Source organism: Polaromonas sp. JS666, from assembly GCF_900103405.1.
In the GTDB taxonomy this organism is placed as follows: Bacteria; Pseudomonadota; Gammaproteobacteria; order Burkholderiales; family Burkholderiaceae_C; genus Polaromonas.
This window is the reverse complement of sequence record NZ_FNHX01000009.1, coordinates 110190-156058: the sequence shown is the minus strand read 5'-3', so window position 1 is coordinate 156058 and position 45869 is coordinate 110190. Positions and strand designations below refer to the sequence as shown.

45 protein-coding genes (1 of these 45 only partly in view) are annotated in these 45869 nt (G+C 65.3%); 23 read left to right on the top strand and 22 right to left on the bottom strand.

The window, feature by feature from the left end; translation table 11 throughout:
- Positions 1-963, bottom strand: a 963-nt coding sequence (locus BLQ85_RS19560; RefSeq protein WP_074579454.1) for a porin, incomplete at its 3' end; no start/stop codon positions are given.
- Positions 964-1429: 466 nt separating this feature from the next.
- Between BLQ85_RS19560 and BLQ85_RS19555 the strand changes: the two genes are divergently transcribed.
- The 4 genes from BLQ85_RS19555 to BLQ85_RS19540 are packed head-to-tail and all read left to right on the top strand — an operon-like array spanning position 1430 to position 5354.
- Positions 1430-2401, top strand: a complete 972-nt coding sequence (locus tag BLQ85_RS19555) for an ABC transporter permease (RefSeq protein WP_074579452.1) — start codon at positions 1430-1432, stop codon at positions 2399-2401.
- 36 nt (positions 2402-2437) lie between these two features.
- On the top strand, positions 2438-3376 hold the full coding sequence (locus BLQ85_RS19550; protein WP_074579450.1) for an ABC transporter permease: 939 nt from the start codon (positions 2438-2440) through the stop codon (positions 3374-3376).
- Positions 3373-4350 (top strand): ABC transporter ATP-binding protein, encoded by a 978-nt coding sequence (locus BLQ85_RS19545; RefSeq protein WP_074579448.1) that lies wholly within the window; start codon positions 3373-3375, stop codon positions 4348-4350. Before BLQ85_RS19550 ends, BLQ85_RS19545 begins: the two co-directional genes overlap by 4 nt.
- Entirely contained in the window at positions 4347-5354 is a 1008-nt protein-coding gene (locus BLQ85_RS19540) for an ABC transporter ATP-binding protein (protein WP_074579446.1), read from the top strand. The genes BLQ85_RS19545 and BLQ85_RS19540 overlap by 4 nt, the downstream gene beginning before the upstream one ends.
- Before the next feature lie 62 nt (positions 5355-5416).
- Here BLQ85_RS19540 and BLQ85_RS19535 read toward each other — a convergent pair whose 3' ends face one another.
- Both BLQ85_RS19535 and BLQ85_RS19530 read right to left on the bottom strand, forming a co-directional pair.
- A complete protein-coding gene (locus BLQ85_RS19535) occupies positions 5417-6202 on the bottom strand; it encodes a crotonase/enoyl-CoA hydratase family protein (protein WP_074579444.1) in 786 nt (261 codons plus the stop codon).
- Positions 6196-6468, bottom strand: coding sequence for a DUF2917 domain-containing protein (locus BLQ85_RS19530; RefSeq protein ID WP_074579442.1), 273 nt, complete (start codon positions 6466-6468; stop codon positions 6196-6198). Before BLQ85_RS19530 ends, BLQ85_RS19535 begins: the two co-directional genes overlap by 7 nt.
- Before the next feature lie 104 nt (positions 6469-6572).
- Between BLQ85_RS19530 and BLQ85_RS19525 the strand changes: the two genes are divergently transcribed.
- Positions 6573-7493: a LysR substrate-binding domain-containing protein gene (locus BLQ85_RS19525; protein ID WP_074579440.1), complete on the top strand. Its 921-nt coding sequence runs from the start codon at positions 6573-6575 to the stop codon at positions 7491-7493.
- A 6-nt stretch (positions 7494-7499) separates the two neighbouring features.
- Here BLQ85_RS19525 and BLQ85_RS19520 read toward each other — a convergent pair whose 3' ends face one another.
- A complete protein-coding gene (locus BLQ85_RS19520; RefSeq protein ID WP_074579438.1) occupies positions 7500-8468 on the bottom strand; it encodes a pyridoxamine 5'-phosphate oxidase family protein in 969 nt (322 codons plus the stop codon).
- Complete coding sequence (locus BLQ85_RS19515) at positions 8465-9118, bottom strand: glutathione S-transferase family protein (protein WP_074579437.1); 654 nt, start codon at positions 9116-9118, stop codon at positions 8465-8467. Before BLQ85_RS19515 ends, BLQ85_RS19520 begins: the two co-directional genes overlap by 4 nt.
- A gap of 137 nt (positions 9119-9255) precedes the next feature.
- On the opposite strand from BLQ85_RS19515, the gene BLQ85_RS19510 reads away from it, so the two are divergent.
- Together BLQ85_RS19510 and gorA are read left to right on the top strand one after the other, a co-directional pair.
- On the top strand, positions 9256-10146 hold the full coding sequence (locus tag BLQ85_RS19510; protein WP_074579434.1) for a LysR family transcriptional regulator: 891 nt from the start codon (positions 9256-9258) through the stop codon (positions 10144-10146).
- 48 nt (positions 10147-10194) lie between these two features.
- Complete coding sequence (gorA, locus tag BLQ85_RS19505; RefSeq protein WP_074579432.1) at positions 10195-11565, top strand: glutathione-disulfide reductase; 1371 nt, start codon at positions 10195-10197, stop codon at positions 11563-11565.
- Positions 11566-11588: 23 nt separating this feature from the next.
- On the opposite strand, the gene BLQ85_RS19500 is transcribed toward gorA, so the two are convergent.
- Genes BLQ85_RS19500 through BLQ85_RS19490 form a run of 3 tightly spaced genes read right to left on the bottom strand, consistent with a single transcriptional unit; the run spans position 11589 to position 15618 of the window.
- Positions 11589-13211 (bottom strand): alpha/beta hydrolase family protein, encoded by a 1623-nt coding sequence (locus BLQ85_RS19500; RefSeq protein ID WP_175456156.1) that lies wholly within the window; start codon positions 13209-13211, stop codon positions 11589-11591.
- Between the two features lie 41 nt (positions 13212-13252).
- Entirely contained in the window at positions 13253-14254 is a 1002-nt protein-coding gene (locus tag BLQ85_RS19495) for an FHA domain-containing protein (protein WP_074579427.1), read from the bottom strand.
- Entirely contained in the window at positions 14251-15618 is a 1368-nt protein-coding gene (locus tag BLQ85_RS19490; RefSeq protein ID WP_074579425.1) for a S1 family peptidase, read from the bottom strand. The genes BLQ85_RS19495 and BLQ85_RS19490 overlap by 4 nt, the downstream gene beginning before the upstream one ends.
- A gap of 89 nt (positions 15619-15707) precedes the next feature.
- Between BLQ85_RS19490 and BLQ85_RS19485 the strand changes: the two genes are divergently transcribed.
- Both BLQ85_RS19485 and ddpX read left to right on the top strand, forming a co-directional pair.
- Complete coding sequence (locus BLQ85_RS19485; RefSeq protein ID WP_074579424.1) at positions 15708-17207, top strand: AMP nucleosidase; 1500 nt, start codon at positions 15708-15710, stop codon at positions 17205-17207.
- Positions 17208-17215: 8 nt separating this feature from the next.
- Positions 17216-17785 (top strand): D-alanyl-D-alanine dipeptidase, encoded by a 570-nt coding sequence (ddpX, locus tag BLQ85_RS19480; RefSeq protein WP_074579422.1) that lies wholly within the window; start codon positions 17216-17218, stop codon positions 17783-17785.
- On the opposite strand, the gene BLQ85_RS19475 is transcribed toward ddpX, so the two are convergent.
- Positions 17782-18858 carry a mechanosensitive ion channel family protein gene (locus BLQ85_RS19475; protein WP_074579419.1) on the bottom strand — a complete coding sequence of 359 codons (1077 nt, stop codon included), beginning with the start codon at positions 18856-18858 and terminating at the stop codon, positions 17782-17784. The two genes, ddpX and BLQ85_RS19475, sit on opposite strands and share 4 nt — an antisense overlap.
- A gap of 13 nt (positions 18859-18871) precedes the next feature.
- Positions 18872-20077, bottom strand: a complete 1206-nt coding sequence (purT, locus tag BLQ85_RS19470) for a formate-dependent phosphoribosylglycinamide formyltransferase (RefSeq protein WP_074579417.1) — start codon at positions 20075-20077, stop codon at positions 18872-18874.
- A gap of 226 nt (positions 20078-20303) precedes the next feature.
- Here purT and BLQ85_RS19465 point away from each other — a divergent pair, with 226 nt between their 5' ends.
- Positions 20304-21113, top strand: coding sequence for a siderophore-interacting protein (locus tag BLQ85_RS19465; RefSeq protein ID WP_083336927.1), 810 nt, complete (start codon positions 20304-20306; stop codon positions 21111-21113).
- 6 nt (positions 21114-21119) lie between these two features.
- Here BLQ85_RS19465 and BLQ85_RS19460 read toward each other — a convergent pair whose 3' ends face one another.
- The 4 genes from BLQ85_RS19460 to pcaH all read right to left on the bottom strand — a co-directional run bounded on the left by BLQ85_RS19460 (position 21120) and on the right by pcaH (position 23360).
- Positions 21120-21503, bottom strand: coding sequence for a VOC family protein (locus BLQ85_RS19460; RefSeq protein ID WP_074579413.1), 384 nt, complete (start codon positions 21501-21503; stop codon positions 21120-21122).
- Between the two features lie 98 nt (positions 21504-21601).
- The gene (locus BLQ85_RS19455; protein ID WP_074579411.1) at positions 21602-21934 is read right to left on the bottom strand and encodes a hypothetical protein; all 333 of its coding nucleotides are present in this window, start codon (positions 21932-21934) and stop codon (positions 21602-21604) included.
- Between the two features lie 90 nt (positions 21935-22024).
- Entirely contained in the window at positions 22025-22624 is a 600-nt protein-coding gene (gene pcaG / locus BLQ85_RS19450) for a protocatechuate 3,4-dioxygenase subunit alpha (protein ID WP_074579409.1), read from the bottom strand.
- A gap of 19 nt (positions 22625-22643) precedes the next feature.
- Positions 22644-23360: a protocatechuate 3,4-dioxygenase subunit beta gene (gene pcaH, locus BLQ85_RS19445; RefSeq protein WP_371327319.1), complete on the bottom strand. Its 717-nt coding sequence runs from the start codon at positions 23358-23360 to the stop codon at positions 22644-22646.
- Positions 23361-23512: 152 nt separating this feature from the next.
- Here pcaH and pcaQ point away from each other — a divergent pair, with 152 nt between their 5' ends.
- The gene (gene pcaQ / locus BLQ85_RS19440) at positions 23513-24469 is read left to right on the top strand and encodes a pca operon transcription factor PcaQ (protein ID WP_074579407.1); all 957 of its coding nucleotides are present in this window, start codon (positions 23513-23515) and stop codon (positions 24467-24469) included.
- Here the strand turns inward: pcaQ and BLQ85_RS19435 are convergent.
- Positions 24466-25404: a class I SAM-dependent methyltransferase gene (locus tag BLQ85_RS19435; protein ID WP_074579405.1), complete on the bottom strand. Its 939-nt coding sequence runs from the start codon at positions 25402-25404 to the stop codon at positions 24466-24468. The two genes, pcaQ and BLQ85_RS19435, sit on opposite strands and share 4 nt — an antisense overlap.
- Positions 25405-25681: 277 nt before the next feature.
- Here BLQ85_RS19435 and BLQ85_RS19430 point away from each other — a divergent pair, with 277 nt between their 5' ends.
- The 5 genes from BLQ85_RS19430 (at position 25682) to BLQ85_RS19410 (ending at position 29504) form a co-directional block, all read left to right on the top strand.
- The gene (locus BLQ85_RS19430; protein ID WP_074579402.1) at positions 25682-26086 is read left to right on the top strand and encodes an RNA recognition motif domain-containing protein; all 405 of its coding nucleotides are present in this window, start codon (positions 25682-25684) and stop codon (positions 26084-26086) included.
- Between the two features lie 172 nt (positions 26087-26258).
- The gene (locus BLQ85_RS19425) at positions 26259-26708 is read left to right on the top strand and encodes a MarR family winged helix-turn-helix transcriptional regulator (RefSeq protein ID WP_074579400.1); all 450 of its coding nucleotides are present in this window, start codon (positions 26259-26261) and stop codon (positions 26706-26708) included.
- 66 nt (positions 26709-26774) lie between these two features.
- Positions 26775-27191, top strand: a complete 417-nt coding sequence (locus BLQ85_RS19420; RefSeq protein ID WP_074579398.1) for an organic hydroperoxide resistance protein — start codon at positions 26775-26777, stop codon at positions 27189-27191.
- A gap of 71 nt (positions 27192-27262) precedes the next feature.
- Entirely contained in the window at positions 27263-28369 is a 1107-nt protein-coding gene (locus BLQ85_RS19415; protein ID WP_074579397.1) for a DUF2855 family protein, read from the top strand.
- A 73-nt stretch (positions 28370-28442) separates the two neighbouring features.
- Positions 28443-29504 (top strand): serine/threonine protein kinase, encoded by a 1062-nt coding sequence (locus tag BLQ85_RS19410; protein WP_074579395.1) that lies wholly within the window; start codon positions 28443-28445, stop codon positions 29502-29504.
- Between the two features lie 22 nt (positions 29505-29526).
- Here BLQ85_RS19410 and htpG read toward each other — a convergent pair whose 3' ends face one another.
- A complete protein-coding gene (gene htpG, locus BLQ85_RS19405) occupies positions 29527-31407 on the bottom strand; it encodes a molecular chaperone HtpG (RefSeq protein ID WP_074579494.1) in 1881 nt (626 codons plus the stop codon).
- A 274-nt stretch (positions 31408-31681) separates the two neighbouring features.
- Here htpG and BLQ85_RS19400 point away from each other — a divergent pair, with 274 nt between their 5' ends.
- The 7 genes from BLQ85_RS19400 to BLQ85_RS19370 all read left to right on the top strand — a co-directional run bounded on the left by BLQ85_RS19400 (position 31682) and on the right by BLQ85_RS19370 (position 38493).
- On the top strand, positions 31682-32155 hold the full coding sequence (locus BLQ85_RS19400) for a Csu type fimbrial protein (protein WP_074579392.1): 474 nt from the start codon (positions 31682-31684) through the stop codon (positions 32153-32155).
- Positions 32156-32190: 35 nt separating this feature from the next.
- On the top strand, positions 32191-32751 hold the full coding sequence (locus BLQ85_RS19395) for a hypothetical protein (protein WP_139201060.1): 561 nt from the start codon (positions 32191-32193) through the stop codon (positions 32749-32751).
- A 2-nt stretch (positions 32752-32753) separates the two neighbouring features.
- Complete coding sequence (locus BLQ85_RS19390; RefSeq protein WP_074579390.1) at positions 32754-33485, top strand: fimbrial biogenesis chaperone; 732 nt, start codon at positions 32754-32756, stop codon at positions 33483-33485.
- 40 nt (positions 33486-33525) lie between these two features.
- Positions 33526-35901, top strand: coding sequence for a fimbria/pilus outer membrane usher protein (locus BLQ85_RS19385; protein WP_254806487.1), 2376 nt, complete (start codon positions 33526-33528; stop codon positions 35899-35901).
- A 5-nt stretch (positions 35902-35906) separates the two neighbouring features.
- On the top strand, positions 35907-36770 hold the full coding sequence (locus tag BLQ85_RS19380; RefSeq protein ID WP_074579386.1) for a spore coat protein U domain-containing protein: 864 nt from the start codon (positions 35907-35909) through the stop codon (positions 36768-36770).
- Positions 36771-36974: 204 nt separating this feature from the next.
- A complete protein-coding gene (locus tag BLQ85_RS19375) occupies positions 36975-37853 on the top strand; it encodes a spore coat protein U domain-containing protein (RefSeq protein WP_139201059.1) in 879 nt (292 codons plus the stop codon).
- 295 nt (positions 37854-38148) lie between these two features.
- Positions 38149-38493, top strand: coding sequence for a hypothetical protein (locus BLQ85_RS19370; RefSeq protein WP_074579382.1), 345 nt, complete (start codon positions 38149-38151; stop codon positions 38491-38493).
- A gap of 33 nt (positions 38494-38526) precedes the next feature.
- Here the strand turns inward: BLQ85_RS19370 and BLQ85_RS19365 are convergent, their stop codons facing one another.
- From BLQ85_RS19365 to BLQ85_RS19340, 6 genes are all read right to left on the bottom strand, one after another.
- The gene (locus BLQ85_RS19365) at positions 38527-39825 is read right to left on the bottom strand and encodes an esterase/lipase family protein (protein WP_371327318.1); all 1299 of its coding nucleotides are present in this window, start codon (positions 39823-39825) and stop codon (positions 38527-38529) included.
- 88 nt (positions 39826-39913) lie between these two features.
- Positions 39914-41152 carry a serine hydrolase domain-containing protein gene (locus BLQ85_RS19360; RefSeq protein WP_175456154.1) on the bottom strand — a complete coding sequence of 413 codons (1239 nt, stop codon included), beginning with the start codon at positions 41150-41152 and terminating at the stop codon, positions 39914-39916.
- Positions 41153-41247: 95 nt separating this feature from the next.
- Complete coding sequence (locus BLQ85_RS19355) at positions 41248-41721, bottom strand: response regulator (protein ID WP_074579378.1); 474 nt, start codon at positions 41719-41721, stop codon at positions 41248-41250.
- 198 nt (positions 41722-41919) lie between these two features.
- Positions 41920-42765 carry a pseudouridine synthase gene (locus tag BLQ85_RS19350; RefSeq protein WP_074579376.1) on the bottom strand — a complete coding sequence of 282 codons (846 nt, stop codon included), beginning with the start codon at positions 42763-42765 and terminating at the stop codon, positions 41920-41922.
- Positions 42766-42822: 57 nt separating this feature from the next.
- Positions 42823-43527 (bottom strand): two-component system response regulator KdpE, encoded by a 705-nt coding sequence (kdpE, locus tag BLQ85_RS19345; RefSeq protein ID WP_074579488.1) that lies wholly within the window; start codon positions 43525-43527, stop codon positions 42823-42825.
- Between the two features lie 7 nt (positions 43528-43534).
- On the bottom strand, positions 43535-45869 hold the 3' portion of the coding sequence (locus tag BLQ85_RS19340) for a DUF4118 domain-containing protein (RefSeq protein ID WP_074579374.1). Its footprint extends 374 nt past the window's final position; 2335 of the gene's 2709 nt are visible here — the last part of the coding sequence; its start codon lies beyond the right edge, outside the window — the gene reads right to left on this strand; it ends in the stop codon at positions 43535-43537.

Genomic DNA, 45869 nt, shown 5'->3' with positions numbered 1-45869 from the left:
GCGGTCATAAAAGGCGTAGAGCGACGTGCGATTGCTCATCTTGTAGGAGTAGCCTGCCTGGAAGCGCTTGAGCTTGCCTGCCGGATCGCTCTGCACATCCTTGCGGATGTAGTTGCCCATGATCTTGCTGGTAGGCGTCAGGTCCCAGGAGGCGCCGATCATCTGCGCATCGACCTTGCTGCGTGACAGCGGTCCGCCCGCGAAGTTGTCGCGGTTGTAAACCGCCCAGGCGCGGACTTCGCCGAAGTCGTAGGAGCCGACCAGCATCCACTTGCTCTTGAAGTCATTGAGCAGTGCGCCGCCGCGCTTGCTGTCGCTGCCGTAGCCAAAGCCCAGTCCCAGGGGCCCGCCGCCTTCGCCGTAGCTGATCGACACATCGGTCTGCTTGTAGTCACTTTCAAAGCGTATCGGGCCGGCCGGGTTTTCCGCCAGGCCTTCGCCATTGAGGTAGTGGCCGGCGCGGAAGACAAAATTGCCGATGACCGGGCTGGCATAGCCGATGGCGTTCGACACGCGTGTGCGTGCATTGAAGATGGAGGTGCCTATGGCGGTGGCGCCCGCATCGTGGATCACGTACTCCACATTCCGGCCCAGGATGGCATAAATCGGCGTGCGGCTAGGCGCGGCCGAATCAATGCGGCCGATGTTGACGACACCAAAATCGCCGCTGATCCCGACATAAGAGTTGCGGTACATCGGCGTGCTGGATGCGCCCGTGTCGGACGAAACTCCCATCTCGAGCCCAAACAGGACCTTGAGTCCGCCGCCCAGGTCCTCCGTTCCCTTGAAGCCGAGCCGGGACGCATTGCCTGTGATCAAGGTCTGGGAAATGGAGCCGGTCTTCGAGTTCTCGAAGCTGGTGTCCATCCTGCCGTAGATCGTCACCGTGCTTTGCGCCAGCGCGGCCACGGGTGTTATTGCGCCGGCGGCTACCGCGGCCAGGCAGATCATCTTCAATTTCATTTCTCACTCCTAAAAAGTTTGGTGGATGGCGAGGCAACAAGCTCCCGCCGCATGGTTGTTTTGTGGGCGACGTTCGCCCTGGTCTGTCCAATTTCCCTCCTCGCCGACCGTCGAATTACTGAAAAAGTTGCTTGTTTTTTGTATTGACTAGCGATACACTGTATCAAACAGCGTTACAACTAGATCATGAAGCGGTGATGACTGTCAAGAAATTTCGCGGCGGCGTTGCTGTGAATGCACGAAGATCAAGTTCGCAAAGCCAGGGTTGGCCCCTAAATTGCGAGCGGTCGTGCGAACGTGGGTAAGCGCGGGAGAACTCCCGCTGACTGGAGCTTTTGATGGAAGTGACGTGCAATAGAGGGCCTGCGGCGATCTGCCCGGCCGGGGGTCGCAGGCTCAGGCGAATCGGCGCGCGATGCGCGGGCCGCGCGGCCCAGCTCACGGCAAAAGACAAGGATGCAATCTGATGTTTGGACCCTTACTCCAGCGGATGCGAGACAGCCTGATCGTGGTGATGCTCATGTCCGCCATCGCATTCACGGGCATCCACCTCATCGGCGATCCCATCCACCTTCTTGTGAGCCCGAACGCATCCACAGAAGAAGTGGATGCCGCGGCGCGAAGCCTGGGCCTTGACCGTCCGGTCTATGAGCAATACGCGCTGTTCGTGAAACATGCCGCCGAAGGGGACCTGGGCCGATCCTTTGTCTTCAACCGGCCGGCCCTGGCCATTGTTCTGGAGCGCATGCCGGCGACCCTTGAGATGGCATTTGTCGCGCTGGTACTGGCGCTGGCCATCGGCATTCCCCTGGGGCTGGTCGCGGGCTTGATGCCGCACTCCTGGGCCCACAAACTCATTGCCGGATTCTCCGTCGCGGGGGTCACCATTCCCACGTTCTGGAAGGGGCTCATCCTCATCCTCATTTTTTCCGTGAACCTCGGATGGCTGCCTTCAGGTGGGAGAGGCGATACGGAGCAGCTGTTCGGCATTGCCTTTAGTTTTATGACGTGGGACGGCCTCAAGCACATGATCCTGCCAGCCATGACGCTTGCGATATTCCAGATTTCCATGGTGATCCGACTGACTGAAACCGGAACAAGAGATGTGGTGCAGCAGGAGTACGTTCGCTTTGCGCGCGCCAAAGGCGTCTCCGGATTAAGGTTGCTGGCAAGGCACATCGCCCCGAACGTGATGATCCCCGTGGTCACTGCGGTCGGGCTTGAGTTCGGCCATCTCATTGCTTTTTCCGTGGTGACCGAATCGGTATTCGCATGGCCCGGTATGGGAAAACTCATCATTGATTCGATTCTTCATCTCGACCGGCCGGTGGTGGTGGCCTACCTGATGGTCACCGTCCTGCTGGTGGTGTCGATCAACCTTGTCGTCGATCTGCTGTATGTGATTCTTGATCCCCGGCTAAGGGCCCGCAGCAAATAAATAACGCCATACAGCAAATAAAAACCAGAGACACCCATGAAAACCGAATCATTGAATCCGAAGGAAGAGGGCGTGGGCCAGGCCGTGCCACCGCCGCCACAAACCCCGTGGAGCCGCATCCGCAAGCAATTCATGCTCAGCAAAACGGCGACGGCTGCGCTTGTGGTTTTTGCGTTGCTGTTCGTTGTGGCCTGGGGTGCGCCCGTCTTCTCACCGCAAAATCCTTACGACCTGGCCGCCGTCTCGATCGTGGACGCGGAGCTGGCGCCGGGCGCGCGCAGCGAAGCAAGCGGGATGTTGCATGTGCTCGGAACCGACGGTGCCGGGCGAGACTTGCTGAGCGCGATCTTTTACGGGCTGCGCATCAGCATGGCCGTCGGGCTGCTCAGTGCCATGGCCGCGCTCTGCATCGGAACCACCGCGGGCCTGGCGGCCGCGTATTTTGGCGGGCGTGTTGACGCGTTCCTGATGCGCGTCGTGGACCTGCAGCTGAGCCTGCCGGCGATTCTGGTCGCGCTGGTGCTGCTGGCTTCGCTGGGCCAGGGTGTGGACAAAACCCTGCTCGCGCTGATCATCGTTCAATGGGCGTACTACGCGAGAAATGTGCGCGGGGCCGCACTGGTGGAGCAGCAAAAAGAATATGTGGAGGCGGCGATGGGGCAAGGCCTGCCCGCCGGGCGGATCATGTTCCGGCACGTGCTGCCCAACTGCATGGGAACACTGATCGTGACCGGCACGCTTCAAACGGCGCATGCGATCAGCCTCGAAGCAACGATGAGTTTCCTGGGAATAGGGCTGCCGCAGACGGAGCCCTCCCTGGGCCTGCTGATTGCCAATGGCTTCGAGTACATGCTGACGAACAAGTACTGGATATCGGTATACCCAGGTATAGCGCTGGTGCTCCTTGTCGGGTCGATCAACTTGATAGGGGATCGCCTGCGTGTCGTTTTTAATCCCAAGCTGGACCAGGTATGAGCACAACAGCACTGAAGGTCAGCGGGTTGACGACCCATTTCGAGACCAGGGCCGGCATCGCCAAGGCGGTGAACGATGTTTCTTTTTCGGTTGAGCAAGGGCAAATACTGGCGCTGGTGGGCGAGTCGGGATCGGGAAAATCCGTCACGGCGATGTCCCTGATGAACCTGGTCGACCCTCCGGGACGCGTGGTCGCCGGTGAAATCCTGCTTCGCGGCAAAAACATACGCGCAGCCTCTGCCGGTGAATGGAACAGGATTCGGGGCAAGGAGATGGCCATGGTCTTCCAGGACCCCATGATGTCGCTCAATCCCGTCATCCGGGTGGGCGACCAAATCACCGAGACCATTCGCATCCACGACAAGGTATCCGCCTCGGCCGCCAGGGAACGGGCCTGCGCCGCCCTGGCGGCGGTCGGGATTCCCGCGCCGGCGGAGAGGATGCGGGCCTATCCGCATGAACTGTCGGGCGGCATGCGCCAGCGCATCGCCATTGCAAACGCCATCGTCAACGAGCCGGCCGTGATCATTGCCGACGAGCCGACCACCGCCCTTGACGTCACGATCCAGGCGCAAATCCTCTACCAGATCCGCAAGCTCGCCAAGGAGCGCGGCACGGGCCTGGTATGGATCACCCACGACCTGAGCGTGGTGAAGGACCTCGCGGACGAGGTATGTGTGATGTATGCGGGCCGCATCGTTGAAAAAGGCGCGGTCGCCGACGTGATTCGCTCGCCAAGGCATCCCTACACCCGCGGACTGATCGACTCTTTGCCGAAGTCCCAGGACCGGGGCTCCTTGCTCAAACCCATTCCAGGCAGCACGCCGCCATTGCTGGATTTGCCGCCGGGCTGCGCGTTTGCACCACGGTGCAACCGGGCAACAGAGGCCTGCGGCAAGACGCCTGGACTGATCCGCACGGATGACCGATCCTTCCTCTGCTTTCATCCCCTGTTCACGACTGACAAGCCATGACCACAATATTTGAAGCCGTCAATGTCTCGAAGCGGTTTGGCATTGCGCAAACCTGGAGCGGGAAGCTGGCCCACAAGCTGAAACTTTCCCGCAAGATTCCCAAGCAGGTGTCCGCCGTGAGCGACATCAGCTTGCAGGTTGACGCGGGGGAAGTGGTCGGCCTTGTCGGGGAGTCCGGCTGCGGCAAGTCGACATTCGGCCGGATCGCGGCGGGAATCCTGGAGCCCTCCGGCGGCAATGTGATGGTGCACCAGGTCCCCGGAAAACCGTATTTTTCCGATGTCCATCGCAATGTCCAGATGGTGTTCCAGAACCCCTATGGTTCGCTCAATCCCCGGCTGCGCGTCGACCAACTCCTGAGCGAAGCCGCCATCTACCATGGGCTGGTTTCCGCGAAAGACAAAGACCCGTTCGTCAAAGGCCTGTTGCAGCAGGTGGGACTGGATGCCAGCTACGGGGAACGGTATCCCCACCAGTTCTCAGGCGGGCAGCGGCAGCGCATCGCGATCGCGAGAGCGCTGGCCCTGAAGCCGTCGCTTGTCGTCTGTGACGAGGCGGTTTCGGCGCTCGACGTCTCGATCCAGGCGCAGGTCCTCAACCTCTTCCAGAAACTCAGGCGCGAACAGAACCTCGCCTACCTGTTCATCAGCCACAACCTGGCCGTGGTGGAGTACCTGGCCGACCGTGTGGCCATCATGTACCTTGGCCGCATTGTGGAACTGGCCAAGACGGAAGTCCTCTTCAGCCGGCCTAACCATCCCTATACCCGGGCGCTCATTGCCGATGCGCCGCGCATGGATGCCAAGCCGCTGACCTACAAGCCCATTGCGGGCGAAATGCCCAGCCCCTTGAATGTTCCCAGCGGATGCGCCTTCCACCCCCGGTGTCCGCATGTCATGCCCATCTGCCGGGAAGTCAGGCCGGCCCTGATCGAGGTCGCCGCATCACAGGTATCGGCTTGCCACCTGAATACCACCGTACCCAAGATGGCCAAGGCAAGCTGAGGGCTTGGGGACCCGGCGCTTGCTCGGGAACGGGGGTAACCACCAGCCCGCAACCGGCGTCCTCAGCGGTGGCAAAACACCGCCGGCCGCTTCTCCACAAACGCGGCCGTTCCCTCGCGCGCATCCCGCGAGGCTGCGGCGACCATGAACTGCGCGGCCTCAATCGCCAGGCCTTCGTCGATGGAGACATTAAGCCCGCGCGTCACGGCGCGCAGCGAGGCCGCGACGGCGACGGCGGAGTTCTCGGCGATGCGGTCGGCCATGCGCAGGCAGGCCGGCAGCAGCTCGTGGGCCGGCACCACATGGTTGACCAGGCCTATGAGCAGCGCCTCTTCGGCGCTGATGGTGTCGCCGGTCAGGATCATTTCATTGGCGCGCTTGCGGCCTATGTGGCGCGGCAGGCGCTGTGTGCCGCCAAAGGGCGGCGGAAAGCCGAGGCGGATCTCGGGCTTGGCAAAGCTGGCATGCTCGGCGGCGATGGCGATGCTGCAGGCCTCCATGGTTTCGCAGCCGCCGCCGAAGGCGATGCCGTTGACGGCCGCGATGATGGGCTTGGGATAGTTTTCTATGCGGCGTGTCATGGCCTGGCCGCGCATTACGAAATTACGGTACGCGGTTTCGGGTGACGCAGCAATATCAGGTGCAAATCCTGCGATATCGGCACCGGCACTAAAAGCCTTGTCGCCCTGGCCCGTCAGCACCAGGCAGCGCACGCTGTCGTCGCGCTCCAGGGCGCCCAGCCTGTCCATCAATTCATCTATTAGTTCGTAACTCAATGCGTTGAGTTTTTCGGGCCGGTTCAAGGTGAGCACCACATGCTGGCCGCGGCGGTCGGTTTCTATCAGCATGCGGTCTCCGTGCCTTGGGAAGCGGGTGAAAAATCCAGCACACCGCAGCCGCGCGGCGCGCCCACAAAATAGGTCGCGGCATGCGGCGTGACAAAGGACTGGCCGCTTTCGAGCACGATGTCGCTGTCGCGGCGGTTAGCCAGTGCATCGCTGGTGATCCAGAGGCAGCCGGCGGTGCAGGTCAGGATTTCGCCGCGCGGCAGGCGAAAGCGTTCCGGGACGGGCCCGAGCTTGAGCGGAGTTTGCGGGATTTGGGGGGCATGCATGGCGGACTCCTTGGAAAGTGTGGTTTGATTCTTCTTTGGAACCGGCCCCAGCGGCCGGATGGTTTGTCATCCGGGGTATTCCTCCCGCTCATACCGCTCATGCCATGCTGAACCCTTCTTCCTCCCACGCGCTGCGCGCCATGTCGCTGGATGCGATACGCGGTTTTGAATCGGCGGCGCGCCACCTGAGCTTCACCGCCGCGGCCGAGGAGCTGTGCATCACGCAGTCGGCGGTCAGCAAGCAGGTCAAAAGCCTGGAGGACGCGCTGGGCGCGCCGCTGTTCCTGCGCGGCGGCAAGGGGCTGAGCCTCACGCCCCAGGGCCGCGAACTCTATGAGGCAGCGCGCGCCTCGCTGTCGCAACTGGCCTCGGCCGTGGACCGCCTGCTGGCGGTGGACAGGGCCTCGGTGGCGGTCACCACCACGCCCTCTTTCGCCGCGCTGTGGCTGGCGCCCAAACTCGCGAAATTCCAGCAGCTGGAGCCGGCCATCGACGTGCGGGTCGACGCTTCGGAAGCGCGCGTCAACCTCGAACGTGAAGGCCTGGACCTGGCCGTGCGGCTCTATCCGGTGCAGCCGGGCGACGAAAGCCTGCCGCTTTTACAGGAGCAGGCCCTGCTGGTAGCGGCGCCGGCCGTCGCGGCGCGCATCCACTCGCCGGCCGACATCGCGCACATACCGCTGCTGGTGTATTACGACCCGGCCACACGTTTCCCCTGGATGTCATGGCCGGACTGGTATGAGCGCCTGGGTTTAAAACAATCGGCGCAGCAGCCCTGCCTGTATTTTTCGCAGTACGAGCATGTGGTGAATGCGGCCGTGCAGGGCGGCGGCATTGCCATAGGCCGCACGCCGCTGGTGCTGCCGCTGCTGCGCGGCGGCCAGCTCACGGTGGTGTTGCCGGGCCAGACGGTGGACGGCCTGGGCTACCGCATCATCACCTCGGCCCACAGCGCCGACAGGCCGGCGGTGCAGAAATTCCGCGCCTGGCTGGAGCGCGAGCTTGCGCTCGAGGCCATAGGCTAAGGCCAGCTAGGGCTGCTTGGCCCAGGCGCCCGTGGCTTCCAGCACCGGCGACAGTTCGGCCTCACCCCAGCGCAGCGGCAAGGAAGACTCCACCAGGCGCATGGACTGCACCTTGAAACGCATCAGGCGCTGCGCGCCGGCAAAAGCATGCACCTCGGGGCCGTCCCAGATGATGTCGGCCGTGACGGCCAGGTACAGCAAATCGCCGGTGTCAAAGTCGATGAACAGCAGGCCGGCGCGCGGGTTCACCACCAGGTTTCCCAGGGTGTTGAAGAAGTAGTTGCCGACAAAATCCGGCACGGTCAGCGTGCCGTCGGCGTCCACGCGCACAAAACCGGGCTTGCCGCCGCGGTGCGACACGTCCACGCCGCCGGCGCGGCCGGCGCGCGTTTCGTCGCCCGCGTAAGCGGTGGCGATAAACAGGGTGTCGGCCTGCTCCATCATGCGGCGCGCCGCGTCACTCAGTTGCGCCGATTCGTGCACCACCGGCCCGGCCGTTGAAGTGGGACGTTCCACATAGACCGGCTCGCGCGCCTGGATGTATTTGGGGCAATTGCCGAAACTCTGGCTCAGCTCCACCGCGAAGCCCTCGGCATGGACCCCGCGGACTATGCCGTTCATGCGGTTGCGCCTGCGTGTGTGCGGCTCTATACCCAGCAGGCCTATTGCCGCGCCCTCAACCAGGGTTTGCTGCAAAGGGTCGCCTGCCAGCGGCCGTGCACGCAAGGTCAGGTGGCGTGCATCGGGCGAGTGGATAAAACCCGGCGGCTGGGCCAGCACCGAGGCCCAGGGCTGGCCGGCAGAATCCACCGTGCCGGCAATGACAAAGGGCAACTGCTCGAAAAACTCGCGGTGCTGCTCGGGCATGAAGTCGCGTATCACGCGTGGGCCGATTTCTTCCATGCGCTCGCGCACGGCCGCGCCCACGCGCGCCTGCGCCGCGCGCTCGCCTTCATGAAAAGCCGGGGCGTTCATGCGGCCAACCCAATAGGTGTTCTGACCATGGGCACAAAACGCGGCAAGGCTTCTATGCGGGCCAGCCAGGCGCGCAGGCGCGGATAGGCTTCCAGCGAGACATTGCCCTCGGGCGCATGGGCCGCGTAGCTGTAATTGGCGATGTCGGCCAGTGTGGGCGTGCTGCCCGCGAGGAAGGCCGACTGGCCCAGTTGCTGCTCCATCACCGCGAACAGCGCGTGCGCGCGCTCAATGGCTTCGGGGTTTTCCGGGCGCTTGAACAGCTGCACGACGCGCGCGGCCGCCGGGCCGAAAGCCAGCTGGCCGGCCGCGACGGAGAACCAGCGCTGCACCGCCGCGGCGGCCAGCGGGTCGCGCGGCAGCCACTGCTCGGCATCCGGCGCGTAGCGCGCATTGAGGTAGACCAGGATGGCGTTGGAATCGGCCAGCGTGACATCGCCGTCCTGGATCACCGGCACCTGGCCGAAGGCATTCATGGCCAGGAAGGCCGGCGTCTTGTGCGCCCTGGCCGCCAGGTCGATTTCGATGCGCTCAAAAGGCAGGCCCAGCAGCGAGAGGAAGAGCTCCACGCGGTGTGAATGGCCGGAAATGGCAAAGCGGTAAAAGCGTATGGGCTGGGCGGGCGGGGCTTTGACGGAAGGTGTGCTCATGTCGGGCTTTCGGTGGGTTGCAAAAGAATCTCTGGAATGGATTCTGTTTGAACCGATATCCTGAATAAATGGCCTTGTTTGCATTTAACTAATCCATTAACTGGATTAATGGCCGCCACAGGCGTAGCATCCCGCCCATGGACAAACTCAAAGCCATGCAGGCCTTTATCCACATTGCCGAGCAAGGCAGCCTCACGGCCGCGGCCCAGGTCATGGAGTCATCCCTGCCGGCCATGGTGCGAACGCTGGCGGGTTTTGAGGCGCAGCTGGGCGTGCGGCTTTTCAACCGCACGACGCGACGCATCTCGCTGACCGAGGAAGGCCGGCGCCACCTGGAAAGCTGCCGCCAGCTGCTGGCCGCGCTGGCCGATGCCGAGTCGGCGCTTTCGGCCGACGCGGCCGAACCCGCGGGCCAGCTGACCATCACCGCGCCCATGCTGTTCGGGCAAATGCACGTGGCGCCGGCCGTCACGCGTTTTGTGCAGCAGCACGAGAAGATGCGCTGCTCCATGGTGCTGCTGGACCGCGTGGTCAACCTGTTGGAGGAAGGCATAGACGTGGGCATACGCATAGGCGAGCCCGAGGACTCCAGCCTGGTGGCGCAGCAGGTGGGCCAGATACGTCGGCTGGTGGTGGCCAGCCCCACCTGGCTGCGCCGCCACGGCGTGCCCCAACACCCGAAAGACCTGCTCAAAGCCAACTGCGTGCGCGTGACCGACCATTCCCCCACATGGGGCCCGTTCATAGACCAGGGCCGGCCGCTGCGCCTGGCGGTCAGTGGTAATCTGGAGTTCAACCAGATCGCGCCGGCCGTGGCGGCTTGTGCGGCGGGTGCGGGTTTTGGCTCGTTCCTCTCTTACCAGGTGGCGCCGTATTTGCAGACCAAACAGCTGCGCACCGTGCTGGAGGAGTTCGAGCCGCCGCCCCGGCCCATCAACATTGTTTACCCGCACGCCCGGCTGCTGCCCATGCGCACCCGGGTGTTTATTGAGTGGATGAAACAGGAACTCAAGGAGTTCCAGCCTTGAGGGCCGGCATTCAGGCACCAGGTAAGAGAAGACGAAGGAACACAGCGCATGCAGACATTTGACTTTGACCTCTTTGTGATCGGCGGCGGCAGCGGCGGCGTGCGCGCCGCGCGCATGTCGGCCCAGCGCGGCGCGCGCGTGGGCCTGGCCGAGGTCGCGGCCATGGGCGGCACCTGCGTGAACGTGGGCTGCATCCCGAAAAAGCTCTACAGCTACGCCGCCCACTACGGCGACAGCTTTGAGGAGTCGCACGGCTTCGGCTGGGTCGGCGAGAAGCCCGTGTTTGACTGGGACATCCTGAAAGCCAACCGCGCGCGCGAAATTTCGCGGCTCAACGGCGTGTATGTGCAACTGCTCGAAAGCGCGGGCGTGAAAATCATCAAGGGCTGGGCACGCCTGCTTGACGAACACACCATCGAAGTCGACGAGCAGAAGTTCACCGCCAAACACATCCTGGTCTCCACCGGCGGCACCGCTACCGTGCCCGCGCTGCCGGGCCGCGAGCATGTGCTGACTTCGGACCATATGTTCGACCTCAGCCCCTTCCCCAAGCGACTGATGGTGGTGGGCGGCGGCTACATCGCCTGCGAGTTTGCCTCCATCTTCAACGGCCTGGGCTCGGAAGTCACGCAGGTGCACCGCCGCGACATGCTGCTCACGGGTTTTGACGAGGACGTGCGCCGTTTTATCGCGGCCGAGATGGGCAAGACCGGCATCACGCTGCGGCTGGGCACCGAAGTAAACGCCATCAGCAAGACCGACACCGGCCTGCAGGTCGAGTTCAAGGGCGGGGCCGCCGGCCTGGAAGTGGACGCAGTGCTTTACGCCACGGGCCGCGTGCCGAATGCGAACGGCATAGGCCTGGAAACCGTGGGCGTGGCGGTCAATGCCGCCGGCGCGATACAGGTCAACGAGCATTACCAGACCTCCGTGCCCTCGATCTACGCGCTGGGCGATGTGACGGCGCGCATGCAGCTGACGCCGGTGGCGCTGGGCGAGGCCATGGTGGTGGTGGACCAGCTTTTCGGGCCGGCCGCGGGCAAGAAGCCGCGCAACATGAGTTATGAGTTTGTGCCGACCGCCGTCTTCACCCACCCCAACATAGGCACCGTCGGTTATTCAGAAGCCGATGCGCGCGCGAAATTCGGCAAGGTCACGGTGTTCCGCGCCGATTTCAAGGCGCTCAAGCACACGCTGAGCGGCAGCACCGAACGCACGCTGATGAAGCTGCTGGTCGAAGATGCCACCGACCGCGTGGTGGGCCTGCACATGGTGGGCCCGGACGCAGGGGAGATCGTCCAGGGTTTTGCCGTGGCCATGAAGGCCGGCGCGACCAAGGCGGTTTTTGACAGCACCATCGGCATACATCCGACGGTGGCGGAAGAATTCGTGACGATGCGCGAACCGGTCAAGGGCTGAGGAAAGCGGCGGGACAGGCCGCCTCAGTTGGGGCGCGCCACGACACCGATCTCGCCCAGATAGGCTTGAAGGGCCGCGCGCCACAAGGCGGGTTTGTGGTAGATGTGGTGCCCGTCGCCCTCGATGGCGGGCTGGAGCAGCAGACGCGCCTTGCCTCCCGCGGCCAGAAACGCCTCGTGGGAAGCGCGTATGGTGTTGGCGGTGTAGCGGCTGTCGTTTTCCGCGAAGACCCAGAGCGTGGGAACACGCGTGGTTTTGCCGAATTCCGCGAAGCCATCCACCATCATCCGGTTAAGGTACCCGGGGCCGCTGCTGATTTTCGTCAAATCGTTTCGCCCGCCCGAGAAATCAATGGCGCCGATGAGCCCCGCCGGGTTCTGGCTGGCGATGTACATCGTGAGATAACCCCCGGCCGACTGGCCCGAGAGGATGAGCCGGCCGGCGTCAAGCTCCGGACGTGTCCTGAGCCAGGCCAAGGCGGGCAGTACATCTTCCGCCTGCACGCGCGCCTTGTAGGTGGCGTCGCCGTCCTCATGGGAGAAGTTTTTCGGGTAGGTCCCTTCGGACATGCCCACGCCGCGGCGCGCGGGCATCAGCACGGCCACGCCCACCTGCAGGAATTCGCGCGCGACCAGCATGTCGCGAAAGCGCCCCTTGTCGCGGTTGAATGTGATGTCCCCGTGGCTGAATACCGTCACCGGATAGGGGCCCGCGCCAAAACGGCGGGCCTCGGGCAGCAGCAAGGTGGCTTCCAGCCGGCTGGCGCCGAAGGCACTGGGCACCTGGTAAGTGATGACTTCCTCCCGCCACGCCATGGCCGGGTTGGCGTGGCCGATGACGGCAGGAGGCTCCTGCCCTTCAAGCCAGCCGGCCACGGCCTTGGCCACGCCAGCCTCCTGCCCTTGCAGCACGTGCTGGCTGCCGCGCCCGCAGTCCTCCTTGCCGTCCTGCTGCTCGTAGCCCACCTGGACCAACGTAAAACGGCTGCGCAGGGCCAGGCCCTGCGCCTCCGGAAAAGGCGCGCTGTCGCACTGGGCGCCGGGCGCATGCAGCATCAGCACGGGCTTGCGCAAGGCGCTCCAGTCGCTGCTTCGGTTGTTTTTCAATGCGCCGGAGGCCACGACGACCTTGTCGAAGCCTTCGAGGTCGGCGGCGATGTCCAGCAGGGGAGCCACCTGGGAAAAACCGGCAAGGTGAACCCGCGCCCCGGGGAAGGACTGCTGCGCCAGCCTGAGCGCGGCGGCGAGGTCCTGCAGCACCTCCCGGCGCGGCCTGGCATCGAGGCTGCGGCGTTCGGCGTCACTGGGCGGGTCCACATACACCAGGGCCACACCCTGGGCCCTCAGCTGGGCCGCGCCGCGCACCCAGGGCCCGCCGAGGGCCAGCACGGCGGGGCCGCTGGTGGCCTTGAGCTGGGGTGTGCCACCGGGCTGGGGATAGACCAGCACGTGCCTGGCCGGCGGGTTTCCATCCACGGCGTGCAAGGCAACGGCCAGCGTGACACCTTGCCCGGTGGGCGATACGCGAGTCGACAAAGTCTGCACCGTCCAGTCTTGGGCGCCAGCCAGCGAGGCGGTGCACAGCAACAAGACGGCCCACGCAAGGCGGATGCGAACGCCATGCGCCACCGCCTTGCGCGATGCCATTTTCCGGACCTCAGCTTGGCGTTGGGCCTGCATGGAAAGGCTTAGTCCGCGTCCGGATCTTCCGGCGTGTCGGCATCCGGCTCGCGGTCCTTCAGGCGCTCGTCCAGGCGTTTGCGAATCGAGCCCGCCTCATCCAGAAACTGCGCCACCGGCACGGCGGGCGCCATGCGCAATGAGGGCGGGTACAGCGTGGACAGGTAAAGCTTGTTGGACAGGCGCTTGTTCTGCAGCCAGTTGCTGCCCAGCAAGGCCACCGTGGCCAGCACGGCGATGCCGGCCACCAGCGCGGCCAGGCCGCGGCGGCGCTGCGGCGCGATGACGGTGAGGTGCACATAGATGCCGGCCGCGGCGCCCAGCAGCAGCATCAGGCCCTCAAAACGCGCCAGGCTTTCGAGCGAGAACATAAAGGCCAGCAGGCCGGCCAGGGTGGACACCGCCTGCACCGCGAGCGAGCTGAAGCAGGCGATGCGCACATGGCGCCAGAACTGCAGGTGGCCGGTGAACAGCTTGGTGGCCAGCGCCCACAGCCCGGCCCAGACGCTGACCGCCAGGACCACCCCGCCCAGCACGCCGGGCAGTTGCCGCGCAAGCTGCGAGGGCTCGGTCAGCGTGAGCCAGGACTGGCCCAGCACCAGGGCCAGCATGCCGGCCAGGGCCAGCAAGGTCCAGCCGGTGGTGCGCCAGGGGAAATGCGGCAAGAGCTCCTCGGCCGCCACCGGCGCCTCGGCCAGGCGCAGGCCCAGCTTGAGGCGGCCCAAAGCCAGCACCTCGCCGTCGGGCCAGTTGAACTGCGCACCCCGGCCATGGCGGGCGCGGCCCAGGGCCGCGCCGTTGACGCTGTCCAGCACCCGCACGCTGACGCCGCCCTCGGGCGTGCGGTCTATGCGCAAATGCTCGCCGGCCACGTGGCTGTCGTCCAGCACCAGGTCGGCCGTGAGCGCGCGCCCCACGGTGACGGGCCAGTGCCGCACCTCGAGGCGGGCGACCAGGGCGCCGGTTCGGTCGGTGGCCTGCAGCAGGCCCAGGATGGGGGTGGCGCTCATTCGGCGGCCTCCCACTTGAAGCCGGCCAGGTAATGCGCGACCAGCTTGAGGCCGTTCTCAAAACTCACGCCCTGCGCATCCATGCGGCCCTGCACGCCGCGCGTGGACTGGTTGACCGACATGGTGAGCACCGACACGTCGTACAGGCCCGTCAGCTTGCGGTAGGCGCTCATGCAGACCACGGCGCGCATGGGCATGCCGCCGGTCTCGATAAAGCGTTCCGAGCATTCAGCGGGCGTGGCCTTGCGCGAGCCGCGCGTGGCGAAAAATTCATTGGCAAAGCTTTGCGAGTACATCGCGGAAAAGCGCAGGGGACCCAGCTTGGGCGCGTTGTAGGCCTCGTAGCGCAGGCGTATGTAGCCGGTGTTGAAATCGCCGGCGTATACATGGCTGTCGATCTGGCAGTCGGTGCGTTCCAGGTCGAAGGCCTTGAAGTCGGGTTCGCGCCCGCGGCCCCAGCAGCGGGCCAGCGCGTCGTCGGGCACGGGCACGCTGTAGCCGCCGTGCTTTTGCGCGGTCAGCGGCGCGGCGGTGAAGCGCTGCGTCAGCAGGGCCTGGTGCTCGCCGAGCTGGCGCGCGACCTCGGCATGCGCGGGCTTGGTGATGGGCTGGGCCGTGGCGGCCCTGGCCAGCAGGGCCTGGGCGAATTCAGCGGGAATCAGAAAACTCAGCAAATCGCCGTCCAGCCGCTTGGAGACGTTGACGCCGACCACCTGGCCCGCGTCGTCGAGGGCCGGGCCGCCGCTCATGCCGGGATTGAGCGCGCCGCCGAAAAAGATGCGCGGGTAAAAGCTGCGCTGCACCAGGCCGTTGTAAGTGCCTTCGGTGACGGCAAAGCCTATGTCCAGCGGGTTGCCCAGCGAATAAATACGTTCGCCGCGTGCCAGCGGGCGGTCGGCGCCGCGAAAGGCCAGCTGCGGCGTCGCGCCCGCGGCCGGCGCTTTCACGCGCAGCAGGGCCAGGTCGTTGCGCACGTCAAAGGCCAGCAGTTCGACCTCGGCCTCCTTGCCGTCCACCGGCACATAGACGCCGCGGTAGCGCTCGGGCTCCAGCGCGAGCTGGCTGGCCACGTGGAAGTTGGTGATGATCAGGCCGTTGGCCGAAACAAAAAAGCCCGAGCCCACGCTGGCCTGGGTGTTGGAGTTGCGCAGCAGGGTGCGTATCTGCACCAGCTTGTCGCGCGTGGTTTCATAGGCGCGCTGGGCGTCGCGGGAAATCTGGGCCGGCGCCGCGGCCGTGGCTGCGCCGCGCGCCGGCGCGGGGGCCTGGGCATGGGCGGCCTGCAAGCACAGCGCCCCCAGGAGGGCGCCCAGTATGGCGCGCAGTGGCAAAAAAAATGGCCCCAAGGGCTTGGATGGGTTCATCGACGCATTCTAGGGTCTGAAGGTGAAGAACAGCTTCCAGGGAGTTGCCGCACAATGGGGACATACGTAGAAAGACAGGCCACCTCTTCATGCCCTACCTCCCCCCTTTCATCGCCCCCACCCGTTACAGCGACCCGGCCGCCGCGCTGGCCCAGGTCCGCGCGATTTACGACCAGCAGATCGCCCATTTGCGCGACGCGATGCAGCGTTACGTGGCCGGCGAAACCCTGCCCGGCCATGTGCGCGCCTGCTACCCCTTTGTGCGCATACACACCGACACCGTGGCGCGCGCCATCCTGGAGACGCCCGACATCGCCCAGCTGAGTTTCGGTTTTGTCGCAGGCCCCGGCCGCTTTGAGACCACGCTGACGCGGCCCGACCTTTTCGGCAACTACTACCTGGAGCAATTCCGCCTGCTGATGCAGAACCACGACGTGGAGCTCGAAGTCGGCACCAGCGCGCAGCCGATCCCCATCCACTTCTCGTTCGCGGAGAACGACCACATCGAAGGCAGCATGACGGCGGCGCGCCGCATGCTGATGCGCGACGTGTTCGACCTGCCCGACCTGAGCGCCATGGACGACGGCATCGCCAACGGCACTTACGAGCCCCTGCCCGGCGAGCCGCAGCCGCTGGCGCTGTTCACCGCGGCGCGCGTCGACTATTCGCTGCAGCGCCTGCGCCACTACACCGGCACCTCGCCGCACTGGTTCCAGAACTTCGTGCTGTTCACCAACTACCAGTTCTACATCGATGAGTTCGTGCGCCTGGGCCATGAAGCCATGGCCGACCCGGACAGCGAATACATCGCCTTCATCGAACCCGGCAATGTGGTGACCCGGCGCACCGGCCTGCCCGCCGCCGAGGGCGACGAACTCGGCGTGCCGCCGCCGCGCCTGCCGCAGATGCCGGGCTATCACCTGCTGCGCGCCGACCACAGCGGCATCACCATGGTCAACATCGGCGTGGGCCCGGCCAATGCCAAGAACATCACCGACCACATCGCCGTGCTGCGCCCGCACGCCTGGGTCATGCTGGGCCACTGCGCGGGCCTGCGCAACAGCCAGCAGCTGGGCGACTACGTGCTGGCCCACGGTTATGTGCGCGAAGACCATGTGCTGGACGAAGAGCTGCCGCTGTGGGTGCCGATTCCGGCGCTGGCCGAAATCCAGGTCGCGCTGGAAAAAGCCGTGGCCGACGTGACCCATGCGGTCGGGCCCGACTTGAAGCGCATCATGCGCACCGGCACCGTGGCCTCCACCGACAACCGCAACTGGGAGCTGCTGCCGGGCAACCAGCCGCAGCGCCGCTTCAGCCAGAGCCGCGCGGTGGCGCTGGACATGGAAAGCGCGACCATCGCGGCCAACGGTTTTCGTTTCCGTGTTCCCTACGGCACCCTGCTGTGCGTGAGCGACAAGCCGCTGCACGGCGAGATCAAGCTGCCCGGCATGGCCAACCACTTCTACCGCGAGCGGGTGGACCAGCACCTGCGCATAGGCATACGCGCCATCGAGCTGCTGCGCGCCGAAGGCATCACGCAGCTGCACAGCCGCAAGCTGCGCAGTTTTTCGGAAGTGGCTTTCCAGTAAACCGGGCCATGACGCCAGCGCCCCTCGTCCAGATCCGGGAAGCCACGCACGATGTCGTGATCGACATGATGTATGCGCGGCCCGACAACTTCACCGGCCAGGTGATCTACGGCCACAAGCTCTGCTTTCTGCACCCCGAAGCCGAGGCCTGCCTGCGGCGCGCGGTGGCGGGCGCGCGCGCCTTTGGTTTCAAGCTCAAGATTTTTGACGCCTTCCGCCCGCACGAGGCGCAGGAAGCGCTCTGGGCGGTGCTGCCGGTGCCCGGCTATGTGGCCGACCCGGCCAAGGGCTCCAACCACACGCGCGGCGTGGCGGTGGACCTGACCCTGCTGGATGCCCAGGGCCATGAGCTGGACATGGGCACGCCTGTGGACACCATGACGGCGGCCTCGCACCACTTTTACGCAGACCTTTCGGCCGCGGTACAGCTCAACCGCATGAAACTGCTGACCATCATGCTGGAGGCCGGCTTTGTGCACCACCCGATGGAGTGGTGGCATTACCAGCTGCCCGAGGCCAAGGAGTTCGAGCTGGTCAGCAGCGCGGTGTTTGCCGGCTGCCTGGACGCCGCGGCCTAAGCGCCGGGCTTGAGGGCTTCATCGCCCTGCGTAACCTCAGCCCGCATCGTCGGCAGGAACTGCGGGTACTCGCGCTGCATGAAATCCACCAGCGCCTCGCGCACCTTGCAGCGCAAATCCCAGTTCAGGCCCGAGTTGCCCGAGGTCACCAGCACGCGCAGCTGCATGCTGCGCTCGCCGGCTTCCACCACCTGCAGCAGGCACAAACGCTTGTCCCATTCGGGCGCGGCTTCGCAGGCGCGGCGCGCGGCCTGGCGCAGCGGCTCCAGCGGCATGCGGTAGTCCACCCACATAAACACCGTGCCTATGATTTGCGCGCTGTTGCGCGTCCAGTTCTGGAAGGGGTTTTCGATGAACCACTGCAGCGGGATGATCATGCGCCGCTCGTCCCAGATCTTGAGCACCACATAGGTGCCGGTGATTTCCTCGACGCGGCCCCACTCGCCCTGCACGATGAGCACGTCGTCGATGCGCAGGGGCTGGGCCAACGCCAGTTGCAGGCCGGCGATCAGGTTGCTGAACACCGGGCGCGCCGCGATACCGGCCACGATGCCGATCACGCCGGCCGAGGCCAGCAGGCTGGCGCCCAGCTGGCGCGCGCCCGGGAAGGTCATCAGCATCAGCGAGAGGCCGGCGATCAGCACCATGACATCGGCGGTGCGCGCGAGCAGCCGCGTTTGTGTGTGGATGCGGCGCGCATTGAGGTTGTCTTCGACCTCGACCGAATGCTGGCCTATCACGCCCTGGGCCACGCCGTCGATGGCGCGCAGCGCCAGCCAGGTCAGGGTGGCCAGCAGCAGCAGGGCATTGCCGTGGCGCACCTGGGAGATCAGCGGCAGTGCGTCGGGCGCGGCCTGCCAGACGGCCTGCAGGGCGATCAGAGGCAACGCGAAACGCGAGGGTCGCCAGCTGCGGCGCGCCACCGCGCTGGAGATGGGCAGGTTACGGGTGAGGCGCCAAATGACCGCCGCGCCCACGCGGTGCACCACCAGGGCCAGCACCACGGCCACGACGGCCGAGATCAACACGCGCCAGGCGGAATCCTCCAGCAGGTGAAGATCGGCGAAATTCATCGCGAAGCGCTTCTCATCCGGCCTTGCGCGGCCGCACCAGCGCGGCCGCCGTTTTGGCATTGATGCGCGCGGTCTCCACGTCGGCGTCAAAGGCCAGGGCCACGCCCATGCGGCGTTTGACAAAGCTCTCGGGCTTGCCGAAGAGGCGGATGTCGGAGTTGGGCACACGCAGCGCCTCGGCGACACCGTCGAACACAATGCCCTCGGCATCGACGCCGCCGTAGATCACGGCGCTGGCGCCCGGGCTCTTGAGCGCGGTGTTGACAGGCAGGCCCAGGATGGCGCGGGCATGCAACTCGAATTCGTTTTGCCACTGCGTGCACATGGTGACCATGCCGGTGTCGTGCGGGCGCGGGCTCACTTCGCTGAACCAGACGTCCTCGCCCTTGACGAACAATTCGACGCCAAACAGGCCCTGGCCGCCCAGGTTGTCGGTCACGGCCTTGCAGATCTCGCGGCATTTTTGCAGCGCGGCCGGCCGCATGGGGTGCGGCTGCCAGCTTTCCACATAGTCGCCGCTGACTTGCACATGGCCTATGGGCTCGCAGAAGTGGGTTTCCACCTTGCCGTCGGCGCCGAGCGCGCGCACGGTGAGCTGGGTGATTTCGTAGTCGAAGTCGATAAAACCCTCGACGATCACGCGGCCGTGGCTCACGCGGCCACCGGCCATGGCGTAGTCCCAGGCTTTTTTCACGTCGGCGGGGCCGGAGATCTTGCTCTGGCCTTTGCCCGAGGAGCTCATCACCGGTTTGACGATGCAGGGGTAGCCGGTGGTCGAATCGATCGCGGCCTGCAATTCCTCCAGCGAATCACAGAACACATAAGGGCTGGTGGGCAGGCCCAGGGTTTCGGCGGCCAGGCGGCGTATGCCTTCGCGGTCCATCGTCAGGCGTGCGGCACGCGCCGTGGGGATCACACGCACCGTGCCGGCGGCCTCGAGCTCTTCGAGCATGGGCGTGGCAATGGCTTCGATCTCGGGCACGACCAGGTCGGGCTTTTCCTTTTCGATCAGGGCCTTGAGCTGGGCCGGGTCGCTCATGGTGATGGTGCGCGCATGATGGGCCACCTGCTGGCCCGGCGCGTTCTCATAACGGTCGGTGGCAATCGTTTCCACACCCAGGCGCTGCAGCGCGATCAGCACCTCCTTGCCCAGCTCGCCGGAGCCGAGCAACATGACTTTGGTGGCGTGGGGGGACAAGGGGGTTCCGAAAGTTGTCATAGATAGGTAGGGGTAAGCGCTGGGGGGAAGTGGGGAAATGGCGGCCGCAGGAGCAAGTACCTGGGCCGCTTGGGCTTACTTTACTGCACCCGTCCCGCGCGCCTGGGTAGGACGCGTTCTGCTTTGCCCTTGCGCGGCACCGGATATTGCCATCAGATGATAATTATTCTCAACTAGAACACTTCACCCAGGCCGCGCATGAAGTGCAGCCCTTTTGAAAGACCTCATGTCCACCTTACCCGCATCCCCATCCGCGCCCGAGGCCGCACCGCGCAAACGCCGTCCGCCGCGCCGCGTGCAAGTCACCCGCGTGCAGACCTTGAGCCCGCTGATGCGCCGCATCACCCTGCAGGGCGCCGAACTTGAAGGCTTTGAGGTCAACGACCCGGCCTGTTATATGAAGCTGATTTTTCCCGAGCCCGGCCAGGCCGAGCCCGAGCGCCCGCTGCCCGACGGCCCCAGGCCCAAGTCCATGCGCACTTACACGCCGCTGGCCGTGCGCGCGGACGCACACGAAGTCGACGTGGACTTTGTGCTGCACGGCGACGGCCCCGCGTCCACCTGGGCCGCGCAGGCACAGGTGGGGCAAGTGCTGTTCCTGATGGGGCCTGGCCCTGGCTACAAACTCGCACTGGACGCGCCGGCCCACCTGCTGATAGGCGACGACAGCGCCCTGCCCGCGTTTGAAACCATCCTGGCCGCCTTGCCCGCGAGCGCGCAAGCGCAGGTGCTGGTCGAAGTGGTGGACGCTGGCGAAGAGCGCCCGCTACAAAGCGCCGCAAAAGTGGACGCCCGCTGGGTGGCGCGCGGCGCCGACAACACCCAGGCCGGCCAGGCGCTGGAAGCCGCCTTGCGCCGGGCAGGCGCGCCCGCGACCGACACCCGCGTCTACCTGGCCTGTGAGGCCGCGGCTATGCGCCGCATACGTCAGCTGCTGATCGAGGAGCTTGGCGTCGAGCGCAGCCGCATCGTGGGCCGGGGTTACTGGAAGCTGGGCACCGTCAACCACCCGGACCACGACTACGGCGAGGATTGAGCCCCTTCATTGCCGTGCGTAGCTGACTGTCAGCATTTCCCACTGATGGCCTTCGGGCTCGTTCCAGTAAACGCCTTTGCCGCCAAACTGTGTGTCGACCTGGTGATCCATAGGGCCGCGCACCGTGCTGCGATAGGGAATGCCGGCCGCCTCGATGCGAGCCAGGATGGCGTCGAACTCCTGCGGGCTCACGCGAAAGCAGAAATGCTGGACGGGGAAGTCTTCGTCCGTGTCAATGAAATCCAGCGTCAAGCCTTCATTGACATAGACGGCGGAGAACGGCCCCAGCGCCGTGGGCGACCAGGGCACGCCCAGCAGTTCAGCCAACTGCCGGGCCGCGGCCACCTTGTCGCGGGCCGAAACGATGGAATGGTCGAGTTCAATGCTCATGCGAATCTCCCTGGAGAAATTGCTTTTATAGCCTGTCCCCGCGTGGCTCGTCACATGTTCCAACGCGTGTTCTTCCCACGCGGAAGTGATTTTTGGAGTTAGGGCCTGAGCCAGGCGTACGAGCCCAGCGCCAGCACAAACAAGATGCCGTCCAACACGAGGAATGCTCGAAGCAAGCGGGAGCGGAGTATGTCAACCCACGGGACAAACAGCAAAGTCAATCCCACCGCCATGAGGAAAGAACCGGACAGGTATGCCTTCAAGCCAACGTAGTGTTGGATTTGAGCAGGATTGCTACGTGCCCCGAACGCGGAGAACTCGCCCGTCAGCAAGGCAGTGAGACCACCATAGAGCGCAAATGCAGCGAGCAGAACAATAACGCCTGTTCCGCCGATTTTCTCCAGAAAAGAGGACTTGCGAGAGCTTGTCATGCGGTGAGACCCAAACTTGAAGCTGACCGGGCCCGGTCGAGGTGAATGCCCTTGCAGACACACGTTACCTCAACCAGTTGCCGTTTCCACTTACAGGTCGAAAAACACCGTCTCCTTGTCACCCTGCATATGGATGTCAAAGCGGTACTGGGGCCCGGCCCCCGTCATCTCGCGTTTGGCGATCAGGGTGGCGCGCCGCGCGGCCGGCACGCTGGCCAGCACCGCGTCCTTGGCGTTGGCCTCGGCTTCATCCTCAAAGTAGATGCGCGTAAAGGTGTGCACCAGCAGGCCGCGCATGGTCACGCAGACGTTGATAAAGGGTGCTTGCCCCTCTGCGGCCACACCGGGCTTGACGGTGAAGAACTCGTAATGGCTTTGCGGCAGGGTGCCGGTGCCGCAGCGGCCGAAGCCGGTGAAACCGCGCGCTTCGGCATCCGCCACGGACACGATGGGCTGGCCGCTGCCGTCGGGCTGGGCGATCTCGACCATGGCGTCCATGATGGCGTTGCCGGCGCCGTCAAAGACCTGGCCGGTGATGCGTATGTGTTCGCCTTTGGCATTCGGCTGGGCCAGCACGGGCGTGAACAGGCTTTTGAGGTCGTAGCCGTACTGCGTAGGCGTGAGGCCGTAGGCGAAGAAGGGGCCTACGGTCTGGGAAGGGGTTTGCTTGAGCTGGCTTGTGGTGGTCATGGTGGTGTCTTTCCGCCGCTTATTCAAAACGCGTGGCCTTGGGGCCGCGCAGCACGATGTCGAATACATAACCAAGCGCGTAGTCGGGCTGGGTCACGTCCAGGCTGAATTTGGAAACCATCAGCTCGCGCACGCTGTCGGGCGCGCCCATGTACATGGGGTCGTAGCGAAGCAGCGGGTCGCCGGGGAAATACATCTGCGTGACCAGGCGGCTCGCGAAGTAGTCGCCGAACAGCGAGAAGTGGATGTGCTGCGGCCGCCATGCGTTGGGATGGTTGCCCCAGGGATAGGCGCCGGGCTTGATGGTCTTGAAGCTGTAGCGGCCCTGGTCGTCGGTCATGCAGCGGCCGGCGCCCAGGAAGTTGGGGTCCAGCGGCGCATCGTGCTGGTCGACCTTGTGCACATAACGGCCGGCCGCGTTGGCCTGCCAGACTTCAACCAGGGTGTTGCGCACGGGCCGGCCGTCTTCGTCCGTCACGCGGCCGGTGACGATGATGCGCTCGCCCAGCGGGTCGCCGTTCATGACGGCGTTTTTGGTGAGGTCGTTGTCCAGCGGGCCGAACTGCTCGACGCCGTAGACAGGCGCGTTGAGCTGGGCCAGCGCCTGCTTGATAGGGACCAGAGGCTGCTTGGGGCCGCGCAGCAGGGTGGATTTGTAGCCGGGGTAGATATGCGGCGAGTGGCTGGTCCAGTCGCGCGGGGAAAGAAAGCTGTTGTTCAGGTCGTCGGGTTTCATGGGGTGTCTCCGTGGGTCAGATGGGCGGCCTGGATGCCTTTTGAGGCGATTTCCAGCGCTGGGATGACTTTAATCGCACCAAATGGTTATGTATATTGAGTTTTTTTCGCTTTATCCATAACCAAACCTGCCGATGATGGTTAAATCCCGCCATGGTTGATGAACGCATCAAATACCGGCATTTGCAGTGCTTTCTCGCGGTGGCGCAGCACGGCAGCCTGCAAAAAGCGGCCGACGTGCTGGCCGTTACCCAGCCAGCTGTTTCCAAAACCCTGAAAGAGCTTGAAGACCTGCTGGCCGTGCGCCTGTTTGAGCGCGGGCGCCGGGGCGCGGTGCCCACGCGCGAAGGCGAGGCCTTTTTGCGCCATGCCGGCGCCAGCGTGAGCGCGCTGCGCGAGGCCGTGGCCAGCGTGGCGCAGACGCGGCGCCAGGGCAATGCCGTGGTCGCAATCGGCGTGCTGCCGACGGTGGCGCCCTGGCTGATGCCGCAACTGCTGCTGCGCCAGGATGCCGAGGCCGGGGAAGGCGCGCACACCAGCCTGCGCATACACACCGGCGCCAACCCCGAATTGCTGGCGCGCCTGCGGCAGCGCGAGCTGGACCTGGTCATAGGCCGCTTTGCCGAGCCGGCCCATATGCTGGGCCTGAGTTTTGAGCACCTGTATGCCGACCCGCTGGTGCTGGCGGTGCGGCCCGGCCACCCGCTGCTGGAACACGCCGCGCTGAAGGCCGGCGTGCTGGCCGGCCTGCAGGCCTTCACAGTGGTACTGCCCACCCAGGGCACGGCGATCCGCCACACGGCGGACGGCTTTTTCCTCTCGCGCGGCCTGGCCCTGCCGGCGCGCACCATAGAGACTTTGTCGGTATCGATTGCACGCGGCTACACGCTGCAAAGCGATGCGGTCTGGGTCTCGCCGCTGGGCGCGGTGCGGCCCGAGCTGGACAGCGGTGTGCTGCTGCAGCTGCCCGTGAGCATGGCGGGCACCGAGGAACTGGTGGGCCTGACCTTGCGCGCCGACATGGCGCCCACGCCCGCGCAGCAGGCGCTGATTGCGAACATCCGGCAATTGGCCGCGGAACGCCGCAGCGAGGCTGCACCCCAGGCTTAGGCCGTCTCAGCCTGGACGGCAAAGCGCTCCGTCAGCTCGCCCAGTCCGAGTTCATCGAGCACCTCGCGCAAGCGTGCTTGCGCCGCGCGGGTCTTGCCGGCCTGGGGCTGGGCGGGGCGGCTGGCGAGGATCAGTTCGTTTTTCATCGAATGCTCCCAGCCCACAAGTTCGGTCACGGTGACCTGGTAGCCGTTGGCTTCGAGCTGCAGGCAGCGCAGCACGTTGGTGATCTGGCTGCCGAATTCGCGCGTGTGCAGCGGATGCCGCCAGAGCTCGGCCAGCGGGGTTTTGGCCAGCGAGAGAGCCCGGCTTTTCTTGAGCACGCCGGCGACTTCGGCCTGGCAGCAGGGCACCAGCACCATGTGGCGCGCGCCCTTGGCCAGGCCGAAGGCGATCGCGTCGTCGGTGGCGGTGTCGCAAGCATGCAGCGCGGTGACGATGTCGACCGTGGGCGGCAGTTCGGCCGAGGTGGTGGCCTCCTGCACCGTCAAATTCAGGAAGGACATGCGCGCAAAACCCAGGCGCGCGGCCAGGCTGCGGGATTTTTCGACGAGTTCGGCGCGGGTTTCTATGCCGTAGACATGACCGTCCATGGGCTCGCCCGCGTGCGCCACGTTGAAGAACAGGTCGTAGAGGATGAAACCCAGGTAGGACTTGCCGGCGCCGTGGTCGGCCAGCGTGAAACCGGCTTTGCGCGCCGCCACCTCGTTGACGTCATTAAGCAAAGGCTCTATGAACTGGTACAGGTGGTAAACCTGCTTGAGTTTGCGCCGCGTGTCCTGGTTGAGCTTGCCCTCGCGCGTGAGGATGTGCAGTTCCTTGAGCAGCTCGATGGACTGCCCGGGGCGCAACTCTTCGATCACTTGCGCGGCGGGGGATGGCTTTGCGGCGCCTTTGGAAGGTTTTGCGGCGCGCGCGGAGCTGGAGGTTTGCATGGCCCCAAGTTTAGTGGGGGTGCTGCAAGGCCCTGCCTCGGTTGGCACAAAGCCCTTGCATCACGCCCTCTCCCAGGGGGAGAAGGTGCAAGAACCAGCGCAAGAAAAACTAAAAAAGGGGTTTGGGCACTTATGGGCGCATAATCGAGCAGTACGGGTTGCAAAACACCCGCACAAGTTGGTGATCGGTCAGTTTCGCGCGCTACGGCGTTACTTTTGGGTTTGTTGTGCTTTCGGGACCCCATCGCTTTGTTTTTATGTGTTTTTAGGAGTCCCCATGGGCAATAAACTTTACGTCGGCAATCTGCCATACACGGTCCGCGACGAAGACCTGCAACAATCTTTTGGCGCCTTCGGCTCCATTACCAGCGCCAAAGTCATGATGGAACGTGACACCGGTCGCTCCAAGGGTTTTGGTTTCGTCGAAATGGGCAGCGATGCCGAAGCACAAGCCGCAATCGCCGGCATGAACGGCCAGTCCCTGGGCGGCCGTAGCATCACCGTGAACGAAGCCCGTCCGATGGAGGCACGTCCTCCCCGTACCGGCGGCTTCGGCGGCGGTGGTGGCGGTTACGGCGGTGGCGGCGATCGCTCCGGCGGTGGCGGCTACGGCGGCGGTGGTGGCCGTTCCGGTGGCGGCGGCTACGGTGGTGGTGGCGGCGGTGGCCGCGGCGGCTACTAAGCCCTGCGAACCCAGCTGACTCAGCCTCGTGCTGAGCAAAGCCTGAAAGGCTTCAAAACTTCGGTTTTGAAGCCTTTTTCTTTTGGGGCATGCCCCGGCAGTTCGCAAGCCCGGAAACATCTTCGAATCAATTAACTTGCACACAATTTAATTGTGAGCTATAATTCATCCCATGCCAAACAAAACCGACTCCGTGGACGCCATGCTGCAGCTGGACAACCAGCTGTGTTTTGCGCTGTATTCCACCTCGCTGGCCATGACCAAGCTCTACAAGCCCCTGCTCGAAGAGCTGGGCCTGACCTACCCGCAATACCTCGCGATGCTGGTGCTGTGGGAGCAGGACGGGCTCACGGTGTCCGAGCTGGGCGAGCGGCTGTACCTCGATTCGGGCACGCTGACCCCTTTGCTCAAGCGCATGGAAGCAGCCGGGCTGGTTTCGCGCCTGCGCGCCGTGCAGGACGAGCGCCGCGTGCACATCACGCTGACGGCCGCGGGCCGCAAGCTCAAGGACAAGGCCGCCAAAATCCCGGGCTGCATCCTGAGCGCCACCCAGTGCTCGATTCCCGAACTGGTGTCGCTGACGCAGCAAGTGCAGTCTTTCCGCAAGCGCCTCACGGCCTGACCCCTTTCACGTTCTCACCGATTTTTAACCCGCCCCTGACCGGGGTATTTTCCAAAGGAAGCCACCATGACCACGCTCGAAAAAGTTCTCTACACCGCCCACGCCCACACCACCGGCGGCCGTGACGGCAAGTCCAAGACCGACGACGGCCGCCTGGACGTCACCCTGAGCTCGCCCGGCACCTCGGGCACCGGCACCAACCCCGAGCAGCTGTTCGCGGCCGGCTACGCCGCCTGCTTTATCGGCGCCATGAAGGCCGTGGGCGGCATGAAGAAGATCGACGTCCCCGCCGACGTGTCGATTGACTCCAGCGTCGACCTGGGCAAGATCCCCAACGGCTATGGCATCGCCGTGCGCCTGGACGTGACCCTGCCCGGCATGGACCGCGCCGCCGCCCAGGCCCTGGTCGATGCAGCCCACCAGGTCTGCCCGTATTCCAATGCCACGCGCGGCAATATCGACGTTGTGATCACCCTGAAGTAATCAGGCCCCACTGTCACCAAGGCGGCCCGCCGGTGTTGAACCGGCGGGCCGTTTCATTTACGGTGCTGTGCATGAACACCGCAGCCTCCGCTACCTTCCAGGTCCGCAAGGACTCACTGTCCCAAACACGCTGGCAAGCCAGCGCGCCTGTTGCTCTCGTACCCGGCCAGGTGCGGCTGGGTATCGAGTCCTTCGCACTCACGTCCAACAACATCACCTACGCCGCCTTTGGCGAGGCCATGAATTACTGGCAGTTCTTCCCGACCGGTGAAGAGGGCTGGGGCTGCATCCCGGTCTGGGGTTTCGCCGTGGTGAAGCAATCGCAGTGCGAGGGTGTCGCCGTGGGTGAGAAGTTTTACGGCTACTACCCCATGGGCAGTGAGCTGGTGGTGCAGCCCGCGCGCGTGACGCCCGCGGGCTTTTTTGACGGCGCTGCTCACCGGCAGGCACTGCCGGTGGTCTACAACCAGTACATGCGCTGCAGCGCAGACCCGTTCTACGATGCCGCCACCGAGGACGTGCAGTCGCTGCTGCGCCCGCTGTTCATCACCTCCTTCCTGATCGACGACTTCCTGGCCGACAACGACTTTTTTGGCGGGGGCACCACCCTGCTGCTGTCCAGCGCATCAAGCAAGACCGCTTACGGCACGGCCTTCCAGCTTGCCAGGCGCGCCGGCCTGCAAGTCGTGGGCCTGACCTCGCCGGGCAACACCGCCTTCTGCGAAAGCCTGGGCTGCTACAGCCGCGTGCTGGGCTACGAACAGCTGGGCAGCCTGGCCGCCGAAACGCCCTGCATCTATGTCGACTTCGCGGGCAGCGCCCCCTTGCGCCAGCGCATACACGGCCGCTTCGGCCAGCTGCGCTACAACTGCTCCATAGGCGGCACCCATGTCGACGAGCTCGCGGCCAAAGGCGGCAGCCGGGACTTGCCGGGCCCCAGGCCGGTGCTGTTTTTTGCGCCGGCCCAGGTCAAAAAGCGCGTCGCCGAGTGGGGCGCAGAAGCCTTCGGCCGCAAGCTCGCGCAAGCCTGGCAGGACTTCACCCGGCAAGTAACCGGCGCCCAGCCGCCCTGGCTCAGCCCCCAGCGGCATGCCGGCCCGGCGGCCGTGCAGGCGGTGTACCAGGAGGTGCTCGCCGGCAAAGGCGACCCGCGCACCGGCCACATCCTGCTGCCCTGAAAAGCTCTTTACGGGAACAGCCATTTACAAGCCCCCGCTGGCTGGGCCCGGCAACTGCGCCGACAATCGGTGCATGACCGAGAAAAGCCAAGCCCCCGCCAGCGCCGCGCTGCATGCGTACGAGACGCTGACCCCTGACCGCGTGCTGGACGCGCTGGCCAGCGTGGGCTTGCTGGGCGACGGCCGCCTGATGGCGCTGTCTAGCTACGAGAACCGGGTCTATCAGGTGCACCTCGAAAGCCCGGTGGGCGAAGCCGAGCTGGCGGGCGACGTGGTGGTCGCCAAGTTCTACCGGCCGGACCGCTGGAGTGACGCGCAAATCATTGAGGAGCACGCCTTCGCCGCCGAGCTGATGGCCGCCGAAATCCCGGTGGTCGGCCCGCTGGTGCTGGAAGGCGCCACGCTGCACCACTTCGGCGGCTTCAGCTTCAGCGTCTCGCCCAGCCGCGGCGGGCGCCGGCCCGAACTCGACAACCTCGAGGTGCTGGAATGGATAGGCCGCTTCCTGGCGCGCATTCATACCGTGGGCAGCGCGAAGCCTTTTGTCCATCGCCCCGCGCTCAACCTGCAGACCTTCGGCTTTGCCCCGCGCGACGTCCTGCTGGGCGGCGGCCCGGGCGCCCATGGCTACATCCCGCTGGACATGGAGTCGCGCTGGCGCAAGGCCTTTGACGAAGCCATGCTGGTGGCGCAAACCGTGTTTGAAAGCGTGGGCGACGTGCGCACCCTGCGCCTGCACGGCGACTGCCACCCCGGCAATATCTTGTGGACGCCCGAAGGCCTGCCGCTGGCGGGGCCGCATTTTGTCGACCTCGACGACGCCCGCAGCGGCCCGGCCGTGCAGGATTTGTGGATGCTGGTCTCCGGTGACCGGGCCCAGAGCACCCGGCAACTGGGCGCGCTGGTCGACGGCTATGAGGAGTTCCGCGAATTCGACCGGCGCGAGCTCGCGTTGATAGAGCCGCTGCGCACCCTGCGCCTGGTGCACTACAGCGCCTGGTTGGCCCAGCGCTGGCACGACCCCATCTTCCCCATCAACTTCCCGTGGTTCGGCTCCAGCGACTACTGGAAAGGCCAGGTCGACATGCTCGAAGAGCAGACCGAGGCCATGCAGGAAGCGCCGCTGGTCGCCTAGCCGGGAGACGGCGCGGCGACACTCAGGCTAACAGCGCGTTGACCCGCCGCACATAGGCCGCGGGGTCGTTCGGCATGCCGCCCTCGGCCAGCAGGGCCTGGTCGAACAGGATGTGGGCGAGGTCCTCGAAGTGCTCGCCGCTTTCGAGCTTTTTGACCAGCGGATGCTGGGCGTTGACTTCCAGGATGGGCTTGACCTCGGGCACGGCCTGGCCGGCCTGCTTGAGCATGCGGGCCAACTGGGTCGACATATCGCCATCCTGCACCACCAGGCAGGCCGGTGAGTCGACCAGGCGCGTGGTGGCGCGCACGTCCTTGGCCTTGTCCTTGAGGGCTTCCTTGAGCTTGTCGAGGACGGGCTTGAACTGGGTTTGCGCCTCTTCGGCGGCCTTTTTCTCGTCCTCGTCCTGCAGCTTGCCCAGGTCCACCGCGCCCTTGGCGACCGACTGCAGCGGCGTGCCGTCGAAGTCGTGCAGGTAGTTGAGCGCCCACTCGTCAACACGGTCGGCCATCAGCAGCACTTCAATGCCCTTCTTGCGGAAGATCTCAAGCTGCGGGCTGTTCTTCGCGGCGGCCAGCGTATCGGCGGTGATGTAGTAGATCGCGTCCTGGCCGTCCTTCATGCGCGCCTTGTAGTCGGCAAAACCCACGCTCACCGTGTCGGTGGTCGAGGAGGCGAAACGCAGCAGCTTGGCCAGGCGCTCGCGGTTCGCGAAATCCTCGCCCAGGCCTTCCTTGAGTACGGCGCCGAACTCGGCGTAAAAGGTCTTGAACTTTTCGGCATCGTTGGCGGCCAGGTCCTCGATCATGCCCAGCACGCGCTTGGTGCAGCCTTCGCGGATCGCCTTGACGGCGCGGCTTTCCTGCAGCAGTTCACGCGAGACGTTGAGCGGCAGGTCGGACGAGTCCACCACGCCCTTGACGAAGCGCAGGTAGGTCGGCATCAGCGCCTGGGCGTCGTCCATGATGAAGACGCGCTTGACATACAGCTTCACGCCCGCCGCCTTGTCGCGGTTGAACATGTCCATGGGCGCCTTGGCCGGGATGAACAGCAGCTGCGTGTACTCGGTCGAGCCCTCCACGCGGTTGTGCGTGGTGGCCAGCGGCGCCTCGCTGTCGTAGCTGAGCTGGCGGTAGAACTCGTCGTACTGGTCCTGGGTGATGTCCTTCTTGGCGCGCGTCCACAGCGCCGCGGCCTGGTTGACGGTTTCCCACTCGCCGGTCGTCACCATCTCGCCGGGCTGGTCGTTTTCGCCCTCTTTCCATTCCTCTTTCTGCATCAGGATGGGCAGCGAGATGTGGTCGGAGTATTTGTTGATGATGCCCTTGAGCTTCCAGGCATTGAGGTAGTCGAGCGAATCTTCCTTCAGGTGCAGGATGATGCTGGTGCCGCGCTCGGCGCGCTCGATCTCGCTGACCTCGAATTCGCCGGTGCCGTCGCTGGCCCAGCGCACGCCCTGGCCCGCCGGCAGGCCCGCGCGGCGGCTTTCCACCGTGATCTTGTCCGCCACGATAAAGCCCGAATAAAAACCCACGCCGAACTGGCCTATCAGCTGGGCGTCGTTTTTCTGGTCGCCCGAGAGTTTGGCCATGAAATCGCGCGTGCCGCTCTTGGCGATGGTGCCCAGGTTGTCGATGGCTTCCTGCTGTGACAAGCCAATGCCGTTGTCGGTGATGGTCAGCGTGCTCGCGGCCTTGTCAAAGCTCACGCGCACCTTGAGTTCGGCATCGTTCTCGTAGAGCGCAGCGTCGTTGAGCGCCTCGAAACGCAGCTTGTCGCAGGCATCCGACGCATTGGAAATCAGCTCGCGCAGAAAGATCTCGGGGTTGGAGTACAGCGAGTGGGTGACCAGCTTGAGCAGCTGCGCCACCTCGGCCTGGAAGGAAAGGGTTTGTTTTTGCATGGTCTCGGTCATAGTTGTTTCAAATCTGTTACTAACTCGCTATTTGCACGGGAAATAGCCAACTCGATGGGTCGTATTTACCTTTGTTACGTGTAATTCTTTTGGATTCATTTATAAATAAATCCAATCTTTTCAACGATCTGACGTGATAAATTCCCTACTCCGGTGCTCTGTTACGGTTACAAATGTGCGTTTTTTAGAAATACCTAGTTACAGTTCACTCACCTTCACAGTTTGTCCCCCGTCAACTCGTTCACTCAACCGGAGACCCGTCATGAAAAAGCTTATTTTAGTAATCGCCCTCGGCCTTGCCGCCATTGCTTCCGTGCCCGCCCAGGCAGCAACGGCCGCCGGCACCTTCGATGTCGTGATCAACCTGACCTCGAAGTGCGAAATCAACTCCTTCGCGGCCCCCACCGGAGCGACCATCAACAACGTGGTGTTCAACTACACCTCGTTCCAGACCACCGCAGCTACCTCCACCGGCGGCGATTTCAACGTTCGTTGCACCAACTCCCTGCCTTACACCATGGCACTGAGCAACTCCGGTGTAACCGATGATGCCGTCGGCCTGGCCTACACGCTGAGCCTGAGCGCCGCAGGTGGCACCGGCAATGGCGCCAACCAGGCCTACACGGTCAACGGCACCATGGCCGCCAACCAGGCCGGTACCTGCTCCTCGTCGGCAGCAGCATGTACCAATGCGGCTGCGACCAACAAGACCAAGACCCTGACGATCACCTACTGATCGCCGCGGGCTTGATGCCAGCCATATTGACAGCCATGATCCGCAAGGCCGCCCTGGGTATTGCACTGCTGCTGGCCGCCGCCGCCAGCTATGCGGGCACGGCGGCCGGGCAGTTTTCGGTCCAGATCACGCTGACCGATCCGCGCAACACCACCGGCAACGGCAACGCCTGTATCAGCGCAAGCGGCGCGGGTGCAGGCGCAAGCTCGGTGCAGGTGCGCTGCAACACCGACGTCTTTGTCAGTATCGCGCCCGTCAGCAACGCCAACGCCCTGGGAAATGCCCGGTTCTTGCCAGGCTTTCGCCCCACCCGCGATTCGCTGCTCCCCGACTATTGCCGCAGCGAGATCTCCCGCGGCGACCAGGCCTCGCGCATGGCCTGCCGCCTGGATGACCAGCGCGTAGCCACGGCCGGTGACGAAGTGGACGACGGCTGGGAATTCGAAAGCCGGCGATATGCCATGGGCCCGGAAGCCGCCGAGATCGAAAAACAGGCCCGTTTGCGCTTCCAGGACGTCAAGGGAACGCTCACGACAGTGCGCCTTGCCCACGCCGGCAATCAACCGAAATCCATCGAGATGCTGGTATCCTTCTAGGGATGAACGTCCCAAAGCGCCGAAGCAGCCTCGTCACCTACACTCTCCTGCTGAGTCTGCTTGCGCCCTGGGCCCCCGCCACGGCTGGCGTGTTTTCCGTGACGCCCGTGCGTCTTTACATGACACCGCGCGACCGCGCGATCGCCGTCACCCTGACCAACGAAGCCGACACCGAAGTGGTGTTGCAGGCCGATATCAACACCTGGAGCCAGAAGCCGGACGGCACCGACGAACTGGTGCTCACGGAAGACCTGATCCTGGCGCCACCCATCATCAAGCTGGGCCCCAAGGCGCGCCAGGTGGTGCGACTGGCCCTGCTCAAGCCGGCCGACGCCAGCCGGCAGCTGACCTACCGCATGATCATCCGCGAGGTGCCGGAAGCCTCGCCGGCATCGGGCATACAGATTCCCATCGCGCTGGCCCTGAGCATGCCGGTGTTTATCACCCCGCCCGTGGCCAAGCGCCAGGTGAGCTGCACCGTCCAGCGTCCCGAAGCCAAAACCGTGGGCTTGCAGTGCGGCAATACAGGCACAGCCTATGCACAGATCCGCGAAGCGACGCTGATGCGGGGCGAGCAGGCCCTGGCCAAGTTCGAAGGCGGCATCTACATCCTGCCGGGCGCCAGCAAAATCGTCGGCCTGAAAAGCGAACAGGCCATCACGGCGGGCGAAGCCAAGCTTGTGGTGACCTTTGACGACGGCCAAAGCCAGACGACCAGCACCACCCTGCCTTGACCGAAGCTCCATGACGAGGAGGCGTCAGCAGGTCTTACGAATGCATTCCCTGGCCATTGGCATCGCCGGCCTGTGCTGCGCCCTGGCCGCGCAGGCCCAAACCACGGCACCCGCCAACGCGCCGCCGGCGGCGCGCGCCGCCAATGACCGCCTGCTTCCGCTCGAAGTCTTCATCAACAGCACCAAGGGCGGGGTCTGGACCCTGCTGGAGCGCAACGGCATTCTGTATGCGCCCGAGGACGCTTTCGAGGAATGGCGGCTGAACCGCCGCCCGAGCGCGCAGGACATTGATTTCCAGGGCCAGCGCTGGTACGCGCTCTCTGCCATCCCTGGGTTCGAGGCGCGGCTGAATTTTGCCGAGCAGTCGGTCGACCTGATATTTTCCCCCTCGGCCTTCAATGCCGTGCGCCTGACGCAGGAGTCGGCCATGCGTCCGCCGTTGTCGCCGTCCATCCCGGCCTTCTTTGCCAACTACGACCTCAATTACCTCACCAGCCACAGCCGCGACTCCATAGGCGGCAGCACAACGGCCCGCGACCTGGGCGCTTTGACCGAATTCGGGTTCTCGGGGCAATGGGGGCTGTTGACCAGCAGCTATGTCGGGCGCAACCTTGTCAGCCAGGACCCGACGCTCAAGGCCTCATGGCGGCGGCTGGAAACCACCTACACGCGCAATTTCCTGGAGTCCAACAGCACTCTGCGCCTGGGCGACAGCAGCACGCGCACCGGCATCTCGGGGCGCCCGGTTTATTTCGGCGGCGTGCAGTTTGCGAAAAATTTTTCCCTGCAGCCCGGCTTTGTCACCCAGCCCATCCCCACGGTCACTGGGCTGTCGGCCGCGCCCAGCACCGTGGAGCTGTATGTCAATGACGCGCTACGGCAGACCTCCAAGGTGCCCTCGGGCCCCTTCAGCATCGACAACTTCCCCGCGCTGACAGGCGCCGGCGAGGCGCGGGTGGTGGTGCGCGACATCCTGGGCCGCGAGACCGTCATCACCCAGTCTTTTTTCAGCAATGCCAACCTGCTGGAAGAAAACCTCAGCGACTGGAGCTTCGAGCTGGGCGCCATACGCAACCAGCTGGGCACCGAGAACGCCGACTACGGCCCGCGTTTTGTCTCGGGCCTGTGGCGCCAGGGCCTCACCAAAAGCATCACCGTCGAGGCCAACGGCGAATGGTCCCGTCCGCTGGCGCGCGTGGGCGCGGGCGCCAGCTATGAGCTGCCCTTCCAGATGCTGGGCCAAACCGCGGTCTCCTTCAGCCGCAGCGACACCGCCGGCCGCGGCCACAACTGGCTGGTCGGCATAGAGCGTACCGGCTTGCGCCACGGCGTTTCGCTGAGCGTGGAAGGCGCCTCGCGCGGCTACCGGCAACTGGGCATAGACACGGCAAGCCCGCTGCCGCGCCTGCAAACCACCGCCAGCTACAGCTACAGCACCGACAAGTTCGGGGCCTTCAACATCAGCTACGCGGGCTTTGACAACTACGACACCGGCAAACTCGACACCTTGAGCCTCAACTACACCATGCGGCTCGGGCAACACAGCGCCCTGACGCTCAGCGCCACCCGGCTCAGCGGAATCACCTCCGGCACGTCGGTGGGTGCGACCCTGATCGTGCCGCTGGACAACCGCATCACGATTGCTTCGGGCGTCACCACCCGCAGCGGAACCACCGAAGGCTATGTGAACGCCAGCCGGGCCCTGAGCGCTGAAACCGGCTGGGGCTGGCGCACGGCGCTGGGCTCTCGCGCCGACAGTGCTTATACGGAAGGCGGCGCCTACTACCAAGGCAGCAAAGGCCTGTTTTCCGCCGACGTCAACGCTGGCCAGAACCAGCAGAACCTGCGCCTGGGCCTGATTGGCGGCATGGTCGTGGCAGAAGGCCAGGCCTTCGCCACACGCCGGGTGCAGGACAGCTTCGCGATTGTCGAAGTCCCGGGCTATGCCAATGTCGGCGTGGGCTTTCAGGGCAGCACGCTGACCCGTACCGACGAAAACGGCGTGGCGCTGCTGCCTCGCTTGTTGCCCTTCCAGCGCAACAGCGTGCGGCTGGACCCTGCCGAGTTGCCCATCAGCGCCGAACTCGACTCCATCGAACAGGAGGCTGTGCCGGCCCTGCGCGGTGGGGTCAAGATCAGCTTTCCCGTGCGCTCGGGCCGCGGGGCCCTGATCCGCATCGTGCTTGACAACGGCGAGCCCGCGCCGGCCGGCGCCGAGATCGAACTGATTGGCGACAAAAAAGAATTCTTCGTCGCCCGGCGCGGCGAGGCCTTCGTCACCGGCCTGCAAGCCACCAATCGCCTGCGCCTGAAATGGAATGGCGCGAGTTGCACCTTTACCGTCGAGCTACCGCCCGGCAGCCCCGAAGACATCACCCGCGTGGGCCCGGTCCACTGCCCAGGAGTGAAACCTTGAATCTCATGAAAACCTGGCGCCTCGCCGCGGCGACGGGCCTGTCCCTGCTGTGCGCGGCACCGGCCATGGCCGCGCTGGTCTGCAATGCCACGGCGACACCCGTGCAAATGGTGTACTTTGAGAACGATCCCAACCCCACCACGGGCGCCTGGAGCGTGACCATCAATTGCACACGCGGCCCCGCGGATCCGACCACCTCGCCCTACACCCTGCGGGCCGACGACGGCTTCAACCCGGGCGCAGGCAGCACCAACCAGGCGGTAAACGGCACCGGCGCGGCCAACCAGATTGCTTATGACCTCTTCCGGATAGCGCCAGGCAACGGGGAATGGGGCTATACCAATGCCACGGACTTCGCGGGCACGGTGAGCTTCGGCACGGCCCTGACAGCCAGCGTCACGCACGTCTTCTACAGCCGCATCGCAGCCGGGCTCAACAAAAACGCCAAACTCTTCACCGATACCGTGACCATGCGCCTGCGCTATGACAACGGCCCGAACAACAACACGGACGTCTTTCCCACCTTCCCCGTGAGCATCAACAACCAGTCCGTCTGCCTTCTCAGCACGCCGCCGGGAAACATCGTGTTCAACTACACCTCGTTCCAGCCCGCGCCCGCCACGGCCAGCGCGGCCTACGCCGTGCGCTGCACCATAGGCGAACCCTACACCATGGCGCTGGATGCGACGGGGGGAACCTTGTTGGGCCTCAACTACGGCCTGGCGCTGAGCAACCCTGGGGGCCAGACCGGCACCGGGTTCCCGCAGAATTTCACGATCAACGGCAGCATCGCCGCGGGCCAGTCCGGCCTCTGCGGTGGAGCCACGTGCACGAGCTCAGCACCGCGCACCCTGACCGTCACCTACTGAGGCGGCCGCCTTTTTCTGTCCCACTATCCGTGGAGCGCCCGCCCGCTATTGCAGCGTGACTTTTGTCACGAAATTGGGATCTCGGAACCCGCAGAAGAAGCGCAAGACAACACCATTCACGGCGCCGCTACAAAACGTTACTATCACTGAGTGAAAGTCGTCGCGCCCAGCAAAAAGCCTGGAGGCGACGTAACGGAGTTATCGATGAGTGTTTCTTACGCGTCGCGCATTGTCCTGGCAGCCCTGCTGTGCACCTGCGCGCTGCGGGCCCAGGCAGCCATCACCTGCCAGGTAACGTCAACCGGTTTCACGGCGGTCTACTCCGAAACCATCGCCACCGCCAACGACACCACGGGCAGCTATACCGTCACCTGCACACGCGGGCTGACGAGTGACCCCATCACTTTTGCCTATACCTTGCGTGCAAATGATGGACTCAATGCGAACGCTCCGCCCACCAATCGAGCGGCCGCTCCGGGCGGGGGAGTCAATCGGATTAATTACGAGCTTTACCGCACTGCCGCAGGCACAGGGCCATGGAACAACACCACGGCAACGGCGTTTGCCGGCACGGTCATTTTCGGCACCACGACAACGATGAGTGCCAGCGATAGCAAACCCTTCTACGCTCGCATCCCTGCGTTGCAAAACGTCAAGGCATCAACCTTCACCGATACCGTGACCATGAGTCTGCTTAATTCAGTAGGCACCACCGTAGATACCGACACACTGGCGGTCACCATCATCAACACCACATCGTGCCAGTTCACCACGCCACCGGGCACGATGACCTTCAACTACACCTCATTTCAAACTACTGCGGCCACAGCCAACACGCCTTACAGCGTTCGCTGCACCAGCGGCGTGAGCTACACCCCAAGTTTGAGTGCGACAGGCGGAACTTTGTTAAACCTGCCTTACACCCTGACCTTGAGCAACCCGGCAACAGTAAGCGCCAATGGTTTGCCGCAGAACTACACCATCAACGGATCCATCGCAGCCGGCCTCTCCGGCACATGTGCTGGCCCGGCGGCGGTCATTTGCACCGGCCAGCAGCCCCGCACGCTCACCATCACTTACTGAGCCGGCTCGGCTCCCACCATCACAACGGGCGCGATGAACAAGGTAGAGTGCCGCCTCCGCGGTTGACTGCAACACGCTGCATCAATACTGCCGCAGCCCAAAGACTTCCCCTGAAACTGAAAAATATGATGCAACCATCAATTTCTTGCGATTTTTCGGCAAAAAATCTCTCTCTTCGATTGTTTTGGTGAAAATTGCCAAAAACTTCACGCATTAATTACAGAATCAATTTTTACTAAATTTATCAATTTAACTAGAATAGCCGTTACTACTGACAGTTTCAGGAGTACCGGCCATGCGAACTTTCAAGACGGCTTTAGGCACACTGCTTGCCACCCAGGCACTGCTCGTCTGCCCCGCGCTCCACGCGCAAAGCGCTTCCGCGTCGTTTGGCGTCACCATCGTGCTGAACACCTTCAGCGAGGCCGCGACGGCGGACCACCGCTGCACCCACCGCGGCCGGGCCGACGGCCCCAAGGAAACCGTGCGCATCAGCTGCCCTGCCACGGTGGACGTACAGGCCGTTGCCAGCGCCTCAAACGGCAAAACAGGAGTGCGCCAGCGCATGAATGCGCTGGCCGTCGTGGCGGGCACACCCATGCGGTCCACGGAGCCGCTAGAGCTGACCATTTCCTGGTAGCCCGGGTTTCGCCCTTACAAGCCGGCCGGCGGGCTAAGCACCCAGCCAGCGCCCCAGCTGCCGCGTTACCTCCGCCCGCCTCAGCAGCTCCATGTGGTTTATGCCCTGCGCGATCCACTGGTTCTCGGGCGGAAAGGCCAGGCAGCGGCCCGCTTCCGCATGCAGGCCCAGGGCGCTGTCCAGCGACACCAGGCCGTCGCCGACCATCTTGCGCGCCAGCGCCTCCCGCACCGCCACCATGGGCCCCTTGCCGGGCGCCAGCGTGGTGGCCGCCACGGTGTAGCAGGCCACGCCGGCCGGCAAGGGCACGGGCTGGCGCGTGTCCGGCCCGCGCTCAAAGCGCCCCGCGTCGTGCCAGTCGGCACGCAGCAGGTTGCCGTGGCGCAGGTCGGTGATGCCGGCGCTGCGCAGCTGGCCGATCTTCGCGAAGGGTTTGGTCACGATGTTGCCGCCCAGCACACCGTCCACCCAGCTGCCCAGGCGCTCCAGCGGCGCGCCGTGGTGGGGCGTTCCCAGGAACACCAGGGCCTTGAGCTGCGCCAGCCAGCTATAGCCGGCCGCGGCCGCCTGGTGGCAGGCGCTGCGCGCGACCAGGCCGCCCATGCTGTGCGCCAGCAGCGTGATCTCTTGCACCGGCCGCGGCCAGGCTTTGGCCAGTTGCTGCAGCAGGCCGGCCAGCTGCTCGCCGTTGTCCGAGGTGTGCAGGCCGGTGTTGTAGTGCAAATAAAGCGGGGTGTAGCCCAGTTCGCGCGCCAGCTGTTCGCCGTGGCCGCCGGCGGTCGCATCGCTGTTCCACTGCAGGTCGTTCATGCACAGGCCGTGCAGCATCACCAGCAGCTTGCCGCTGGCGACCGGCAGCCGCTCGGCCAGCGCCTGCGGCTCCAGCAGCAGCGGCTGGCCACCGGAGCGCAGCCGCATCGAGATCGCGAGCGGGTTGGCCGTCTCCAGCAGGCGGTCGCCGAGCACACCGTTAAGCGCCGACAGCATGGCCTCGCGCTGCGGCATTGAGGGCCGCTGGTCCGCCGGCGTTGCCGCGCGAGACAGCAGCGCGTTGGCCGCGCCACCGGCCAGCCGCGTCACGCCCTTGATGCCGCCGTAGACCAGGCCGGTGATGCCTCGCGCACGCACGCCGCTGCCGCCCGGCATGCGGTCGATGAACTTCGCGCCCAGCGGGCCGAAAGGTTTGGCGACGGCTTTGTAGACATTGCCCTGCACGCTTTCGGCCAGGCCCGTGACGCCCAGGGTGGCCTGGGTGGCAAGCTGCGCCAGCCCCTGGATATCGGAGACATGCAGCCAGGTGGGCAGCAGCCCGCCGGGATTAAAAAGTGGCAAAGGTGGCGCGCTGCCAGGCTGCTCGGGTGTCTGCATGCCCGATTGTGGGGGCAGGGCCCCGCGCGCGCCAGCGAATGTTGCGGCGCGCTTATTTGCAGAGGCTGAACAGCTCCGCCGGCGCGGCCGGCTCGACGATGCCGCCGCTGGGCGGCAGCGCTGGCACGGGTTCAGGCGCGCCCGGGTTAAGCACGTTGTGGATGCGCGCGGCCAGCACAAAACGCGGGTAGGCCGCGTCGCCCACCGTGTTGCTGCCGTTGGCCAGCAAGACCACGTCGTAGCCGCTGCCGTAGCTCGCGTTGGCTGCGGCGAAGCTGACCGTCTGCCCCGCCGCGCCGTAGCTGCCCGGCCCGCCCAGCGCCGCCAGCCCCATGCCTATGGGCGCGAACTTGCCGCCGCCCAGTGCGGCCGGTGTGCGCATGCGCGCCAGGCTGGTCGCCGAGATCACGGCGCCGCTTTTGAGCGCGCCGTTCCAGCGCACCATGTCCGAGGCGGTGGAGACCACGCCGCCGGTCGCGTCAAAACCCGAATTGAGGTCGGGGCACACGCGCCAGGCATCGCCGGGCTTGACGCGGTAGTGGCCCACCGCGATCCCGGGCCGCGGCTGCGGGCCCAGCAGGTAGGAGGCCGCCATGCCCGCGGGCTTGAACAGCAGCTGCGCGTACGCCGCCTCCAGCGGCTGCCCGCCGGCGCGCTCTATCACCCGGCCCAGCACGATGTAGCCGGCATTCGAGTAGTCGTAGGCCGTGCCCGGCGCGGCAAACAGGCCCGCCGCCTGCATGTTGGCGAACAGCCTCGCCCGGCTGATGGGCGGCTCCTGCAGCACGGCCGGCATGCCGTCCAGCAGCAGGTCGTCGGGGTCTTTCTCGGCGCCGGGAATGCCCGCCACCATGCCCATGACCTGGGCAATCGTCGGGTCGGGCTGGTAGCGCAGCTCGGGAATCCAGCGCGACAGCGGGTCCGCCAGCGAGAGCTTGCCCTGCTCCTGCAGCTTGAGCAGCGCGGCGGCCGTGAGCTGCTTGGTGACCGAGCCTATCTTCACCGGCGTGCTGGGCGTCATGGGCACAACGGCGCGCACATCGGCCGCACCATAACCGCGCGTATACAGCACGGCACCACCCTTGCCGACCGCGAGCTGCAGGCCCGGCAAGGCGCCGGGCACGTATTCGGCGACCAGCGCGTCGATCTGCGCGGCCACGGCCGGCGTGATCGCAGGCGGCGCTTCGGCCTGGGCCTGCACGGCGCCGGCCGCCAGCGCCAGGCTGCAGGCCGCCGCCACGCGGGCCAGCAGATGAGTGAAACGCCTCTCTGCAGGACGGTGAGCGCGCATCGGTGATCCCTCCATGGTTGTGGGCGCAGCTTACTGTCTTTGCTGCCGGTTCCGCAACTGCTGCAGGGCGGCGCACCGCCCGCCAGGCCTGCCGCTCAACCCCGCGAGGGCGTCCTGTGCGGCCCCGGGGCGGCCGCCGCTGCGCGCAGGCGCGACACGGCCAGGAGCTGGGCCTGCCGGTTTTCCGGCTCCGCTTCATGGGAGGTCTGTTCCGCGCAGTAGGCGAACAAATCGTCCAGCTCGCTGGATTTGTCGAACACCGCGTCGGCGCCCAGGTCCGCGGCGCGGCGGCGGATTTCTTCCGTGGCGTAGTTGGTGAGCACCACGACCTTCTGGTAGGGCTCGCGCTTGCGGCAGCCCGCCAGCACACCCAGGCCGTTGCCCTCTTTCAGGAAGAGATCGACGATGGCCAGGTGCCACTCGCCGTCGTGCGAACTCAGCCACTGGCTGGCCTCGGCCTGGGTGGCCCCATGGCCCGTGACCTGGACGCAGGCAATCTCCTGGAGCGCCTCCATCAGGTTTTCCAGGACGATCTCGTTGTCTTCGACCAGATAGGTAATCAGTGCCATGAACCCACTTTAGGCCGCTGCAGAGCGGGCGCTGCCATCCGTTGGCCTGCCTCCAGGTAGGACATAGCAGTACGCAGAGCAGAGCCGCCCACAAAGCCCAGCGAAGCGGTCCTGGCTAGGCGCGTCGCCGCAGACAGTGCACCAGCACGGCAAGGCGACTGCAACAACGCCAGGAGGGTTTTTTGGGCGGCTCTGGTGCTAGAAGTGCTCGTGCGGCGCCAGGTAGCGCCACTGGCCCACCGGCAAATGCCCCAGGTTGACCCGGCCTATGCGCACGCGCTTGAGCCCTGTCACAAACAGCCCCACCTGCTCGCACATGCGGCGGATCTGGCGCTTTTTGCCCTCCTTGAGCACAAAACGCAGCTGTTCGGGGTTTTGCCACGACACCTGCGCGGGCCGCAGCGCCTGGCCATCCAGGCTCAGGCCGTGGTTCAGCAGGGCCAGCTTTTCGGGCGGGAACAAGGCCTGCACATTGACGGTTTCGGGACCGTAGCTGACGCGCACCAAATACTCTTTTTCAATCTCGGAGTCTTCGCCTATCAGCTGGCGCGCCACGCGGCCGTCCTGCGTGAGCACCAGCAGGCCTATGGAGTCGATGTCCAGGCGCCCGGCCGGCGCCAGGCCGCGCAGCTGTTCATGGCCCCAGCGCATGCGGCTGTTGCATTCGCGCCAGCGGTTTTGCGGCTGCACCAGCGCCACGGCCGGTTCATGGCCGTCCTCGGCCTGGCCGCTGACATAACCCACCGGCTTGTTGATCAGGATCGTGACCTGCAGGCGCTGCTGCTGTTCGGCCTGGCGGTCGACCTCGATGCGCGCGTCTACGGCCACGGGCTGGCCCATCACGGCGGGCGCGCCGTTCACGCGCACCCAGCCGCGCGCAATCCAGTCGTCGGCCTCGCGGCGCGAACACAGGCCCAGTTCGGCCATGCGCTTGTTCAGCCGCACGGTGGCGGCGGGCGCGCCCGGCGCGGCGGCTTGTTTGGGGATGCGAACAGCGGCGCCCACGGGTTTGGGGCCTGCGCCGGGTTTGAGGGGGTCTTGCATGGGCTGTGTACTTTAGGGGCCGGCCTGGAACGGCCGGATCGCCGCTTATTGTCCCACTCAGCCCACCCAGAGCCGGTAACCCACCGCGGTTTCCGTCAGCAGGTGTTTGGGCTGGGCCGGGTCGGCCTCGAGCTTCTGGCGCAAGTGGCCCATATAGATGCGCAAATAGTGGTTTTGCCCCGCATGCGAGGGACCCCAGACCTCGCGCAGCAGCTGCCGGTGCGTCAGCACCCGGCCGGCATGGCTGACCAGCACCGTGAGCAGGCGGTATTCGATGGGCGTCAAATGCACCTCCACGCCGGCGCGCCGCACCAGGCGCGCCTGGCGGTCCACCTCCACCTCGCCGAAGCTGAACAGCGGCTCCTCGGGCGTGCCGTCGGCGCCGGCCCCGCGCGGACGTCGCAGGTTGGCGCGCACCCGGGCCAGCAGCTCGCCCACGCCAAAGGGCTTGGTCAGGTAGTCGTCGGCGCCGGCATCCAGCGCGGCGATCTTGTCGGCCTCGTCGGTGCGCGCCGAGAGCACCACGATGGGCACGGCCGACCAGCCGCGCACGTCGCGAATCACGTCCAGGCCGTCGCCGTCGGGCAGGCCCAGGTCCAGCACCAGCAGGTCGGGCTTGCGCGTGCCAGCCTCGGTCAGCCCGCGCTGGGCGGTGTCGGCCTCAAACACCTGCCAGCCTTCGGCTTCCAGCGCCGCGCGCACAAAACGGCGTATCTGCGGCTCGTCTTCAATGACGACGGCGACGGGTGCGGGATGCGACATGGTGTAGTCAGGCGGTTTCGGGCAGGCCCTGGGGCGGCGGGCGCCGCGGCAGGGTGATGCCGAATTCTGCACCACCGCCGGCGGCATTGCTGGCCACGATCTGCCCGCGGTGCGCCTGCACCACCGCCTGGCAAATCGCCAGGCCCAGGCCCACACCCGGCGTGGCCGACTCGGCCTCGCCGCGCGTGAATTTTTCAAACAGCTCCTGCTCGCGGCCCTTGAGCGCGGCCGGCAGGCCGGGCCCATGGTCACGCACCGCCAGCAGCAAGGCCGTGTCCGTCACCTCGGCACGGACCTCTATGGGTGGCTGGCCGTACTTGGCGGCGTTTTCCAGCAGGTTGACCAGCACACGCTCCATCAGCGCCGCGTCAAACTCCACCAGCGGCAGGTCGGCCGGCAACGCCGTCACCACGGCCCGGCCGGCCAGCGCGTGCTGCGCCTGGCGTATCGCCGAGCCGACGATTTCTTCGACCGACTGCCAGTCGCTGCGCAGGTTGACCGCGCCGCTTTGCAGCCGCGCCATGTCCAGCAGGTTGTTGACCAGCGCGCTCAGGTGGCGCGCCTCGCCGGCAATCGCCCTCGCCGCCTGTGACTGTTCTTCACTGAGCGGCGGCGCCGTGCGCTGCAGCGAATCGGCCAGGCCTATCAGCGCGGTGAGCGGCGTACGCACGTCGTGCGAGATCGCCGCGAGCAGCATGTTGCGCAGTTTTTCCGACTCCATCTGCACCACCGCCTGCTGGGCCACATCCACGTAATGCACACGCTCCAGCGCGATCGCGACCTGGCGCGCCAGCGTTTCGAGCTGCTGCACCTGCTCGGGAATCAGCAGCCAGCGCGCCTGCGCGGGCTTGACGGCCAGCACGCCGCGCACCCGCATGGGCGCCTTGAGCGGCAGGTAATGCCAGGCCTGGGCCGACAAGGTGGCGGTGGCCAGCCCGGCCGGCTGCTCGTTGCGAAACACCCAGTCGGCCACGCTGGTGTCAAAATCCGCGGGCGGCTTTGCGGGGGGCAGCAACTGGTCATGGCCGTCGGTCGCCAGCACCAGCGCCTGCCCGCCGAAGTTGCGCTGGGCGGCCGCTTCGCCGAGCTCCACGACCTGCTCGCTCAGCAAGGCCGCCGACAAGTCGCGCGCGAGTTCGAACAGCGACTGCGCGCGGCGCTCGCGGCTAGCCGCGATGCGCGCCTGGAAACGCAGGCCCGCCGTGAGCTGGCCGGTCAGCAGGCCCACCACCAGCATCACGCCGAAGGTCACCAGGTACTGCACGTCGCTGACGGCAAAGGACAGGCGCGGCGCGACAAAAAAATAGTCAAAGGCCGCCACATTGAGGAAAGCCGCCAGCGCCGCCGGCCCGCGCCCGAACTTCAGTGCCACCAGCACCGTGCCCAGCAGGAAGAGCATCACGATGTTGGCCAGGTCAAAAAAATTCAGCAGGGGGTGGGCCAGAACGGTGATGGCCGCGCTGGCGGCCGCGGCCCAGGCATAACCGGCCAGCTTGCCGCGCCAGGCCGCGGCTTCGTCTTCCTCGGCCGAGCGCTGCACCGCGCGCGCCAGCCGCCGCGCGCTGTCGGCGTGGCCCACCTCCACAATGTCCAGGGTGGGCGCCAGCATGGCCAGCCGGCGCGTCATGCTGGGGCCGCGCCACAGCGCGCGCCAGCCCAGCCGCTGCGGCCGCCCCACCACCAGCGTGGCGCAATTGAGCTGCTGGGCCTGCGCCACCAGCGCCGCGGCGGCATCGCCGCCCGTCAGCACCGCCGTGGCCGCGCCCAGCTCTTCGGCCAGCTGGATCACCGCCAGGATGCGGTCGCGGCTGGCGACCTCCAGCAGCTGCAGGCGCGGCGTTTCCACATAAGCCGCATGCCAGCGCACATTGAGCTGGCCGGCCAGGCGCGCCGCCGTGCGCACCGTTTGTTCGGCGCCCTCGCGCGGGCCTATGCAGGCCAGGATGGCGCCTTCGGTGTTCCAGACCGGGGTGATGGATTTTTCGACGCGGTAGCTGCGCACGTCGTCTTCCACATGCTCGGCCGTGCGCCTGAGCGCGATCTCGCGCAGCGCGATCAAATTGCCCTTGCGGAAAAAATTCTGCGCCGCGCGCTCCGCCTGCTGGGGCATATAGACCTTGCCGGCCTTGAGCCGCGCCATCAGCTCGTCGGGCGTGACGTCGACCAGGATGATTTCATCGGCGCCGTCCAACACCGTGTCCGGCACGGTTTCATGCACGCGTATGCCGGTGATGGCGCCCACCGTGCCGTTCAGGCTCTCCAGGTGCTGCACATTGACGGCCGACCAGACGTCGATGCCGGCCTCCAGCAGCTCATGCACGTCCTGCCAGCGCTTGGCGTGG

Excerpts from the sequence above, each read along its gene's own strand:
- BLQ85_RS19475 (WP_074579419.1), bottom strand. The coding sequence starts at position 18,858 with ATGAATTTCGCCGATCTTCACCTGCTGGAGGATTCCGCCTGGCGCGTG.
- BLQ85_RS19455 (WP_074579411.1), bottom strand. The coding sequence starts at position 21,934 with ATGACAAGCTCTCGCAAGTCCTCTTTTCTGGAGAAAATCGGCGGAACA.
- BLQ85_RS19400 (WP_074579392.1), top strand. The coding sequence starts at position 31,682 with ATGAAAAAGCTTATTTTAGTAATCGCCCTCGGCCTTGCCGCCATTGCT.
- kdpE (WP_074579488.1), bottom strand. The coding sequence starts at position 43,527 with ATGTCGCATCCCGCACCCGTCGCCGTCGTCATTGAAGACGAGCCGCAG.
- BLQ85_RS19550 (WP_074579450.1), top strand. The coding sequence starts at position 2,438 with ATGAAAACCGAATCATTGAATCCGAAGGAAGAGGGCGTGGGCCAGGCC.
- BLQ85_RS19375 (WP_139201059.1), top strand. The coding sequence starts at position 36,975 with ATGAGTGTTTCTTACGCGTCGCGCATTGTCCTGGCAGCCCTGCTGTGC.
- BLQ85_RS19410 (WP_074579395.1), top strand. The coding sequence starts at position 28,443 with ATGACCGAGAAAAGCCAAGCCCCCGCCAGCGCCGCGCTGCATGCGTAC.
- htpG (WP_074579494.1), bottom strand. The coding sequence starts at position 31,407 with ATGCAAAAACAAACCCTTTCCTTCCAGGCCGAGGTGGCGCAGCTGCTC.
- BLQ85_RS19510 (WP_074579434.1), top strand. The coding sequence starts at position 9,256 with ATGGACAAACTCAAAGCCATGCAGGCCTTTATCCACATTGCCGAGCAA.
- BLQ85_RS19435 (WP_074579405.1), bottom strand. The coding sequence starts at position 25,404 with ATGCAAACCTCCAGCTCCGCGCGCGCCGCAAAACCTTCCAAAGGCGCC.
- BLQ85_RS19495 (WP_074579427.1), bottom strand. The coding sequence starts at position 14,254 with ATGAGCGCCACCCCCATCCTGGGCCTGCTGCAGGCCACCGACCGAACC.
- BLQ85_RS19420 (WP_074579398.1), top strand. The coding sequence starts at position 26,775 with ATGACCACGCTCGAAAAAGTTCTCTACACCGCCCACGCCCACACCACC.
- BLQ85_RS19380 (WP_074579386.1), top strand. The coding sequence starts at position 35,907 with ATGAAAACCTGGCGCCTCGCCGCGGCGACGGGCCTGTCCCTGCTGTGC.
- BLQ85_RS19555 (WP_074579452.1), top strand. The coding sequence starts at position 1,430 with ATGTTTGGACCCTTACTCCAGCGGATGCGAGACAGCCTGATCGTGGTG.
- BLQ85_RS19360 (WP_175456154.1), bottom strand. The coding sequence starts at position 41,152 with ATGCGCGCTCACCGTCCTGCAGAGAGGCGTTTCACTCATCTGCTGGCC.
- pcaH (WP_371327319.1), bottom strand. The coding sequence starts at position 23,360 with ATGAAACCCGACGACCTGAACAACAGCTTTCTTTCCCCGCGCGACTGG.
- BLQ85_RS19515 (WP_074579437.1), bottom strand. The coding sequence starts at position 9,118 with ATGAGCACACCTTCCGTCAAAGCCCCGCCCGCCCAGCCCATACGCTTT.
- purT (WP_074579417.1), bottom strand. The coding sequence starts at position 20,077 with ATGACAACTTTCGGAACCCCCTTGTCCCCCCACGCCACCAAAGTCATG.
- BLQ85_RS19355 (WP_074579378.1), bottom strand. The coding sequence starts at position 41,721 with ATGGCACTGATTACCTATCTGGTCGAAGACAACGAGATCGTCCTGGAA.
- BLQ85_RS19520 (WP_074579438.1), bottom strand. The coding sequence starts at position 8,468 with ATGAACGCCCCGGCTTTTCATGAAGGCGAGCGCGCGGCGCAGGCGCGC.
- BLQ85_RS19485 (WP_074579424.1), top strand. The coding sequence starts at position 15,708 with ATGCCCTACCTCCCCCCTTTCATCGCCCCCACCCGTTACAGCGACCCG.
- BLQ85_RS19465 (WP_083336927.1), top strand. The coding sequence starts at position 20,304 with ATGTCCACCTTACCCGCATCCCCATCCGCGCCCGAGGCCGCACCGCGC.
- BLQ85_RS19545 (WP_074579448.1), top strand. The coding sequence starts at position 3,373 with ATGAGCACAACAGCACTGAAGGTCAGCGGGTTGACGACCCATTTCGAG.
- BLQ85_RS19385 (WP_254806487.1), top strand. The coding sequence starts at position 33,526 with ATGCATTCCCTGGCCATTGGCATCGCCGGCCTGTGCTGCGCCCTGGCC.
- BLQ85_RS19460 (WP_074579413.1), bottom strand. The coding sequence starts at position 21,503 with ATGAGCATTGAACTCGACCATTCCATCGTTTCGGCCCGCGACAAGGTG.
- BLQ85_RS19490 (WP_074579425.1), bottom strand. The coding sequence starts at position 15,618 with ATGAACCCATCCAAGCCCTTGGGGCCATTTTTTTTGCCACTGCGCGCC.
- pcaQ (WP_074579407.1), top strand. The coding sequence starts at position 23,513 with ATGGTTGATGAACGCATCAAATACCGGCATTTGCAGTGCTTTCTCGCG.
- BLQ85_RS19350 (WP_074579376.1), bottom strand. The coding sequence starts at position 42,765 with ATGCAAGACCCCCTCAAACCCGGCGCAGGCCCCAAACCCGTGGGCGCC.
- BLQ85_RS19525 (WP_074579440.1), top strand. The coding sequence starts at position 6,573 with ATGCTGAACCCTTCTTCCTCCCACGCGCTGCGCGCCATGTCGCTGGAT.
- BLQ85_RS19535 (WP_074579444.1), bottom strand. The coding sequence starts at position 6,202 with ATGCTGATAGAAACCGACCGCCGCGGCCAGCATGTGGTGCTCACCTTG.
- BLQ85_RS19500 (WP_175456156.1), bottom strand. The coding sequence starts at position 13,211 with ATGGCATCGCGCAAGGCGGTGGCGCATGGCGTTCGCATCCGCCTTGCG.
- BLQ85_RS19540 (WP_074579446.1), top strand. The coding sequence starts at position 4,347 with ATGACCACAATATTTGAAGCCGTCAATGTCTCGAAGCGGTTTGGCATT.
- BLQ85_RS19370 (WP_074579382.1), top strand. The coding sequence starts at position 38,149 with ATGCGAACTTTCAAGACGGCTTTAGGCACACTGCTTGCCACCCAGGCA.
- gorA (WP_074579432.1), top strand. The coding sequence starts at position 10,195 with ATGCAGACATTTGACTTTGACCTCTTTGTGATCGGCGGCGGCAGCGGC.
- ddpX (WP_074579422.1), top strand. The coding sequence starts at position 17,216 with ATGACGCCAGCGCCCCTCGTCCAGATCCGGGAAGCCACGCACGATGTC.
- BLQ85_RS19530 (WP_074579442.1), bottom strand. The coding sequence starts at position 6,468 with ATGCATGCCCCCCAAATCCCGCAAACTCCGCTCAAGCTCGGGCCCGTC.
- BLQ85_RS19395 (WP_139201060.1), top strand. The coding sequence starts at position 32,191 with ATGATCCGCAAGGCCGCCCTGGGTATTGCACTGCTGCTGGCCGCCGCC.
- BLQ85_RS19390 (WP_074579390.1), top strand. The coding sequence starts at position 32,754 with ATGAACGTCCCAAAGCGCCGAAGCAGCCTCGTCACCTACACTCTCCTG.
- BLQ85_RS19430 (WP_074579402.1), top strand. The coding sequence starts at position 25,682 with ATGGGCAATAAACTTTACGTCGGCAATCTGCCATACACGGTCCGCGAC.
- pcaG (WP_074579409.1), bottom strand. The coding sequence starts at position 22,624 with ATGACCACCACAAGCCAGCTCAAGCAAACCCCTTCCCAGACCGTAGGC.
- BLQ85_RS19425 (WP_074579400.1), top strand. The coding sequence starts at position 26,259 with ATGCCAAACAAAACCGACTCCGTGGACGCCATGCTGCAGCTGGACAAC.
- BLQ85_RS19415 (WP_074579397.1), top strand. The coding sequence starts at position 27,263 with ATGAACACCGCAGCCTCCGCTACCTTCCAGGTCCGCAAGGACTCACTG.